The 56447-nt window shown below is 65.9% G+C and carries 53 protein-coding genes and 1 tRNA gene (1 of these 54 cut by a window edge); 24 read left to right on the top strand and 30 right to left on the bottom strand.

The annotated features are described in order from the left end of the window. A protein-coding gene (locus tag WC729_RS23855; protein ID WP_372856951.1) for a hypothetical protein crosses the window boundary here: on the top strand, positions 1–111 show its 3' end. 882 nt of this gene lie to the left of the window's left edge; only the last 111 of its 993 coding nucleotides appear in the window; its start codon lies beyond the left edge, outside the window; its stop codon occupies positions 109–111. A gap of 74 nt (positions 112–185) precedes the next feature. Here WC729_RS23855 and WC729_RS23860 read toward each other — a convergent pair whose 3' ends face one another. The 6 genes from WC729_RS23860 to WC729_RS23885 form a co-directional block, all read right to left on the bottom strand. Continuing rightward, complete coding sequence (locus WC729_RS23860; RefSeq protein ID WP_372856952.1) at positions 186–1370, bottom strand: Yip1 family protein; 1185 nt, start codon at positions 1368–1370, stop codon at positions 186–188. A gap of 143 nt (positions 1371–1513) precedes the next feature. Beyond that, positions 1514–2518 (bottom strand): cell wall hydrolase, encoded by a 1005-nt coding sequence (locus tag WC729_RS23865; protein WP_372856953.1) that lies wholly within the window; start codon positions 2516–2518, stop codon positions 1514–1516. 238 nt (positions 2519–2756) lie between these two features. Continuing rightward, complete coding sequence (locus WC729_RS23870; RefSeq protein ID WP_372856954.1) at positions 2757–5594, bottom strand: M16 family metallopeptidase; 2838 nt, start codon at positions 5592–5594, stop codon at positions 2757–2759. 113 nt (positions 5595–5707) lie between these two features. Then, positions 5708–6208: an EF-hand domain-containing protein gene (locus tag WC729_RS23875; RefSeq protein ID WP_372856955.1), complete on the bottom strand. Its 501-nt coding sequence runs from the start codon at positions 6206–6208 to the stop codon at positions 5708–5710. 127 nt (positions 6209–6335) lie between these two features. Next, positions 6336–6605: a hypothetical protein gene (locus WC729_RS23880; RefSeq protein WP_372856956.1), complete on the bottom strand. Its 270-nt coding sequence runs from the start codon at positions 6603–6605 to the stop codon at positions 6336–6338. 198 nt (positions 6606–6803) lie between these two features. After that, a complete protein-coding gene (locus WC729_RS23885; RefSeq protein WP_372856957.1) occupies positions 6804–7478 on the bottom strand; it encodes a hypothetical protein in 675 nt (224 codons plus the stop codon). 476 nt (positions 7479–7954) lie between these two features. On the opposite strand from WC729_RS23885, the gene WC729_RS23890 reads away from it, so the two are divergent. From WC729_RS23890 to WC729_RS23900, 3 genes are all read left to right on the top strand, one after another. Next, positions 7955–10903, top strand: a complete 2949-nt coding sequence (locus tag WC729_RS23890; protein ID WP_372856958.1) for a TonB-dependent receptor plug domain-containing protein — start codon at positions 7955–7957, stop codon at positions 10901–10903. Positions 10904–11007: 104 nt separating this feature from the next. Then, a complete protein-coding gene (locus WC729_RS23895; RefSeq protein WP_372856959.1) occupies positions 11008–11586 on the top strand; it encodes a hypothetical protein in 579 nt (192 codons plus the stop codon). Between the two features lie 13 nt (positions 11587–11599). After that, positions 11600–12421 (top strand): TIGR04222 domain-containing membrane protein, encoded by an 822-nt coding sequence (locus WC729_RS23900; protein WP_372856960.1) that lies wholly within the window; start codon positions 11600–11602, stop codon positions 12419–12421. A 16-nt stretch (positions 12422–12437) separates the two neighbouring features. Here the strand turns inward: WC729_RS23900 and WC729_RS23905 are convergent, their stop codons facing one another. Together WC729_RS23905 and tgt are read right to left on the bottom strand one after the other, a co-directional pair. Next, positions 12438–12638: a hypothetical protein gene (locus tag WC729_RS23905; protein WP_372856961.1), complete on the bottom strand. Its 201-nt coding sequence runs from the start codon at positions 12636–12638 to the stop codon at positions 12438–12440. A 1-nt stretch (position 12639) separates the two neighbouring features. Next, a complete protein-coding gene (gene tgt, locus WC729_RS23910; RefSeq protein ID WP_372856962.1) occupies positions 12640–13779 on the bottom strand; it encodes a tRNA guanosine(34) transglycosylase Tgt in 1140 nt (379 codons plus the stop codon). Positions 13780–13852: 73 nt separating this feature from the next. On the opposite strand from tgt, the gene WC729_RS23915 reads away from it, so the two are divergent. Then, positions 13853–14545 carry a hypothetical protein gene (locus tag WC729_RS23915; protein ID WP_372856963.1) on the top strand — a complete coding sequence of 231 codons (693 nt, stop codon included), beginning with the start codon at positions 13853–13855 and terminating at the stop codon, positions 14543–14545. Between the two features lie 119 nt (positions 14546–14664). Here the strand turns inward: WC729_RS23915 and WC729_RS23920 are convergent, their stop codons facing one another. The 3 genes from WC729_RS23920 to WC729_RS23930 are packed head-to-tail and all read right to left on the bottom strand — an operon-like array spanning position 14665 to position 17138. Then, the gene (locus tag WC729_RS23920) at positions 14665–15570 is read right to left on the bottom strand and encodes a GNAT family N-acetyltransferase (protein WP_372856964.1); all 906 of its coding nucleotides are present in this window, start codon (positions 15568–15570) and stop codon (positions 14665–14667) included. A 39-nt stretch (positions 15571–15609) separates the two neighbouring features. After that, positions 15610–16413 carry a DNA polymerase beta superfamily protein gene (locus tag WC729_RS23925; RefSeq protein ID WP_372856965.1) on the bottom strand — a complete coding sequence of 268 codons (804 nt, stop codon included), beginning with the start codon at positions 16411–16413 and terminating at the stop codon, positions 15610–15612. Further along, positions 16413–17138: an HAD hydrolase-like protein gene (locus tag WC729_RS23930; protein ID WP_372856966.1), complete on the bottom strand. Its 726-nt coding sequence runs from the start codon at positions 17136–17138 to the stop codon at positions 16413–16415. Before WC729_RS23930 ends, WC729_RS23925 begins: the two co-directional genes overlap by 1 nt. A gap of 281 nt (positions 17139–17419) precedes the next feature. On the opposite strand from WC729_RS23930, the gene WC729_RS23935 reads away from it, so the two are divergent. Next, positions 17420–19195: an adenylate/guanylate cyclase domain-containing protein gene (locus WC729_RS23935; RefSeq protein WP_372856967.1), complete on the top strand. Its 1776-nt coding sequence runs from the start codon at positions 17420–17422 to the stop codon at positions 19193–19195. Positions 19196–19221: 26 nt separating this feature from the next. On the opposite strand, the gene WC729_RS23940 is transcribed toward WC729_RS23935, so the two are convergent. The 3 genes from WC729_RS23940 to WC729_RS23950 all read right to left on the bottom strand — a co-directional run bounded on the left by WC729_RS23940 (position 19222) and on the right by WC729_RS23950 (position 22892). Beyond that, complete coding sequence (locus WC729_RS23940; RefSeq protein ID WP_372856968.1) at positions 19222–19779, bottom strand: EF-hand domain-containing protein; 558 nt, start codon at positions 19777–19779, stop codon at positions 19222–19224. A 273-nt stretch (positions 19780–20052) separates the two neighbouring features. Next, the gene (locus tag WC729_RS23945; protein ID WP_372856969.1) at positions 20053–21474 is read right to left on the bottom strand and encodes an amidase family protein; all 1422 of its coding nucleotides are present in this window, start codon (positions 21472–21474) and stop codon (positions 20053–20055) included. Then, positions 21471–22892 (bottom strand): MFS transporter, encoded by a 1422-nt coding sequence (locus WC729_RS23950; protein WP_372856970.1) that lies wholly within the window; start codon positions 22890–22892, stop codon positions 21471–21473. The genes WC729_RS23945 and WC729_RS23950 overlap by 4 nt, the downstream gene beginning before the upstream one ends. Positions 22893–23075: 183 nt before the next feature. Between WC729_RS23950 and WC729_RS23955 the strand changes: the two genes are divergently transcribed. The 3 genes from WC729_RS23955 to WC729_RS23965 all read left to right on the top strand — a co-directional run bounded on the left by WC729_RS23955 (position 23076) and on the right by WC729_RS23965 (position 26925). After that, positions 23076–23948 (top strand): alpha/beta hydrolase, encoded by an 873-nt coding sequence (locus tag WC729_RS23955; RefSeq protein WP_372856971.1) that lies wholly within the window; start codon positions 23076–23078, stop codon positions 23946–23948. Between the two features lie 36 nt (positions 23949–23984). Further along, on the top strand, positions 23985–26213 hold the full coding sequence (locus WC729_RS23960) for a TonB-dependent receptor (protein ID WP_372856972.1): 2229 nt from the start codon (positions 23985–23987) through the stop codon (positions 26211–26213). Between the two features lie 91 nt (positions 26214–26304). Beyond that, a complete protein-coding gene (locus tag WC729_RS23965) occupies positions 26305–26925 on the top strand; it encodes a TetR/AcrR family transcriptional regulator (protein WP_372856973.1) in 621 nt (206 codons plus the stop codon). A gap of 67 nt (positions 26926–26992) precedes the next feature. On the opposite strand, the gene WC729_RS23970 is transcribed toward WC729_RS23965, so the two are convergent. From WC729_RS23970 to WC729_RS24015, 10 genes are all read right to left on the bottom strand, one after another. Continuing rightward, a complete protein-coding gene (locus tag WC729_RS23970; protein ID WP_372856974.1) occupies positions 26993–29575 on the bottom strand; it encodes a TonB-dependent receptor in 2583 nt (860 codons plus the stop codon). Positions 29576–29751: 176 nt separating this feature from the next. Then, positions 29752–30777, bottom strand: coding sequence for a tRNA preQ1(34) S-adenosylmethionine ribosyltransferase-isomerase QueA (gene queA, locus WC729_RS23975; protein ID WP_372856975.1), 1026 nt, complete (start codon positions 30775–30777; stop codon positions 29752–29754). A 37-nt stretch (positions 30778–30814) separates the two neighbouring features. Further along, positions 30815–31564: a peptidylprolyl isomerase gene (locus WC729_RS23980; protein WP_372856976.1), complete on the bottom strand. Its 750-nt coding sequence runs from the start codon at positions 31562–31564 to the stop codon at positions 30815–30817. Positions 31565–31741: 177 nt separating this feature from the next. Continuing rightward, positions 31742–32242 (bottom strand): pantetheine-phosphate adenylyltransferase, encoded by a 501-nt coding sequence (gene coaD / locus WC729_RS23985; protein WP_372857184.1) that lies wholly within the window; start codon positions 32240–32242, stop codon positions 31742–31744. A gap of 70 nt (positions 32243–32312) precedes the next feature. Beyond that, positions 32313–32978: a GH25 family lysozyme gene (locus WC729_RS23990; protein ID WP_372856977.1), complete on the bottom strand. Its 666-nt coding sequence runs from the start codon at positions 32976–32978 to the stop codon at positions 32313–32315. 14 nt (positions 32979–32992) lie between these two features. Next, positions 32993–33889 (bottom strand): polyprenyl synthetase family protein, encoded by an 897-nt coding sequence (locus WC729_RS23995; RefSeq protein ID WP_372856978.1) that lies wholly within the window; start codon positions 33887–33889, stop codon positions 32993–32995. A gap of 4 nt (positions 33890–33893) precedes the next feature. Then, positions 33894–34133: an exodeoxyribonuclease VII small subunit gene (locus WC729_RS24000; protein ID WP_372856979.1), complete on the bottom strand. Its 240-nt coding sequence runs from the start codon at positions 34131–34133 to the stop codon at positions 33894–33896. A gap of 32 nt (positions 34134–34165) precedes the next feature. After that, positions 34166–35875 (bottom strand): long-chain fatty acid--CoA ligase, encoded by a 1710-nt coding sequence (locus WC729_RS24005; RefSeq protein ID WP_372856980.1) that lies wholly within the window; start codon positions 35873–35875, stop codon positions 34166–34168. Positions 35876–35914: 39 nt separating this feature from the next. Further along, positions 35915–36112, bottom strand: coding sequence for a hypothetical protein (locus WC729_RS24010; RefSeq protein WP_372856981.1), 198 nt, complete (start codon positions 36110–36112; stop codon positions 35915–35917). Between the two features lie 56 nt (positions 36113–36168). Then, positions 36169–37857, bottom strand: coding sequence for a diguanylate cyclase (locus tag WC729_RS24015; RefSeq protein WP_372856982.1), 1689 nt, complete (start codon positions 37855–37857; stop codon positions 36169–36171). 164 nt (positions 37858–38021) lie between these two features. Here WC729_RS24015 and WC729_RS24020 point away from each other — a divergent pair, with 164 nt between their 5' ends. Both WC729_RS24020 and WC729_RS24025 read left to right on the top strand, forming a co-directional pair. Next, the gene (locus WC729_RS24020; RefSeq protein WP_372856983.1) at positions 38022–38546 is read left to right on the top strand and encodes a rhodanese-like domain-containing protein; all 525 of its coding nucleotides are present in this window, start codon (positions 38022–38024) and stop codon (positions 38544–38546) included. A gap of 89 nt (positions 38547–38635) precedes the next feature. Continuing rightward, entirely contained in the window at positions 38636–39082 is a 447-nt protein-coding gene (locus tag WC729_RS24025) for a UrcA family protein (protein WP_372856984.1), read from the top strand. Between the two features lie 54 nt (positions 39083–39136). On the opposite strand, the gene clpA is transcribed toward WC729_RS24025, so the two are convergent. Together clpA and WC729_RS24035 are read right to left on the bottom strand one after the other, a co-directional pair. Further along, complete coding sequence (gene clpA, locus WC729_RS24030; RefSeq protein ID WP_372856985.1) at positions 39137–41452, bottom strand: ATP-dependent Clp protease ATP-binding subunit ClpA; 2316 nt, start codon at positions 41450–41452, stop codon at positions 39137–39139. A 124-nt stretch (positions 41453–41576) separates the two neighbouring features. Then, positions 41577–41774, bottom strand: a complete 198-nt coding sequence (locus tag WC729_RS24035) for a DUF1192 domain-containing protein (RefSeq protein ID WP_372856986.1) — start codon at positions 41772–41774, stop codon at positions 41577–41579. A 75-nt stretch (positions 41775–41849) separates the two neighbouring features. On the opposite strand from WC729_RS24035, the gene WC729_RS24040 reads away from it, so the two are divergent. From WC729_RS24040 to WC729_RS24080, 9 genes are all read left to right on the top strand, one after another. Beyond that, a complete protein-coding gene (locus WC729_RS24040) occupies positions 41850–42851 on the top strand; it encodes an NAD(P)H-quinone oxidoreductase (RefSeq protein ID WP_372856987.1) in 1002 nt (333 codons plus the stop codon). A gap of 46 nt (positions 42852–42897) precedes the next feature. After that, entirely contained in the window at positions 42898–43482 is a 585-nt protein-coding gene (locus WC729_RS24045) for a hypothetical protein (protein WP_372856988.1), read from the top strand. Between the two features lie 110 nt (positions 43483–43592). Then, the gene (locus tag WC729_RS24050; RefSeq protein WP_372856989.1) at positions 43593–44210 is read left to right on the top strand and encodes a glutathione S-transferase family protein; all 618 of its coding nucleotides are present in this window, start codon (positions 43593–43595) and stop codon (positions 44208–44210) included. An 86-nt stretch (positions 44211–44296) separates the two neighbouring features. Further along, positions 44297–45172: a UDP-2,3-diacylglucosamine diphosphatase gene (locus WC729_RS24055; protein ID WP_372856990.1), complete on the top strand. Its 876-nt coding sequence runs from the start codon at positions 44297–44299 to the stop codon at positions 45170–45172. A 5-nt stretch (positions 45173–45177) separates the two neighbouring features. After that, positions 45178–46203: a glycosyltransferase family 4 protein gene (locus WC729_RS24060; protein WP_372856991.1), complete on the top strand. Its 1026-nt coding sequence runs from the start codon at positions 45178–45180 to the stop codon at positions 46201–46203. A 106-nt stretch (positions 46204–46309) separates the two neighbouring features. Next, the gene (locus WC729_RS24065; RefSeq protein WP_372856992.1) at positions 46310–46990 is read left to right on the top strand and encodes a cell cycle transcriptional regulator TrcR; all 681 of its coding nucleotides are present in this window, start codon (positions 46310–46312) and stop codon (positions 46988–46990) included. A 91-nt stretch (positions 46991–47081) separates the two neighbouring features. Further along, positions 47082–48182: an MBL fold metallo-hydrolase gene (locus WC729_RS24070; RefSeq protein WP_372856993.1), complete on the top strand. Its 1101-nt coding sequence runs from the start codon at positions 47082–47084 to the stop codon at positions 48180–48182. Positions 48183–48440: 258 nt separating this feature from the next. Then, the gene (locus WC729_RS24075; protein ID WP_372856994.1) at positions 48441–48917 is read left to right on the top strand and encodes a dienelactone hydrolase family protein; all 477 of its coding nucleotides are present in this window, start codon (positions 48441–48443) and stop codon (positions 48915–48917) included. A 129-nt stretch (positions 48918–49046) separates the two neighbouring features. After that, entirely contained in the window at positions 49047–49682 is a 636-nt protein-coding gene (locus tag WC729_RS24080) for a glutathione S-transferase family protein (RefSeq protein ID WP_372856995.1), read from the top strand. Positions 49683–49841: 159 nt separating this feature from the next. Here the strand turns inward: WC729_RS24080 and WC729_RS24085 are convergent, their stop codons facing one another. The 3 genes from WC729_RS24085 to WC729_RS24095 form a co-directional block, all read right to left on the bottom strand. Continuing rightward, positions 49842–50033, bottom strand: coding sequence for a DUF1289 domain-containing protein (locus tag WC729_RS24085; protein WP_372856996.1), 192 nt, complete (start codon positions 50031–50033; stop codon positions 49842–49844). A gap of 7 nt (positions 50034–50040) precedes the next feature. Then, a complete protein-coding gene (locus tag WC729_RS24090; RefSeq protein ID WP_372856997.1) occupies positions 50041–51552 on the bottom strand; it encodes a DEAD/DEAH box helicase in 1512 nt (503 codons plus the stop codon). Positions 51553–51674: 122 nt separating this feature from the next. Next, entirely contained in the window at positions 51675–52136 is a 462-nt protein-coding gene (locus tag WC729_RS24095; protein WP_372856998.1) for a hypothetical protein, read from the bottom strand. A gap of 76 nt (positions 52137–52212) precedes the next feature. Between WC729_RS24095 and WC729_RS24100 the strand changes: the two genes are divergently transcribed. Then, complete coding sequence (locus tag WC729_RS24100; RefSeq protein ID WP_372856999.1) at positions 52213–53661, top strand: FAD-binding oxidoreductase; 1449 nt, start codon at positions 52213–52215, stop codon at positions 53659–53661. 58 nt (positions 53662–53719) lie between these two features. Then, the gene (locus WC729_RS24105; RefSeq protein ID WP_372857000.1) at positions 53720–54493 is read left to right on the top strand and encodes a SapC family protein; all 774 of its coding nucleotides are present in this window, start codon (positions 53720–53722) and stop codon (positions 54491–54493) included. Between the two features lie 409 nt (positions 54494–54902). Here WC729_RS24105 and WC729_RS24110 read toward each other — a convergent pair whose 3' ends face one another. Then, positions 54903–55760 carry an N-formylglutamate amidohydrolase gene (locus WC729_RS24110; RefSeq protein ID WP_372857001.1) on the bottom strand — a complete coding sequence of 286 codons (858 nt, stop codon included), beginning with the start codon at positions 55758–55760 and terminating at the stop codon, positions 54903–54905. Between the two features lie 137 nt (positions 55761–55897). Here WC729_RS24110 and cpdR point away from each other — a divergent pair, with 137 nt between their 5' ends. Continuing rightward, complete coding sequence (gene cpdR, locus WC729_RS24115) at positions 55898–56275, top strand: cell cycle two-component system response regulator CpdR (protein ID WP_372857002.1); 378 nt, start codon at positions 55898–55900, stop codon at positions 56273–56275. Between the two features lie 69 nt (positions 56276–56344). After that, positions 56345–56419, top strand: a tRNA-Val gene (locus WC729_RS24120). Positions 56420–56447 lie beyond the last annotated feature (28 nt).

A 56447-nucleotide genomic window follows, 5' to 3' on the forward strand; every position in this document is an offset into this window, starting at 1 on the left:
CACCGCGCGAGCTGGGGCGGCACGGTCGGCGAGATGGCGACGCGCGTCGCGATCAACCCCTTCCCGCGCGGGCTGCATAATTTCTCGCCGGAATCGGGCGGTCGCCAATAGGCGCACCGATCGTCTGGTCCCGGAAACCCCGCCCGCGCAAGCAGGCGGGGTTTTCCTTGCGGGACGCCAGCGCATCAGCGCGCCAGCGCGGCCAGCTTGCCCGTATCGACCGAGGCGACGGCCTGTTTCAGCGTGTCGATGTTAGGCGCCGCGCCATCGGCTGAGACCATGAAGCGGCTCGCGACCATCGTGCCATAGCTGCCGCTGTTCGAGTCGGTATTCCATTTCTCGGACACCATCGCGCCGCCGACCATCTCGGTCTTCTCATAGCCGGTCGCAGTCTGTTTGCTCGACTGCATGTTCATCGCGCCGCCCAGCGAGGCCAGTGCCCCGGCGGCGCCCATGTCAGTGACGGACAGGCTGAAGCTTTGCTCGCCCGAGGTGTAGCGCCCCTCGGCATGGCTGCCCGCGATCCCGCCGACGCCGCCGCTCTGCGACTCGATGTCGCCGCGCGTGAAGCTGCCGATCGCGGCGGGCAGCATTGCCTGTAACGCGGCGGCGGGAATCGGCGTCGCCGTCCCGTTCTGCATCTTCTCGGTCGCCGCCTTCATCTTCGCGACGGCATCATTGGCCTTGTCGAGATCGACCTTGCCCACGCCCGGCAGGTTCAGCGATCCGCTGACCGTTCCGGTGTCGGTTGCCGCGCTGAGCATCGGCCTTGCGAACGAGGCGCCGACCTGGGTCGCGACGGCGCCGCAGACCAGGAACACGACGATCGAGACGAGCATCGTCACCACGATATAGGTCGTTGCCTTGCCCTCGGGCACTTTCATCAGGATCGGCAGGCCGACCCAGAGGAGGTAGAGGCCATACAGCCCGAGTATCGCAAGCCAGGCGAGCGACGGGATGATCTGGAAGATGCCGACGAGCCAGCCCGCGGTTCCGGTAAAGGCCGCGACCTTGAAGGCCGACACCGCATTCTTGGTGCCGCCAAAGCTGGGTGCCAGCGCGTTGATGATCAGCGACAGGATATAGACGCCGATCAACGCCATGACGTAGGCGACCAGCGCCGCGCTGACCGCAGCGGTGATCGGTGGGCGATAGGTGATGCCGAGAAAGCTGTAGCCGAAGACGAGCGCGCCGATCAGGCCGGCGACCGGGCCGATAGCCGCCAGCGGCACGACCCATCCCATATAGATACCCTTGATCGTCATCGGTTCCGCGTCGATCCGCGGCCATTCCTGTGCGGGCGCGGTCAGCAGTCGCTTGATCCGTTCCACCATGTTCGTGGGTTGATCGCCTGGAATTTGCGTGGCCATTGGCTGCTCCCTGTTGCTCTAGCCCCTCCCGCGCGACCCTAGGCCCGGCTTTTCCGAAGGATAGGATCAAGGCGACATGCGCGGCGGTTTCGCCCCGATCCGGCCATAGCATATTTCGCAGATCGAAAGCAGCGCCGACAGCGTTAACGCAGCGGCTTGCCCGAATCCTTCCAGCGGTCGAGGATCTGGGAGTCGCCCGGTAACCCGTCCGACGCAACGGCCGGTTTCAACACGCTGGTCTGGGCATAGGCCGGCTGGATCATCGATGCCGCAGTGCGCGGCGCGGGGGCCGGCAGGCTCGCCGATGCCAGGGTCAGTTCGGGCTTCGCCGGGCGAGCGTGCGGCCCCGGGAAGGGTTCATTGCCGGCATAGCGCTGGCTGAACGCGGCGGGGGTGCCCCACCAGCCCTGCCAGCGGTGGAAGAAATGAGCACCGAGCGCCGCGGTCATCACCAGGCTCTTGTTCCAGGACGGCGTCACCGCATAGGTGTGATAATGCGTCGCGAGGCCGACCGGCGCGAAGACATGGCCGTTCAGCGCCGCCGCCGCGACCTTCATCGCGCGGATCCAGTAAGTACGCGACGGCACCCGCGCCATCGATCCGTCGCATGCGAAGCTGAACTGGCAGCCCGTGTTACGCTCCGACCCCTGATAGACCACACCGCACACCGTCGCCGGGAAGGCGGGATGGCGCATGCGGTTGAGAATCACCTGCGCAACCGCCTGCTGGCCGGCGTCGGGCTCGGTCGCGGCTTCGTAATAGATCGCGGTGGTCAGGCATTGCAGCGCCCGCCCGCGATCGGCGGGAGTCGCATTGACCATGGAGAAAGGCTGGGCCGGGCGGATCGAGGCATCGGTCGCCAATGCCACCGCTTCGGGCGGCAACGGCATGTCGGGCAGCCTGGTCGTGCCGGTCGCGCCCGAGCCTGGGGCGGCGCTTTCCTCGGCCATGTAGAAATAGGCCGCGCCGGGGAAATGATCTTCGGCCTCATAGCCGACTGGCTTCGCCGCGGCGGCTGCGGCCCTGGCCTGCTGGTCGACGATCGCGCGGATCGCGGCGTGGGCGGAGACGCCGGCGCAGATCAGCGCGACGATCCCGACCAGGCCGAGCTTGCCCAGCCGTCGCATCCGGAACCAGTTGGTGATCATGCCCCACGCCATGGCTGCGCCATAGCGGATCGGGCCCTTTGGTGCGCGCCCTGATTTGGGGGTGTGTCGTGGCGAAACACTTGATGGTTAACGTAATTTTTGAGAACGCCCCATCTCTGACAGAGGGAAAGGTGAGGGGACATAGGCTGCGTCTCGAGCCTCAGCCCCCTCATCCAACTTCGACTAACTCGCTTCGCTCGCAAGTCTTCGTATCCTTCTCCCGCGAGGGGAGAAGGGGTTATTTCAGCGTTGCCGTATCCAGTTTCAGCGCGCTCGCCGGGATTAGCTCGAGGTTCGGATAGTCCTTTCTGAGCGCGTCGATGAAATCCTTCGAATCGCCCACCACGATGATGCTCGCCCGGCTCGGATCGAGCAGGCTCGCCGCCGCGGCCTGCACCGCTGCCGGGTCGACCGCGGAGACCTTGGTGGTGAAGGCCTTGAGTTCGCTCAGCGGGACATCCTGTACGACATAGTCGCCCAGCACATCGGCGATGCCGTCGGTCGTCTCGACCCCGCGGCCAAAATCGCCGATCAGGGTTGCCTTGCGCGGCTCGAGCTCGTTCGCCGGTACGGGCTCGGTGCCGAGGCGCTTCATCTCGGCGACCATGATCGCGACGGTTTCCGGCGCGGTCGGGTTCTTGGTCTGAGTCCGCGCCGAGATCGATCCGGGCTCGCGCCGCGCCGAGAGGGAACTGCCCGCGCCATAGGCAAGGCCGCGCTTGATCCGGATCTCCTGGTTGAGACGCGACGAGAAACCGCCGCCGAGCACGGTGTTGGCGACGCTGGCGGGATAGAAGCTCGGGTCTCGGCGCGCGATGCCGGGCCGGGCGACGACGACGCCGGCCTGACCCGCGCCGGGCATGTCGACCACGATCACGCGCGGCCCCGACGCAGGCGTAAAGAGTACCGACTGGGTGAGGGGGCCAGTGGTGGCGGGTGCCTTCCAGCTGCCGAAATTTCGCTCGGCAAGCGTCCTGGCGGCGGCGGGAGTGATGTCGCCGACCAGTATCAGGCTCGCCTGACCCGGTAGCCATGTCCGGGCATAGGCGCTGCGGATATCGGCTGCCTTGATCGCCTTGAGCGAGTCCGGGGTTCCCGACAGGGCATGGCCATAAGGCTGGCCGCCGAACACCGCGCGGCCGGCGACCAGCCCGGCAAGCTGCGCCGGATCCTTGATCGTCACCGTGACGCCATCGATCGCCTGGGCGCGGGCCCGCTCGATCTCCTCATCGGCAAAGGCCGGGTTCTGCGCGACATCGGCGAGGATGGTCAGCGCAGGGGCGGCCTGGTCCGATTTCACCGTTACGGCGATCGACGATCCGTCCCAGCTCGCATCGCTGCCGATCGACCCGCCCAGCGCTTCGATCTGCGCGGCGATCTGCGTGGCGGAACGAGTCTTCGTGCCCTTGGTCAGCAGGTCGGCCGTCAGGCTGCCGACACCAGCGCGATCGGCCGGGTCGGCCGCGCCGCCGCCGGGCGCGACCAAGGTCGCGGTGATCAGCGGCAGATCATGCTTTTCGACCACGAGCACACGCAAACCGTTGGCGAGCTTGATCTCCTGCGGCGACGGGATGGCGGCGGCGATCGGCGTTCCCGCGACGGGCGGCGCCAGGCGCTGGTCGGCCGGGGCCGGCGTCACGATCGCGACATCGTCCGGCGCGACCAGCGGCGCGACCTGCACGGTCGAGGCGATCGTTACCGTATCGCCCTTGGCGCCTGCCGGGGCACCCTCGGCCGGGAGATAGTGGATCGCGGCCGACCGCTCGTCGCGCAGATATTTCTTCGCCACGCGCTGGAGGTCGGCCGCGGTCACTTGGGCGATCTCCGCGATCTGGCGGTCGGACGCGCGCGGATCGCCGTTGATGATCACGGAAGCGGCCAGCGCCGAGGCCTTGCCCTCGGCCGTTTCGCGGCCCCGGAGTACGCCGGTCAGGATCTCGTTCTTCGCTTCGGACAGCTCGGCGGCGGTGACCGGCGCATCGCGCAGCCGCGCCACTTCGCGGCGCAGCGCCGTCTCGCCGTCATCGGCGGTCTTGCCCCCGGCGAGGATCGCGAACACCGCCAGATTGCCCGGGCCCTGTTTGGTGTCGAGATAAGTCTCGGCACTCTGGGCGAGCTGGTCGCGATAGACGAGCGTCTCGTAGAGCCGCGAGCTCTCGCCCTGCGACAGCACGGCGTTGAGCACGGTCAGCGCCGGCATGTCCGCATTGTTGTCGGGCGGCACCGGATAGCTGATCATCACTGCCGGCAGCGGGGTGTTCTGCTCATAGACGGTGACATGAGTCGCCTTGGTCCGCTCCGGCTCGGTCACCGTCACGCGCGGGATCGGGCGGTCGGGCTTCTTGATGCCGGCGAAATACTGGTCGACCCAGGCATCGAGCTGCTTCGGATCGAAATTGCCCGACACGACCAGGATGGCGTTGTCCGGCCGGTAATAGGCCGCGTGGAAGGCGCGGACATCGTCGATCGTCGCGCTTTCCAGATTCTCCAGGCTGCCGATGCCAGGTCGGGCATAGGGGTGCTTCGTGTAGGAGATCTCCGGGAAATAGATCGAGAACAGCTTGCCGTAAGGCTGGGCGAGCGTGCGCAGACGCAGCTCCTCCTTCACCACGTCGCGCTCGGAGGCGAAGCTCTTCGGCTCGACCACCAGGCTCGCCATGCGGTCGGCCTCGGCGAACAGCAGGCGCTGGAGGTGGTTGGCGGGCACCACCTCGTAATAATTGGTGTAGTCGTCATTGGTGGAGGCGTTGTTGTAGCCGCCGACGTCCTCGGTCAGCCGGTCCATCTGCTCGGAGACGAGGTTGCGCGTCGCCTTGAACATCAGATGTTCGAACATGTGCGCAAAGCCCGAACGGCCGGCGGGGTCGTCCTTCGACCCGACATCGTACCAGACCTGCACCGAAACGTTCGACGTGCCGGCGTCGTGGATGGCGTAGACCTTCAGCCCGTTGGCCAGGGTGCGTTCGGTGAAATCGAGCGGTTTCGCCGCAGCGGAAGGCGCTGGTGCTTTCTGCGCTTGCGCCGAAAGCGGGAGCAGGGCGGCGCCGAGCAGAAGGGCGGCACGGAAAAGACGCATGAACGACTCCGGAAATGCGGGAGGATAGCGAGAGGTGTCGCGTCCGGGTCGGGCCGTGTCAATTGCGCCAGACACTTGCCTGCCCGCGCGCGACGCGGGCAGGGGCGCAGGCTCTATCGGCTGGCCGGCTTCCGGCCGGAGTCGGCCGGGCCGGTCGGTCCGACCGGGCCGATCGGCGTGGCGGCGTTGCTTGCCGCGCGTTTCTCGGCGGGCGTGACCACGCCGTCATGGTTGCTGTCCATGCTGTCGAACGCCGCGAGCGCCCGCGCGCCCGCTTCAGTGCGGCTGAGCTTGCCGTCATGATTGACGTCGACCGCATTGAAGGCGGCGACGGCGGCAGTGAGCAACTTCTGCGCCTCTTCCTTCGACGGTGCGCCGGGCGTGCCGGGTGGCGTGCGGTTCAACACCGCGCCCATGCGCTTGCCGAACTCGGCGCGGCTCATGAAATTGTCCTTGTTGGTGTCAGCGAGGTCGAACACCTGCTTCACCTGCGCCTGGACCTGCGCGCGCGTGACATTGCCGGCGACTGGACGGGCTTTCGCCTGGGCGTGGAGCGGCGGGGTGATGGCCAGCGCGGCAAGCGTGGCCATCCCGACGAGATCGATGGGACGCATGATACTCCTTTCACAGGCGCGCCGACGGAGCCGGCACGCGCGGCATTTCCGGACATGCGCTAGGCGCAGCAAGCTATCCGTAGCGTGAACGCGGCGGGAGGGCGCGCGAGCCGGACGTGTCGCCCGGTCAGCCGGTCTGCAGGATGAGGATGAGCACGATCAGGGTAGCGACACCCGCCGCAATGCTCGTGGTCCAGCCCATGGCCCGAGACCGCGTCCAGCCGCTGGCGCCCAGGCTGAACAGCAGGGCAAACAGCGCCAGCACGAAGCTGAGCGTCATCGCCACCTGCGCGGTACCGGCCAGGTGCGACGCGCCCATGGGGGCATCGGGATGCAGCGCCGCGATCAACATGGTCGAGGCGACCACCGCGACGATGAACCCGACCGAAGAGATCATTGCCCCACCGATCGCCACGGCTGCTGGGTGGGTCCGCTGCCCGGCAGTGAGGAACGTCGCAAGATAGGTCGCGGCGAAACCGCCGAGAAAAGCGCTCAGTGCGCCGATCTGGGTCGCGAGCGTCGAGAGATAGGCGGGGCGAGGTGCTGCATCGACGCGATGGTAGGCCGCGCCGGCCGCGACGCAAGCAAGAGCGCGTCAGCAAAGGGGTTCGGCAGCGCGGTTGATGTCCGCATTGCCGAGGATCCGTTTGGCATAGCCACCCCGGGCAACGGCAATCATCGCGCGGCCGAGCTTCTCGGTCGTCGTCGCCAGCCCGGGAGATACGGCGCCCAGCGCCGAGGCAAGCGGGCCGGTCATGGCATAGAGTGCGCGGTACCAGCCGGTCTTCGAGACGATGCCGTGCAGCGGCTGGATGAAACCGGGGCGGAACATGTAGCTTGCGGCAAAGGGGAGGGCGAACAGCGCATTTTCCGTGCGGCCCTTTACCCGTGCCCACATGCGCCGGCCCTGTTCGCTGCTGTCGGTCCCAGCACCGGTCACATAGATGAAGGTCATGCCGGGGTTGAGCCCGGCAAGCAGCGTCGCGACCGTCACCGTCAGGTCGTGGGTGATGCGCGTATAATCCGCTTCCGACATGCCGACCGAGGAGACGCCGAGGCAGAAGAAACAAGCGTCGAAGCCGGACAGTTCGCCCGTCTTGTCGGCGATCGCGAACAGATCGGGCAGCAGGATCTCGCGCAGCTTCGGGTCGCTCCGCCCCGAGGGTGCGCGACCGACCGTCACGACGTTCTCGACGCCTCTGTCGAGCAGGCATTCACGCAGCACGCCCTGCCCGACCATGCCGGTGGCGCCGAAGATAAGGACGTTCATGCCCCACCGATATCAGGCGCCGCCATGGCCGGATAGGCGGCAGTGGAAACCCTGACCCACTCGCGACTCGGCCCGGTACAGGCACTGCCAAACATCCGTCTGGCGGGCTTCGCAGGTGCGAAAAATCTATGACAGCAAATTGAACGTGCGGACGGACCGGCAACCACCCGCCCTGGACGCTCGGGCCCTTGGGAAAACGCACTCGGATCGACGCCAGCCCGCACAACCGAGGTCGAAGGGCTTGTAAATCTACGACGGTCATATTCCGCATCAGTATTGCAACCCTGCAACACCGGCCGGAATCGAACAGCGCGGACACTTTACAAAGGCCCAGGCAAGTTACAGCCTGATAGCATCCAGGGCGTGTAATAGCACCCCTGAACAGGCTGCACGTCTTAAGTGCGTAACTTGGGGAAACTGTTTCAATGTCAGTGAACACTCTTTCGCGCCTGCGTGCAGGCGCGGCTCCTATTGCTATGCTTATTGGCCTGACGGCTGCTCCGGCCTTTGCGCAGACTGCGCCCGCCGACACCGTGGACCAGTCAGCCGAAGCAGCGGACGCGCCCGACATCGTGGTGACCGGCTCGCTGTTCCGCCGCACCGATACCGAGACTCCGTCGCCCGTCACGGTGCTGACCGCCGACAGCCTCGCCAAGGCCGGCATCACCACCGTCAACGACGCGATCCGCTCGGTCTCCGCCGACAGCGCCGGCTCGATCGGCACCGGCTTCCAGAGCGGCTTCTCGGCTGGCGGCGCCGCGGTCTCGCTGCGCGGCCTCGGCGTGTCTTCGACCCTGGTCCTGATCGACGGCCTGCGGTCGACCAACTTTCCGATCAACGACGACGGGCACAACGCCTATGTCGATCTGAACTCGATCCCGTTCAGCCTGATCGACCGGGTCGAAGTGCTGAAAGACGGCGCATCTTCGACCTATGGCGCCGATGCGATCGGCGGCGTGGTCAATCTGATCATGAAGAAGCAGTTCACCGGCATCGCCGGCACCGTCGCGGCGGGCGTGTCGCAGGAAGGCGATGCGGGGCACCAGCGCGCCGACCTGACGCTCGGCTATGGCGATTACGCGGAGAAGGGCTGGAATTTCTACGTCAACGGCGAATATCAGCATGACGGCCGGGTGACCAACCACAGCCGCGGCTTCCCGTACAACACCACCGACCTCAGCTCGATCGGCGGCCTCGACAACAACACCGCCGACAGCACGCTCACCACGGCGACGCCGAACGCGGTCGTGGTCCGCACCAACCAGACCGATCTCAACAATCCGCTCGCCGGCGGCACGTCGCTCTTCGCGAGCGGCCTGCAGCCCAATGGCTCGGCCTATAGCAATTACACGTCGCTGAACCTCAACTGCGCCCGTGGCAGCTACACCGTCGCGACCGGCGCTGCCCGCGGCACGGGCTGCAAGCACGACCTTGTCGACGAATATTTCCAGCTCGCGCCGCTGCAGGAGCGGTATGCGTTCAACGGCCGGTTGAGCATTCGGCTCAGCGACAATATCGAAGCCTATGTCACTGGCAGCTATTCGCATGACTTTGTCAGCATCCTGAACGCACCGCGTGCGCTACGCGCCACGCAGCCGTTCGGCGGGGCGCCCGCGCTCGCGTCGAGCAACCCGGGCATCGTGCTGCCGGTCTATGTCTGCGGCACTGGCCTCAATTGCTCGACGGCGGCCGATCGTCGGCTCAACCCGAACAACCCATATGCCTCGGCCTATGCCAATGATCCGGCGAACGGCGCCGCGCGCATCTATTACCTGTTCGGCGACATCAAGGCAGGCAGCGACCGCACCAACGAAGTGATCCGCGGCGCAGCCGGCCTGTGGGGCAGCTTCGACGGCGGGTGGGACTGGCGCGTCGACGCGGTCGGCGCGAAGGACAATCTCAGCATCACGCAATATGGGTTCATCAACATCCCGAACCTGCTCAACGCGATCAACACCGGCGCCTATAATTTCGTCGATCCGTCGCTGAACAGCGCGGCGATCCGCAGCTTCGTCTCCCCGAACGTCACCACGCCCTCGACCTCGTCGATGGTGTCGCTCGACGCGTCGGTGACCAAGAAGCTGCTCGAATTGCCGGGCGGCGCGCTGCAGCTCGCGATCGGCGGTCAGGTTCGTCGCGAGACGCTGACCAACAACAACCAGAATGCGCGCCTCGACACCTATACGCTGACCACGTCCTCGGCGTTCGGTCAGCATACCGTCTCGGCCGGTTATTTCGAGATCGACGCACCGGTCCTCGACATCCTCGATATCACCGCCTCGGGCCGGTACGACCATTATTCGGAAGGATTCAGCCACTTCTCGCCCAAGGTCGGCTTCAAGTTCACCCCGATCAAGGAACTGGCGATCCGCGGCACCTATTCGCAGGGCTTCCGTGCGCCGACCTTTGCGGAGAGCGGACCGCGCAGCCAATATGCCGGCTTCTCGACCTTCACCCCGCCACCATCGTTCCTGGCGGTACATGGCGGGACAGTGGGCAACACCAACCCCTATGCCCAGGCCTATCAGCTCGGCTCGGGTCTGGTCGGCAATCCCAATCTGAAGCCGGAGACGTCGCGCAGCTTCACGGCCGGCGCGATCTTCCAGCCGGTCAACTGGCTCAGCTTCACCGTCGACTATTACAATGTGAAGAAGTCGGACCTGATCGTTGCCGGCCCGCTCGTCGGCGATGCGCGTAATGCCTATTACAGCAAGTCGACACTGGCGGAGGCGATCGCCGCGGTCGCGGCGGTCGGGCCGGGCTATTCGGTCAACGTCGTCGACGCGCCCGATCCGCTCTTCCCGAACGCGCTGCCGCGCGTGCTGATCATCAATGCGCCGTTCGTGAACGCCAATTATGCGATCACCTCGGGCATCGATTTCTCGGCGACCGCCAAGATCCCGATCAGCGACGGCATCCGGTTTACCAGCCGGCTCGAAGTGACCGACGTGCTGCAATATGATCTGCACACCTCGGGCGGCGTGCAGAAGTTCGCCGGGACGCTTGGCCCGTACGAGCTGTCGTCGGGCAACGGCACGCCGAAATGGCGCGGCAACTGGCAGAACACGCTCGAGGTCGGCAATTTCTCGCTGACCGCGACGGCCTATTATGTCGGCCGGATCAAGTCGATCGCCAACGACGAACGCGCCGGCGACGATTGCACGCTGAACAACCAATACGCCACCGGCGACACGGCGAAGGGTGCGCAGTTCTGCTACATCAACAGTTTCATCAACACGAACCTGAACGGTACGGCCCGCGTGAACGACAAGTTCAGCGTGTTCTTCGACATAGGCAATCTGTTCAACGCCCGGGCGCCGATCGCGCCTGGCGCCTATGCCAGCGCGCCGAACTTCCTGACCACCTGGCACTATGCCGGCCTGATCGGGCGCACGTTCAAGATGGGCGCGAACTTCGCCTTCTGATCCGCTCACCTTCCTTGCAGGGGCGGTTCCGCGAGGAGCCGCCCCTCTTTGTCTCCGCATTTGGTCATTGAATCTTAACGCCTACTATGTTAGTGGGATTTCAGATGAGCAAGACGAATCGTCTGCCCACGACCTGCCCGGATCACCCGGTCTGGGCCTCGCTTTTCCCCTATAGCATCGGTCCCGAAGATGCCGCGCTCTCCTTCGTCGCGCGGCTCGCGCGCGAGAATGGCTGGAGCCTGGGGTATGCCGAGCGGGTGATCGGGGAGTATAAGAAATTCTGCTTCCTGGCGGTGACCGGCGAAACCGAGGTGACGCCCTCGGACGCGGTCGATCAGGCCTGGCACCTCCACCTCACCTATAGTCGGGACTATTGGGAGCGCTTCTGCCCCGAAGTCCTCGGCCGCCCGCTGCATCATGGCCCGACCGCCGGTGGCGCGGGCGAGCGGGGCCGCTTCTTCGATCAATATGCCGAAACGCTGAAGCGCTACGAACGCGTCTTCGGCGACGCGCCGCCGCCGGACATCTGGCCGGGCGGCGCGCGACGGCTGATCGACGATCCCAAGGCACGCCGGGTCCACCCGCGCGATGCCTTCATCATCCCCAGGCGCACGGCGCTGCTGTCCCTCCTGACGATCCTGCTGGCAGCGGCGGCAGTTCTTGCACTTGTGGTGTCACGGTAGAGGAGCATTGACGATGTCTCTCGGACCATTCGACCTGACTGCCGAGCCTTTCCTCCAACTCTATATGATCCTGTTTGCGACGACGATCGTCGCGGGCTTCATCATCCCACGCTGGCTCCGGCCCGACGGGCGGTCGGCGCGCGTCACCGATACGCGGCACCTTGCCTATCTGGCGGGCGGTGCGACACGCTTCGCGGACGCGGTGGTGACCCGGCTGCTGGCGGCGCGGGCGCTGGTCATGATCGGCAAGAAGAGCTTCCATGTCGCGGCGCGCAGCGGCGGTGATACACCTGCTGATCGCAGCGTGCTGGCGATCCCGGGCGACGTGCGCTGGCCGGTGATCGAAATGGCGCTGAAACCCCATGCGCAGCCGATCCGGAGCAAGCTGATCACGGCCGGCCTGATGATGGACGACGGGCTGACCCTGCAGATGCGCTTCTGGCAGACCTCGCCCTATTTGTTGCTGCTGGTTTTCGGCAGCATCAAGCTGCTGGTCGGGGTCGAGCGCGACCGACCGGTGGGGTACCTGACCTTGCTGCTGATCTTGACCGCGGTCTTCGCGGTGATCCGCTGGGCCGCGGTCGATCGCCGGACCCGGGGCGGCCATGAGGCGCTGAACCGGGCCCGGAGCGATGCCGAGCGGCTGCGGCGCGCACCGACCGCTGACGAGACCGACCATGCGGTGGCGCTGTTCGGCACCAGCGTGCTGATCGGATCGGGCCTGGGCGACTTCCACGCCCTGCGCACCGCGGGCTCGGGCGACAGTGGCGGCGGCTCGAGCGATGGCGGCGGCGGGGGGTGCGGCGGTGGCGGTTGCGGCGGTTGCGGCGGGTGACCGCCGGCCGCGGGGGTCAGCGCTTCTGGCGCGACCTGTTGGCGTAGAGCAGGGCAGCGACGACGGCAGCGGATCCGATGCCGAGCCCGATCGTCGTCAGCGGCCAGCGCTTGGCCTTGGCGGCATCGCTGGTCGCCGCTGCCGCTTCGCGCTGCTCCTTCGCGGCGCGGGTGGCAGCGAGGATTTCGTTTGTGTCGTCCTGGTCGTCGGTAGCCAAGTCACTCTCCCTTGGGCGGGCCAGCATAGTCCCGTCTGAACGCATCGGCAAAGGCCGTGATCCGCCCGTTCGCTATCGCGTCGCGAAGATCGGCCATCAAGACCTGATAAAACCACAGATTATGCTCGGTCATCAGCATGGCGCCGAGAATCTCGCCGGCGCGGACGAGATGATGGAGATAGGCGCGGCTCCAGGTGCCGCAAACCGGGCAGGGGCAGGCGGGGTCGAGCGGGCCGGTGTCCTCGGCGAACTTTGCGTTGCGGATGTTGATCGGGCCGGTGCGGGTGAAGGCCTGGCCGGTGCGGCCTGAGCGGGTGGGCAACACGCAGTCGAACATGTCGATGCCGCGCTCGACCGCGCCGACGATGTCGTCGGGCTTGCCCACGCCCATCAGATAGCGCGGCTTGTCGGCGGGGAGCTGGCCCGGCGCGAAGTCGAGGCAGGCGAACATTGCCGCCTGGCCCTCGCCGACCGCGAGGCCGCCGACCGCATAGCCGTCGAAACCGATATCGATCAGCGCCTGGGCGCTTTCGCCGCGCAGCTGCTCGTCGAGCGCACCCTGCTGGATGCCGAAGATCGCGGCACCTTCCGCGTGCGCGCCGCCGCCGTCGAACGCGTCGCGGCTGCGCTTCGCCCAGCGCATCGAGCGGGCCATGGCGGCGGCCTGCACTTCCTTGGTCGAGGTGGTCGGTACCAGCTCGTCGAACGCCATGACGATGTCGGAGCCGAGCAGGCGCTGGATCTCGATCGAGCGTTCGGGTGAGAGGGTGTGGCGGGTGCCGTCGAGATGGCTCTTGAAGGTGACGCCGTCCTCGGAGCGGGTGGTCAGGTCGCTCAGGCTCATGACCTGGTAGCCGCCTGAGTCAGTCAGGATCGGCCGGTCCCAGCCCATGAAGCCGTGCAGCCCGCCGAGCCGTGCCACGCGTTCCGCGCCTGGGCGGAGCATCAGGTGATAGGTGTTGCCGAGGATGATGTCGGCGCCGGCCGCGCGGACATCGGCCGGCTTCACGGCCTTGACCGTCGCGGCGGTACCGACCGGCATGAAGGCGGGGGTGCGGATCGTGCCGCGGCGCATCGCGATCTCGCCGGTGCGGGCCTTGCCGTCGGTGGCGTGGATGGTGAAGTCGAAACGGGGGGGCATGGATGAGCCTCTAGCGGCGGAAGTCGGCGCCTGTCGACACGCATCGCTTCGCCGGCCTAGACGTTGCCGCATCATGGCCGACGACCAGACGGAAAAGCTGCGCGAGATGGCGCGGCATCGCGGGCTGAAGCTGAAGACGTCGCGGCGGCGCAAGCCGGGCGGCGATTTCGGGCGCTTTGGGCTGGTCGATGCGGCGGACAAGCCGGTGCTGGGTATCGGCGACAAGGGGCTCGAGACGAGCGCGGAGGAGGTCGAGGCCTATCTGCGCGACGCGATGCGCGCGACGTGGAAGAGTTCGGCCGGGACGGTGAAGGCGCGGGAGAAGGTTGCGCCGGAACCCGACCCCGAGCCTGAGCCTGAGCCGAAACCGAAGCCGAAACCCAAGCCTGCCCCCAAACGGAAGCCGGCTCCAAAACCAAAGCCAAAACCCAAACCGAAATTCAAGATCGCGGTCGCCAACCTGTTCGCGAAGCTGCCTGCTGCCAAGCGCGCAGAAGCTTTCACCGAATTGCTTGACGGTCCCGGTGTGCGCATCGAACGGATCGTGTCGAATGGCCAAGCGACGCCCGAAGACGAGCCGATGGTGCAGGAGCAGGACGAATGGGTCGTGCTGCTGCAGGGTGAGGCGGGGATCAGGATCGAGGACTCAGTGGCGGTGACGTTGAAGCCAGGCGACCATCTGACGATCGTGGGCGGGCAGCGGCATTGGGTGACCTATACCGCCCATGGCGAGCCGACGGTGTGGCTCGCGGTGCATGTGGGCTGAACCCCTCCTTCCCCGGCGAAGGCCGGGGTCCAGTCGGGAGGGCTGAAGTTACGACGCGCAGCGCCAGCCAACGGGCCTTCCCCAACTGGACCCCGGCCTTCGCCGGGGAAGAGTGAAGGTCAGAGCGTCAGTTCCCAGATCTCGCCTTGTTCGGGTTTGCCGAAGCTGTGGTGGATCTCGGTCTTCACGATCTCGAACCCCGCACCGGCATAGATACGGCGGGCGCTGAGCAGCACGCTATGCGTCCAGAGCCGCAACGTCGTGTAACCAGCCTCGCGCGCGAAGGTGACGCAGCGGCCGACCAAGTCGCCGCCGATGCCCATGCCGCGCGCCCAGGGCTCGACATAGAGGAGGCGAAGCTGGGCGACGCCGCCGCCGGCATCGACGACGAAGATCGAGCCGGCCATCATGCCAGCGCTTTCGGCGACCCAGCATTGTTCGCGGCCTTCGCGATAGTCGCGGAGGAACGCCGAGGTGACGTCCCCCAGCAGCACCTCCATCGGCGCGGCCCAGCCATGGCTCTCATTGTAGAGGATCGCCTGGCGCGCAGTGATCATGCCCATGTCGCCGGCGCGGAAGGTGCGGACGGCGTAGCCGGCGGCCTCGCCAGAGGTGAGTAGCCCGCGCGCGGTGTCTAGCGCGGTGACCAGCACGCGCCGGTCCGCCACCGCCAATGGGGCGACACGGTGTTCGAGCACGTCGCGCTGGCGCTTGTCGAGATCGGCGAACATCTCCCGCCCCGCTGCGGTCAGCGAGATCGGGCGGCGCCGGGCATCCTCGCCGCGGCCGCGCTCGATCCAGCCATGCGCCTCGAATTTGCGTAGCATCCGGCTGGCATAGCCGGCATCGAGCCCGATCACCTCTTGCAGGTCGGTCGCCACGGGCCGGTCGCGCGTCGCGATCTCGTAGAGCAGCCGCCCTTCGGCGAGCGACAGGGCGCTGCCGAGGAAGCGCTGATCCAGGGCGCCGGAGAATTTGGTGTAGAAGCGGTTGAAGGCACGCAGCGAGGGAATGGTCGAGTCCATGTCCCGTTGATGCGACTGATACTTGACGATGTCAAGTAATCACGACGACGCGAAACGCTCCAGCATCTCGTAGAAAATCGCATCCGCCGCAGCATGCGACCGGGCATCGACCACGCCCTTCGGCTCCGCTTCGGCGATCGCATATTCGCCTTCGACGAATGCTTCGATCTCGGCGGGCATCGGCGCCAGGCCGAGTTCGCGCGTTTCCGCCTTGCGTGCGATGAGGTCGGCGATGATCGCCCGGACCTGTGCCGGCGGCTCGCACTCGGCGATCAGGGTCGGGAAATGCATCGGTGGCGTGGCGGTCGGATGATAGCGCATCCAGCGCAGCACCGCGGCCGGGCGCAGGATGTAGAAGAGCCGCTTGATCGCGACCCCGTCCTGGTCGTTCGCGCGCTTCCATTGCTGCATGCCTAGATGGAGATAGTGGCGCCGGACCAGTTGCAGCGGCGCATGGGCGTCGGCAAAGGCGAGCAGGGCATCGCGGAAGGTGGGATCGCCGCGATAGACGATCGGCGAGCGCAGCCATTCGATCGCCACCGCGTTGCCCTTGACGATAAGTCGCAGGGCCTTGGCGACATCCCAGCCATTGACGTCGAGCAACCCGTCGAGCGGCGTCTCGATCACGTCGCGCTGCGGCCAGAGTGTCAGATAATCCTGCCGCCGCCGGACGAACAGGAAGCGGCAGTCATAATCGCTGTCGGGTGACGCGAAGCCCCAGGCGCGGCTGCCGCTTTCGATCGCGAGCGGCATGGCGACCCGGTCGTCGTGCACGATCGCCTCGAGCCGTCCATCGATCGCCGCGACGGTTGCCGCGTCGAAATCACCGGGAATCGATCGCATCAGGCCTGCCGCTGCTCGCCACCGTTGGCATGGGCGTCGCCGAGCAACAGCCGGGCGACCTCGTCTGGATGTTCGAAGAACAGGTCCGGCCCGGCATTCGTCAGCGCCTCGCGGTGGGCATAGCCCCATAGCACCGCGCCGGCGGTGACTCCGGCCTTGCGTGCGGCGGAGATGTCGCGCGTCTCGTCGCCGATCGCGATCGCCTCATAGGGTTCGACATAGGCGCGGCGCAGCACCCGGCGATAGCGCGGCGCCTTGCCGAACAGCGAGGCGCCGCATTCGAACCAGTTGATCCGGGCGACGTTCGCCGGGCCCAATATGGCCCGTGCATTGGGTTCGGAATTCGAGGTGACGAGCGCGATCTTGAACCCGGCATCTGCCAGATTGCGGAGCAGCGGCTCGACGCCGTCGAACAGCGCGATCTTGTCGGTCTGCTCGGCAAGCCGCGCATGGAGATAGCGGCCAATCCCGGGCAGTTTCCAGCGCGGGATGCCGAGATAGCGAATCACCTCGCGGCTGGTGCGGCCGCGCAGCATCTCGACCTCTTCGGAACTGACCCGGCGGAAGCTGAAGCGCTGCGCCAGCTGGTCGGACATCGACAGGAACCAGTCGCCGCTGTCGGCCAGGGTGCCGTCGAAATCGAAGATCACCAGGCGATAGCGGCGCGACGCCTCGCTCGCCCCAATGGCGGCCTTGCGGTCGTCCGGAGTGGAAAGGAAATTCACGTTACCGCTCGGGCTTCGGGGCAAGCGAAGCAGCGGCGAGGATCGGCATGCGCATCTCGGAGGCCTTTTTCACGGGTCAGCAGGGTGGCGGTGCCATGGGCCAACACGCGATAGCCCAATCGAACTGCGTGGCGATAGTCGTTGCGGAGCTTTTGGTGAATCGATGTCCGGTGGAGAAGGAGCGATTGTGGACCCATCTTCATTGCACGGTAGGGGCTGTCGGCGGATAATGCTCGCGAGGTGCCGTCGGGAATGGGCGTCCGGGGCCGGGGGAACGAACGATGGCCGAAAAAGCCGGCCCGGATGAGGCCGTTTCGACGAGACGCGGCCTCTCCATGGGCCAGAAATATATCGGCTTGAGCGTGACCCTGCTGCTGCTGATGTTGGCGGCGGCGGTCTATTCCTTCGTTCAGGTCAGTCTGGCCAGTGACGAGACTCATCTTCTCACGGACGTGGTCGAGCCGCTCGATCACGAATTGAACGATCTCGCCCAGAATGCGTCCGCCGAGGCGCTCTCGGTCGAACGGGCGCTGCGTTATGGCGGCCCGCAGATCAACGATCCGGTGCGTGCGAAGGAGCAGGCGAACCGGTTCGCTGAACTGTCCGATCATGTCGGCACAGGGATCGCCACGCTCGCGCGCCACATCGCGACCTATGAGACCCGGACGAAACGCACGGATATCGCCGTTGCGCTGGGGCGGCTGGATCTCGAACTGCAGGCAGTGAAGCGCGAGCATCAACGCTACCGGGCTTCGGTGAAGGCCCTGTTGAGCCCGGCACCCGGTACGCCGCGTGAGCAGATCAATCTGCTCGAGGCACATACGCAGCAACAGGAAGTCGCGCTGATCGCCGCGATGGCGCGCCTGACCGGTGAGACCGGCAGGCTGGCCGCCGCGAGCGAGGCGGGCGAGGGAAGGACCATGTCCCGATCCCTGCTGGCGTCGAAAGAAAACCTGATCCTGGCGATCATCGCCTTCCTCGCGGGATCGGTGCTGTCTTTCCTGTTCACCCGCCACATGGTGGGGAGGGTTCACCGGCTGATCCGGGGCACGCACGAGGTGCGGCGCGGCAATCTCGACGTGACCCTGTCCGAGCCCGCGGGCGACGAGATCGGGCAGCTGACCAACGCCTTTTCGGACATGGTCGGCGAACTGCGCAGCAAGGTGGCGATGCGGCAGACCTTCGGCAATTACATGGATCCGCGCGTGGTCGATCGGCTGCTCGGCGACGACCGCGCCGTGCTCGAAGCGGGCGAGCGGCGGAACATGACCGTGTTCTTCTCCGACCTTCAGGGGTTCAGCGCGATCTCGGAAACCCTGACGCCGACATCCCTGGTCAAGCTGATCAACCGCTATCTCTCGCTCGCGTCCGAGCCGATCCACGAGAATCAGGGCGTGATCGACAAATATATCGGCGATGCCGTGATGGCCTATTGGGGCGAACCCTTCACGCAGGGCGACCCTGTGCTCGCGGCCTGTCGCGCCGCGCTGGCCCAGCGGCTGCAGGTGACCGCGCTGCAGGCGGAGCTGCCTGAATTGCTCGGCCTGAGGCGAGGGGCGCCCGAGGTGAACATCCGGATCGGCCTGGCGACGGGCGATGTCGTGGTCGGCAGCATCGGGTCGTCCCGGTCCAAGTCGTTCACGATCATGGGCGATCCCGTCAACATCGCGTCGCGCCTCGAAGGGGCGAACAAGATCTATGGCACGACCATCCTCGCGGACGAGGCGACGATCGACCGGGTGCGCCCGCATATCGACGTGCGCGAGATCGATATCATGGCCGCGGTCGGCAAGAGCGAGGCGGTGCGGGTCTTCGAGCTTCTCGGCGAAACCGGCCGGACCGAGTCCGGCCTGCTGGAACTGCGCGACCTGTTCGAGGTGGGGCTGTCGGCCTATCGGGCGGGCGACTGGGCCGTCGCGGCGGGCCGCTTCGCCGAGTGCCGGCGGATCGCGCCCAATGACAAGCCGTCCTTGCTGTTCGAGGAGCGCGTCCGCCTTTTTCGCAAGACCCCGCCCGGGAAGGGCTGGACCGGAATCTGGGTGAACGCCAACAAGTGAAGCTTGCGACGGACGCAGGCCTCACCTCATCTTTTGGGCTTCTTGCCGCGCGGGTCCGGGCGTTCGCCGATCGCCATGGCCTTGATCGTCAACAGCTCGGCGCGGGTGAGCACGCCGTCCTTGTCGGTGTCGAAGCGCGCGAACAAGGTGGCGAACTGCGCCTCCAGCTCGGTCAGGGTGATGCGGTTGTCGCCATCGGCATCGACGGAAAAGGGACTGGGCAGGGCGTTGCGATCGCCCAGCCACAGCAGCGCCCAGTCGCTATAGCCGATATAGCCGATCGATCCGGCGTTGCCGGTGTCCACGCCGGCGAAGCTGCGCTTCACGCATGCGTCGAGCTCGGCCCGAGTCACCTTCGCGTCACCATCGGCATCGCAGGCGGCGATCATCAGCGCGACGGGTTCCGCGACGATCGTGGCTGGCGGCTGGCCGCCAGTCGCGCTGCCGATCGGCGGGCTGCCGCCGGACGGGAGTGTGATCGGCACCCTTTGTCGTGCGTCCTGCGCGACGGCCGGCGCTACGGCGAACAGGCCCAGGAGCGCGCCGGCGAGGATCGGCAGATGGAGTATGGAAAGGGCTTTCACGGGATCGGCACGCTCGCTCATCGGAGTCGTGGGAACCGATAGCCGGATTCCGGCGGCTGGGGATAGGTGGTCGTGCGACAGTACGGGCATGGCCGCGGTTCAGGGTGACGCGGCGGCGCGTTGAATCAGGGCAGGGGCGAATCGAAAATGTCAGTAGGGTTGCTGACATTTTGAAAACACGCGGCCTGATCGCGACGATCCACATAAGCCGCTGATATATTGGTATAATATTCTATAACACTGGCGATGGGCGGCGATGACCGGCAGAAGAAACTAGTTTTCTCCCACCCAGACCGGCGGTTTGTGGCGCCACCATTCCAGCTTATCCTCCAGCTGACCGGCAAGGGCGAGCAGAAGGGCTTCGCCGCCGGGTCTGGTGGCAAACTGGATGCCGACCGGCAACCCATTGTCGCTGAAGCCGATCGGCAGGCTGATCGACGGCGAACCGGCGAAATTGTCGATCCAGCAATAGCCGGCATAGTCGACGAGATGGTCGCGCTGATCGAGCCATGCCGTGTCGGGGCCGAAGACGCCGATACGAACGATCTCGGTGCTGAAGGTAGGCGTCATCCAGATATCGATGTCGTCCAGCAGGGCGAGATAGGACGCGACATGTCCCTCCATCCGCTGCCAGGCCGCATCATAGCGTTCGTCCTCGATCCGGTCGCCCTGGAGCACCAGCGTCTTCGAGCGATATTCCAGGTCGTCCGGTTCGATCGGGATGCCGATCTGTTTGGAAAGCAGCCCGAGCCGCCGCGAGAAGGTACCTTCGGTGACGATATGCAGCGCCTCGATCGCGGCCGAGGCGTCGAACGGCAGCTGGCCGTCGCCGACGCTATGGCCCAGCCGTCCGACCAGGTCGATCGTCTCCGCAAAGACGCGCGCGACACTCGTGTCGGGATCCGCGCCGGTGCGCATGACCTTGCTGTAGGCGTGGATACGAAGGGGGCGGTCCACCGGAGCGATAACGAGCGGGACAGGGGCGAAGGCAGCGTTGGACGCTCGTGTCTGGGTCGCTTCAAGCCACGCCGCCGTATCGCGCACCGTGCGGCTGACACAGCCATTGACGCTGAGATCGGCAATGGAGCGCATCGCCTCGTCGCCGATATTGCGTCCGCGCGAGGGCTTCAGGCCGACAAGGCCGCAGGGCGCGGCGCCGTGGCGGATCGATCCGAGACCGTCGCTCGCATGCGCCACGGGTACCACCCCCGCCGCGACCGCGGCCGACCCGCCGCCCGACGAGCCGCCGGGTGTGTGGTCGAGACTCCACGGATTGCGCGTTATCCCGACCAAGGGCGATTCGGTCACCACGTTGAGCCCCAGCTCGGGCATCGCCGAACGGCCGATCGAGATCAGGCCCGCGCCGGCAATGGCGCGCGTATAGGGCGCGTCGTCGGGCGCGATGAAGTCGCGGAGCGCAGCGGCGCCCCAACTCGCCGGGATACCCTTTTCCATGATCATGTCCTTGATAATGGTCGGTACGCCGGCGAGCGGCCCGGTGCGGGGAGTGGCCGCCTGCATGCGGGCGCGATCGAGAGTCGGCCACGCCATGAAGTTGAGCTGGAGGTTGGCCGCCTCCGCACGCTCGATGGCGCTTTCCACCAGCGCGGCCGATGTCGTCCGCCCCGCCTGGAGCGCCTCCACCATGCCGATCATGTCGACAGGCCGGCTCCCGGTCGCGGTGTCCGTCATCATGCTTCTTCTCCCGAAAGCTGGGACCGGACAATCCGCACCGTCACAGCATAGGGGCGCTGGGCGAGCGACAGGAGGGCGGCGGCGGCCACGAGCGACGGCAGGCTGACGATAGCGATCGAATAGAGCATGCCCCGCGGCCCGACGATCAGGCCGGAGATCAATCCGATCGCCAGCGGGGACGCGGCCAGCGCCAGCGCGTTCACGATGCCGAGAAGGGCCAGGACGCGTGAGCGCAAATGCGCGGGCGCCAGGTCCTGAATGACCCCCGGCATCAGCGCGGAGCCGGCAACGCCCATCGCACCCTGAAGCGCAGCGATGGTATAGGCCTGGAACGGCGAGGTCGCGAACGGCAGGAACGCGGCCGGCAGGGGCGCCAGCCAGAAAAAGAAGCCTGCGACCCTGATCGGCGGCAGCCCGCCGGCGCGTTGCCCGAGCTTGAGGGCAATGCCCGGCAGGAACACCCCGATCAGCGTCGCCGCGGTGACCGCCGTGCCGAGGCCGACCCCGACGGTCGCGGGATCGATCCCGAACGCGCGCGGCAATGCCAGGGGAAACCAGTTGAGGCCCGATGTCATGGCGACGGCCATGGCGAAGATCGCGCCGAAGACGCAGGCCAGCGAGCGCCAGTGCGTTTTCGCATAGGGCAGGAAGTCGAGCATTGCTCCGTCGGCGTCGTCCTTGCCGGAGCGCGATGGCGGAGTCGTTCGCCTGGCCAGCGGCATCGTCACGACGAGCAGGAAAAACAACGGACCCGGAAGGGCGATCGCCACCATCGCGATGCGCCAGGAGTCGATGCCCGCGAGCCATGCCGGCAAGCTGTCGGCCGACACCGAGAGCCATTCGAGCATCGCGCCGCCAAGCGCTATGCCGATACCCGATCCGAACAGCGATCCGGCGTAGAAGACGAGATTGGCCGTATGGCGCTTCCGCTCGGGAAACAGGTCGGGGATCATCGCATAGACGATCGGCGCCAGCCCGGCCTCGCCGATCGCGATCCCGACCGTGCCCGCGAACAGGCCGCCGAAGCTGTCCTGGAACGCGCAGAAGAAGGTCGCCAGCGACCAGATGCCGACGCCGATCGCCAGGATCAGGCGGCGTCCGAACCGGTCGGCAAGCCATCCCATCGGGTAGCTGGCAACACAGGCGAAGATCGCCATGCCGAGGCCTTGCAGCATCCCGATCTGAAGGTCGGTAAAACCCAGCGACGTCTGGAGCGACGGCGCGATCAGGCTGAGCATCTGCCGGATCACCAGGGCGAAGAGTGTCGTCATCAGCAGAACCGCAAGGCCATACCAGGCCAGGGCGACCGCCCTGCGCGACTCGTCGACCTGTCCGTCCGCTGACGACATCGTGCCCACCATCCCGGACGAGGGAAGCGGTGAAGGCTTTTCCGTGGCCGTGCCCGTCCCGCTCTTCATGTCCATTCTCCCAGGCCTCTGTCGCAGCGCGCAGGGTCGCCTCTCAATGACACCTTAATAAACAAGTTGACTTTATTGTAAAGTAGGCAGAGGAGTCGCTCCAGAAGGATTTTCACGGCCCATCAGCCAGAGATGGCGCACAGGCCTCCAAAAAAAACGGCCGGCGCCTGATGGAGTAAGTCGATGCCATTTTCCGTTCGCGCTTCCCTCGATCAATTCACGCTCGCGCATCCGTCGGGCGACGGGCACCTCACGATCAGTGTCGCGGCGCCGGTGGTGGAATCGCCGGGTGGCAGGGTGCCGGTTCTCTATGTCGTCGATGGCGATGTCGCGTTCGGCCTTGCCGCGGAGATTGCGCGGGTGCTGACGAGCGTGGCTGCTTTCCCTGCCTTTTACGTCGTCGGCATCGGCTATGATGCGGCCTATGCCGCATTCCTGAAGCTGCGTACCGCAGATCTCTCACCGCCGATCCGAGCCGAAGCGCTCACGGAGCTGGGGGCATTGGGCGATGCCATCGGCGGCGAACGAAACGGTGGCGCCGATGCTTTTCTCGCATTCCTGGCCGAGACGCTCAGGCCCGAGATCGCAGCCCGCTATCCGCAGACGGCAGGGGGCGATCGGATCCTGTTCGGTCATTCGCTCGGCGGCCTGTTCGCCGCCAACGCGCTGCTGACCAGGCCCGACGCGTTCGCCGCCTTCCTGATCAGCAGCCCGTCGCTGTGGTGGGACGATTTCTCGCTGTTTCAGAAGCTAGCGGCGTTCAGGGAGCGCCTCGCGGCGCTGCCCAGCCAGCCGCGCGTGTTCGTCGACGTCGGCGGCAAGGAGCAGGATCTTCCGACCAGCGTGCCCGACGGCCTGGGCGTTACGCTCGAGGAAGCGCAGACGCAGATCCGCGCCGCGCGAATGGTCGACGCGACCAGGGAGTTCGCCGACGCGCTGCGCAATGCCGGCGTCGCGGACCTGCGCCACATCGCCTTTGCCGAAGAAGATCATATCTCGGTCGCGTCGACCGCGATCCTTCACGGCATGCGCTTTGCGCTGGGGCGCGAACGCTGAGGCTTCGACAATTTCCGACATCAAGAGGGGGATCGAATGCGAGGTCTGACACGAACAGTCACCGGAACGGCGCTGGCCATCGTCATGGCCTTGCCCGCCGCCGCCTGGGCGCAGGACGAGAATCAGGGGACTCAAGACGATATCATCGTCACCGCGCAGAAGCGGACTCAGACGCTGATCGACGTGCCGCAGTCGGTGTCGGTCGTGTCGGGTGCCACGCTCGAACAGCAGGGCGCGACGAACTTCAGCGATTATCTGAAGAATGTGCCGAGCCTGCAACTGGTCCAGGGCACGCCCGGCCAGGGGCGGCTCATCCTGCGCGGCGTCAACACCGGCGGCGTCGCATCGACGGTCGCCGTCTATGTCGACGAGACGCCGTTCGGTTCCAGCACCGGGCTTGCCAATGGCGCCGAGCTGGCCGGTGATGTCGATACGTTCGATATCGGCCGGATCGAGGTTCTGCGCGGCCCGCAGGGCACGCTCTATGGTGCCAGCTCGCTTGGCGGGCTGCTGAAATTCGTCACCAACGAACCCTCGACCGACGGCTTCGAGGGGAAAATGCTGGGCGGTGTCGAATTCACCGATGGCGGCGATGCTTCCTATCGCGGCGCCGGGATGATCAACGTGCCGCTCGGCCACACCCTGGCGTTCCGTGCCTCGGGTTCCTACCGCAAGCAGGGAGGCTATATCGACTCCATCGGCACGGCCGGATCCAATGTCCGCAGCAACATCAACGCTCTGGAAAGCTATGGCGGCCGCGCCTCGCTGCTATGGAAACCCGATTCCAGCCTGAGCGTCCGGTTGAGCGCGCTGCTCCAGAATCTCTATGTCGACGCGTCGAGCTTCGTCGAAGCGGATCCAGCGACCCTGAAGCCGCTTTATGGCGGCCTGACTCAGGCCGAATATCTGCCGACGTTCAGCAACATCCAGTACCGGCTGTACAATGCGACCATCGACTATGATGTCGGCCCCGCGACGCTGACCTCGGCGACGAGCTATGGCGAGCAGCTCCAGTCGTTTCGCGCCGATTATACCGCCAATCTCGGCGCAGCGCTGGGCGGGCCCTATGTCTATTTCGATCAGCTGACGCAGAACCGCAAATGGACGCAGGAGCTTCGCCTCGCATCGAATGGCGGCGCCTTCGTCGAATGGCTGGTCGGCGGTTATTACACGCACGAAAAGGCAAGGATCTTCCAGAATCTGAAAACCGCCGTGCCGGGCACGCCCGGCACGCTGACGCCGATCGACCTGCCGTTCGAGTTCGCCGTCTACAATCTCGACTCCCGCTATGAGGAGGTTGCCGGCTTCGCCAACGCGACCTTGCACCTGGCGCCCTGGTTCGATGTGGATCTCGGCGGGCGCTATAGCCACAACCGCCAACGCGCCGATCAGGTGACGGACGGCCTGCTGCTGGGGGCGAGCGTCATCGACAATCTCAAATCGTCGGACTCCGTCTTCACCTACTCGGTCGCGCCCAAGATCAAGTTCGGCAAGCGGGCATCGCTCTACGCAAGGGTCGCGAAGGGCTACCGTCCCGGCGGCCCGAACGTCATCCCGGTGGGCGCCCCGGCGGGCACGCCCACGACCTACCAGCCCGATACCGTCACCAGCTATGAAATCGGGTTCAAGGGCGAGACCGTCGACAAGAGCGCCTCGATCGAGGCAGCGGTCTATCATATCGACTGGAGCGACATTCAGCTTTCCGCCGTGGTCAACGGCTTCGGCGTCAATGCGAATGGCAAGGGCGCGAAGGTCGACGGCGCCGAAATCACCGCGACGCTCCGGCCGACCGCCGGACTGGCGACGTCGGTCAATTTCGCGCTCAACGATGCCAAGCTGGGCGGCGATACCGATCCGCTCGTCGTCGGCGCGGTCAAGGGGGATCGCCTGCCGTTCACGCCCAAATATGCGGTCAGTGTGAATGCCGACTATCAATGGGCGCTCGGCGGCGATGTCACCGCGTCGATCGGCGGCTCGATCCGCTCGCTGTCGGGGCAATCGGGCAATTACGATCCGGCCTATCGGGCGACCTACGGCCATTTCGCCAGGGTGCAGGCTTATGAAGTGATCGACCTTCGCGCGGGTCTCTCGTTCGGTCGCTACGCGATCAATGCCTATGCCAACAACCTGACCAACAGCGCGGGGATCACGGCGATGCAGGGGTTGTTGGGGGTCGCGGGGCTCCCCAGGAATGCCAATGGTGCGATCGGGACAAGCGTGCTTCGTCCGCGAACGATCGGCCTGAACCTGACCGCCGGCTTCTGATTTGCCTCAGCGTCTTCCGCTGCAAGTTTCGAGTGAGTCCGTGGAAATCTGGCCTATGAGTGAGCTGAAAACTGTCACAGATGATGCCACCATGACGGCGACCGCCGTAAAACCTCGTCGCAGCCAGGCCGACCGAAGTGCCGCCACCCGCGCCAAGGTGATCGCGGCCGCGAGCGACGTCCTGCGCGCTCAAGGCTATTCGGGCGCGACGATGCACGCGATCCGCGATGCCGCGGGGATGAGCCTGGGCGCGATCCAGCATCAGTTCCCGACCAAGGCCAAGATCATGGCGGCGGTCGCCATCGAATTTTCGAGCTACCGGATCGAGGTCTACGCCGATGCCATTCGACGGGGAAGGACACCCCGCGAATCGATGGAGAACCTGATCGACGCCAATTTCGAGATGGTCGGCCGGCCGGAGATGGCAGCGTTGCTGGAAATCCATCTCGCGCGTCGCAACGACCCCGATCTGGATCGGGAGGTTGGACCCAGCACCCGGCGGTTCGACCGGCGGGTACGTCTCTGGGCGTACAAGATCCTTCACGCCGCGGGAATCCAGGAAGCAGAAGTGCACCGGAACCTGCAACTGCTCAACAATGCGGTCACGCGCGGCCTGACGGTGGAATATATCCGCAATCCGAACGCGCCGGCGATCGAGCGGTCGATCCGGATCTGGAAAACGCACCTGCTCGAGTTGATCTTCGGCGACTGACCCGGATGAGTCGGACGGGGCCCCGATAAACGGGACCCCGTCCTCCGGTCTGAACGCGGTAACGGCGTCAATAGGCAGCCGACAGCGTCAGGAACCACTGGCGCGGCGCGATCGGATAGGCCGAATAGCTGTTGGTCGCCGATCCGATCGACAGCGTCGATACGCCCTTCCTGTCGGTCAGGTTAGTGACGTTCAGCGCAATCTCCGCCTTGCGCAGCGGCAGGATGTTGTCCGGAATTCGCGCCGCGAGACGCAGCGAGGTCAGGAAATAGGACGGCACGCCGGCATCGTTGGTGAAGGTGCTGAAGCGGCGGCCGACATAGTCGCCGATCAGCTGCGCCTCGATCGGGCCGAGCGACACCGTCGCGACCGTCTTGTTCATCCATTTCGGCGTTCCCGGCAGCTGCTTGCCGCAGGTCGGCACGATGCCGGCATTCTCGGGGTGTGCGGCAGCGTCCGGCCCGCCGACGAGATAACCGCCGAGGCACGTGTCGGTGGCGCCACCGATGCCGGTCGCGGCGGACCGGTAGTCGCTCTGGTACTTGGACAGATTGTACGAGACGGCGTTGTAGAGCGAGAAGACCCGGCCGACGCGGAACGTGAAGGCGGCATCGACGCCGTCCGTCTTCACGTCGCCGACATTGACCAGGATCGAAGTGCCGCCGGTGATGCCGCTGCCCGCGATGCCGCCCGGATTGGTCGAGATCGCCAGCAGGCGGTCGTTGAACACGACGTGGTAATAGTTGATCTGCGCGTCGAACCCGATGTCGCCGGAGAAATTGCGACGGGTGCGCAGGCCGCCTTCATAGGTCCAGCTGCTCTCGGGCTTGCCCTGGTCGGCGAACGCGTCGAACGCTGCCTGGCTTCCCGTGAACCATGGGCCGCCACCGCCCGCCAGATAGGCCTGATATTGGCGCAGGTTCTTCTGGACGTTGAAATAGACCTCTTCGTGCCCGTTGAAGTCATAGGTCGCGCCGATCGCCGGCAGGAACCAGCGCAGCGTGTTGATCTTGCCCTGCGGCAGGCCGCCGGACAGGCCCGACAGCGATCCGGCCTTGGGCTGAACCGGGAAACGCCCGTCCGCCCATTGCGCGCTGGTCTTCACGCCGCCCTGGACGAGCAGCCGGTCGGTGACCTGCCAGGTGTCCTGGATATGGAGCTGCAGCTGGTTGATCGACGCGTCGCCCTGATACTGGGTGAACAGCGGCGTCGCGACATCGAGCGGGCGGATATAGGGCGTGCTCGATGCGGGGTTGTTGACGTCGACGCCGTACCACCGGCGCCACTGCGTGGTGCTGTTATGCTCGAACCAGCCGCCCAGCTCGATCTTGTGGCTGCCGAGGTCGAGGTTGAGCGCGGAGATCACGCCGCCGCGATCGATCCGGTATTCCGTGGTGCGCGTGATCAGGCCCGAGCCACCCGTCGCCTGGACCAAGGCGGCACCCGCCGCGGCCGCCTGGGCATCGGTCAGCGCCGTGCAGGCGGTGGGCCGGATTCCGTTGGCGTTGGCGCCGAAGCGGCAATTGGCGGGGAGAGTCGCATAGTTCGGATCGAGATAGGGCTGGGCCGTCGTGATCGACTGGCCGAGCGGACCCGCAACAACGCCGGCGCCGTCATTGTGATGGAAATAGGCTGTGGTCGACCAGGTGATATGGTCGGAAAACTTCGCGTCGTAGCGAAGATAGCCGAGATAGTCGGTCCGCTGCGCATCCGAATAATAATTGCGATAGTTGCTGCCCACGGCGGCCGGGGAATTGCCCATCGCGTTCAGATAGGACGTCCGGTACCCGCTGAAATCCGGGTAGTAGAACGGCTTGGTATAGGGCGTGTAGAGCTGGACCGGGGTCGCCGTGCCGCCGGCGGAAGGCTTGAAGAAGACGGTCGCGTCTTCGTTCGGCTGAGTCATGTCGTTATAGTCGAAATAGAAGGTCAGCTTGCCGATCGAGCTGTCGTGCACCAGCTTGGCGTTGGCCTGATAGCCGCCCTGCGTGCCGTTGAAGTCCCAGGCCCGGGCATGCTGGCGCGCAGCCGAGATATAGCCCGATGTCGTGCCGCCAGCGAAGGTGCCGGTGTCGATGCGGACGAAGCTGCGCGAGGTATCATAGCTGCCGACGGTCTGCGCGGCCTGGACGCCGAATCTGTCCAGCGGGCTCGATGAAAAGGTCTCGACGGTGCCGCCGAGATTGCTGTTCGATGCCGTGGCGAGATCGCCGGCGCCCGTCGACACGACGACGCGGCCGACATTCTCGGAAATAACCGCGCGCTGCGGCGAAAGGCCGTTATAATTGCCGTAGCTCTGGTCGCCCAGCGGGATGCCGTCCATCGTGTAGCCGAGCTGGTTGGCAGCGAAGCCATGGATGAAGATCTGGGCGTTCTGCTCGTTGTAACCCCAGGGATCGGCGGTGATGTAGAGCACGCCGGGCAGCGTCTGGATCGCCTTCAGCGGCGAGACGCCCGGCAGGATCTTCTGGATCTCGCTCTGGGGGATCGCGGTCGACGAGCGCGTCGATTTGGCGGCGGTGACGACGATCGTCGAGGTATCGTCGGACTGGCTTTCGCTCGCAGCGACGTCGGCCGTCTGCGCACAGGCCGCATTGGCGTAGAGAAGCGCGCTGGCGAGCGCGAGCACGCTGGAAGTAAATCGGATCACGAAAAGGCCCCTCTTGTATCGCTGCTGCAACGCAGCACGGAGCGCCTGTGCACGCGGACAATGCCATTTCCGCGACGTTTCCGTTGCGATGTGATGACAACGGACGATCCGAGCGATTCGCCTGACCGGCGCGGCCGCCCTTCAGCGCAGCGCGGGCGTTTGCCGCCCCACCGCCGTCACGGCAGCAGCAGGGATCCATCCCCATAGGAATAGAACCGATACCCCCCGGCGATCGCATGCGCGTACGCCGCCTGCATCCGCTCCAGCCCCATCAGCGCGGACACCAGCATGAACAGGGTCGATTTGGGCAAATGGAAATTGGTCACCAGGCCGTCCACGCCCCTGAAGCGGTAGCCGGGGGTGATGAAGATCGCGGTGTCGCCTTCGAAGGGATGGATCGTGCCGTCTTCGCCCGCCGCGCTCTCGATAAGGCGCAGGCTGGTGGTGCCGGCGGCGATGATGCGGCCGCCTTTCCGGCGCACCTGGTTGAGGCGATCCGCCGTTGCGGCGTCGATCCGGCCCCATTCGGCGTGCATTTTGTGGGCGTCGGTATCCTCCGCCTTGACCGGCAGGAAGGTGCCCGCGCCGACATGCAGGGTCAGCGTCGCATGGCCGATGCCGGCCTTCTCCAGGCTCTCCATCAGCGCCGGCGTGAAGTGCAGCGAGGCAGTGGGGGCGGCGACGGCGCCCTTTTCCGCCGCGAACATGGTCTGGTAGTCCTCGGCATCGCGCGCATCGGTCGGCCGTCTCGCGGCGATATAGGGCGGCAGCGGCATGCGCCCGGCACGTTCCAGCAACAGCTCGACCGGCTCGTCGCCGGCAAAGGTCAATGCCAGGCTGCCATCCTCGGCGCGGTCGCTCGCGATCGCGCTGACGTCGGCGCCGAAATCAATGCTGTCGCCTTCGTGCAAGCGCCGCGCATTGCGGATGAAGGCGCGCCAGCGGCGTGGGCCCTCGCGCTTGTGCAGGGTCGCGCCGATCTTCGCATCTCCCCGTCGGCCCTCGAGCTGGGCGGGGATGACGCGGGTGTCGTTGAAGACGATCAGGTCGCCCGCGCGCAGCTGGCCCGGCAGGTCGGTCACGCTCAGGTCGCGCGTCTCGTCGCCGTCAAGCACCAGCAGCCGCGCCGAATCGCGCGGGGAAGCCGGCCTGAGCGCGATACGCTCCGGCGGCAGCTCGAAATCGAACAGGTCGACCTTCATGAGAGCGGCCTCTTTGCCCGCCCGCTATCGGCGTCGGTTACTTGGCTTTTGCCTTCGGGGCGGGGGCCTTGGCTGCCGGAGCCTTGGGGGCGGGCTTCTTCGCGCCAGCCGCCGGCACCTTCACCACCAGCGGCGCGGCGGGCGCGTCGGTCAGCGACAGGGTCGGCGCGGCCACCACCGGTGCGGGCGGTGGTGCGGTATAAGGCGGGGGGTTGTCCGATCCGATATAGGCGTGGAGGATCTTGGTCGGGTTCGCCGGCGGCTCGCCGCGCTGGATCGCATCGACATAGTCCATGCCTTCGATCACGCGGCCGAACACCGTGTATTTATGGTCCAGCGTCAGGCGCGGCTGGAACACGATGAAGAACTGGCTGTTGGCACTATCCTCGTTATCGGCAGTGCGCGCCGCCGATACCGCGCCGCGCACATGCGGCAGGAAATTGAATTCCGCCTTCATGTCGGGCAGCGTCGATCCGCTGGTGCCGTCGCCCTTGGGGTCGCCGCCCTGCGCCATGAAGCCGTCGATCACGCGGTGGAAGGCCAGCCCGTCATAGAAATGCTGGCGGGTGAGCTCCTTCACCCGGTCGACCATCTTCGGCGCGGCATCGGGGCGCAACCAGATGACCACACGCCCGCCGGTCGACAGGTCGAGATACCAGAGATTTTCCGGATCCCTGGTCGGGACAGGTGCACGCCCCGTGATCTGGGTATCCAGGTTCTGGGCAGTCGCGGTGCCCGTGACGAAAAGGGCGGATACACACGCGATCAGGCTGGCAATAAAACGCATCATATCCCCGTAACATCCTGGCCCCGATACTTCGGACCCGTAAGGCTAGACCCGTTTCCGGGCCCTGCAGCGCGCTTAGAGCAAATCCCCGCTTGCGCCAATCTGAACATCCCGCTGCAACCGTCCTCATCCGACGCAACCGTGGCGCTCGTGTGGCAGGCGCTGCGTAAAATCGCGTCAGCTTCCCTTGCGGCCGATCTTCTCGACCCGGGCGGCGACGTCCACGGCGACGGCGGCCGAGACAAACCGGTCGATCGGCCCGCCATAGAGCGCGATCTCCTTGACCAGCCGGCTTGCGATCGGCTGCAGCGAGACATCGGCCATCAGGAACACCGTCTCGACGCGCGGATTGATCTGCTGATTCATCCCCGCCATCTGATATTCATATTCGAAGTCGGCGACGGCGCGCAGGCCCCGCACGATCACCCGGGCGCCCTCGCGCTCGGCGAAATCCATCAGCAGCGAATCGAAGCTGACGACATGGATCTCCCCGCCGATCCCCGCCACTTCGCGCTGGACCATCGCCATGCGCTCCTCGAGGTCGAACATCGGCGACTTTGACGGATTGGTCGTCACGCCGATGACGAGCCGGTCGACCAGCTTCGCCCCGCGCCGGATGATGTCCATATGCCCGAGCGTGACGGGATCGAAAGTGCCGGGATAGACGCCGGTACGGATGGTCATGTCGACTGCCTCTGCCAAGCCCGCAAGGTTTGAGCACGGGGACTGCGGGGGCGGGGTTCGGGTGTCAAGGCCGCATCACGTTCCAGTCGACCCGGCCGGCGATGCCGCGGACCCGGCGAAAGCTGGACGCCTGCCAGATCGACCAGGGGCGGGCGCCCCAATTCGGCTCGAGCACCAGCCGGCGCAGCCATAGCGGACGCTGGACGCGCTTGCTGAGCCCGTACGCGGCATCGAATTCGCGGGTGAGGTAAAGCGTGACCGGCTTGCCGAAGCGTGCCTCCACCGGGCGGATGAAGGCGGCCAGCTCGGTGATGAGCACCGCGGTCGACGGGCGCGCCGCGCAATTGCCGCCGAATTCCAGATCGATGACTGGTGGCAGCGCGTTGGGGTCGAGCGGCACGGTCGCGATGAAATTGGCGGCCTGGTCGGCGCCGGACCGGCACAAGGTGAAGAAATGATAGGCGCCTCGCGTGATCCCGACCCGGCCGGCGGCGGCCCAGTTCTCCGCGAACCGCCGGTCGCGATGATCGCCGCCTTCGGTCGCCTTGATATAGGCGAAATCCACCTGTTGCGCGGGCAGCGCGGGCCAGTCGATCGCACCCTGATGATGCGAGACATCGATGCCCTGGCGGGGATAGCGCGATTCCGATGGGCGCCAGTGCAGCGCATAATTCCACCCGCCGATTCCGATCGCCGCGAGCAGCAGCAACACGGCGACGATGCGCAGCAACGGGCGATATCGGCCTATCGGTCGCGTTCCAGCGTGAAGCGCGCGATCTGGCGCAGCAGGTCGGCCTCTGCGCCGAAGCCCTGAAGGTGCTGGATCGCCTGGTCGACCAGCATCCGGGCCTGCGCGCGGGCGCGATCGACCCCGAGCAGCGACAGGAAGGTCTCCTTGCCCGCGCCTTCGTCCTTGCGCAGCTTCTTGCCGGCCGCCGCCTCGTCACCCTCGACGTCGAGCAGATCGTCGGCGATCTGGAAGGCGAGGCCCATGTCGCGGGCATAGCCGCGCAGCGGCGTCCGGCCTTCCGGCGGGATTCGGCCGAGGATCGCGCCGGCCTCGACCGAGCAGGCGATCAGCGCGCCGGTCTTCATCGCCTGCAGCCGGGTGACGGTCGGCAGGTCGAAACTGGCTTTCTCGGCTTCCAGGTCCATCATCTGGCCGCCCGCCATGCCCGCAGGCCCGGCGGCGCGCGCGAGATCGAGGACGAGTTCGCTGCGCACGAAGGGATCGGGATGAGTCGCCTGATCGCCGAGGATCTCGAACGCGAGCGCATGCAGGCAATCGCCCGCCAGGATCGCCGTCGCCTCGCCGAACATCTTGTGCACGGTGGGTTTGCCGCGGCGCATGTCGTCATCGTCCATCGCCGGCAGATCGTCATGGATCAGCGAATAGACATGGATACACTCGACGGCGGTCGCCACGCGGCCGGCGCAGTCGCGATCGACCCCGAACAGCCGGGCGGTCGCGAAGACGAGCAACGGGCGGAGCCGTTTGCCCCCACCGATCGCGGCATGCCGCATGGCCCGATAGAGATCGGCGCGGGGATCGTCGGGAATCGCCAGCAGGACATCGAGCCGCCGGTCGACATCGGCCCCGACCTGCGTGAGCGCTGCCTGCAGCGACGGGGACGCCGTCACCGGATCAGCCCGCGGCAAAGGGCTGGGTGCCGGCGGCGCGGCCTTCGCTGTCCAGCCGGATCGCCTCGATCCGCGCTTGCGCCGCGTCGAGACGGTCGGCGCAGCGCCGCCGCAGCTTGTCGCCGCGTTCGTACAGGCTGATCGCCTGGTCGAGCGGCGCCTCGCCGGTTTCGAGCCGGGAGACGATCGTCTCCAGTTCCTTCAGCGCGTCCTCGAACGACAGCTCTTCGATGGGTCTCTCCATCGCGCCGCTATGCGGCACGCGGGCGAGGGGGGTCAAGGACGGGGAGGGGAGGAATTCGCCTCGGCCATCACCTCGGCGACCAGGTCCTTGCGGCTGAGCTTGCCGATCATCGTCTTGGGCATGGTCAGCCGGATCACGACCTGGTCGACCCGCTCGTGCCGGCCGATCTGGGGATTGAGCCAGTCGCGCAGTTCCTCGCCGGTCGCGGTCGCGCCGTCGTTGAGGGTGACATAGGCGCGGGGCTGCTCGCCGCGATACGGATCGGGCAGGCCGATCACCATCGCTTCCTTCACGTCGGGATGATGGTGCAGCACTGCCTCGATCTGGCTCGGGAAGACCTTGAAGCCGGAGACGGCGATCATGTCCTTCAGCCGGTCGACGATCTTGATGAAGCCATCCGAATCGATCGTGCCGACATCGCCGGTGCGCAGCCATATGCGCCCGTCGGCATCGGTGACGAACACGTCGCCATCGGCGTCGGGCCGGTTCCAATAGCCCTTCATGATCTGCGGACCTGCAGCGACGATCTCGCCCGGCTCGCCTTCCGGGGGGGGCTGGCTCGGATCGCCCTTGTCGACCAGCCGGACCCAGGTGCCCGGGATCGGCTGGCCGATCGTGCCGGACTTGCCTTCGCCCTCATAAGGGTTGGCCGAGATCACGCCCGAGCTTTCGGACAGGCCATAACCCTCGACCACCGCGGAGCCGGTCGCTGCCTCGAACTTCGCCTTCAGCTCGGCCGGCAGCGGGGCACCGCCCGAGATGCAGACGCGGAGCGACGAGAAGTCGGTCGCGGCGAGCTTGGGATGGTCGAGCAGCGCCTGGTACATGGTCGGCACGCCGGGCAGCGCGGTCGCCTTGGTGCGGTCGATCGCGGCGAGCACCTGACCGGCCTCGAAACGTGGCAGCATCACGATGCACCCGCCGTTGAGCACGGTGCGGTTGAGCACGCAGGTATTGGCGAAGACATGGAACAACGGCAGCACGCCGAGGATGCGATCGTGCAGGTTCGGATGCGGATCGAGCCCCATCACCTGGCGCGCATTGGCGCTCAGATTCTGGTGAGTCAGCATCGCTCCCTTGGGCGTGCCGGTAGTGCCGCCGGTATATTGAATCAGCGCGACGTCATTGACCGGATCGATCGCGGCGGCGGGGTGAACGCCCTCATTCGCGATCAGCTCCGAAAAGGCCATGATCCGTGGGTCATGTGGCCGCTTGGTCACTTCGCTGCGCTTGAACAGCCGGTAGAGCACTGACTTCGTTGCCGGCAGCGCCCCCGCGACCGACCCCACCACCAGTCGCTCAAGGCTCGACCCGTCGAGCACCTCGAGCGCAGTCGGCAGCAACGCGCTGGCCGACAGCGTGAACAGCAGCTTCGTCCCCGAATCGGCGACCTGATGCTCGAGTTCGGCCGGCGTGTAGAGCGGCGAGAAATTCACCACCGTCGCACCCAGCTTGAGGATGCCGTAATAGGCCGCGCAATAGTGCGGCACATTGGGCAGGAACAGGCCGATCCGATCGCCCGGGCCATAGCCCAGCGCCTTCAGCCCCGCTGCTACCCGGTTCGCACCGTCGAGCGTCTCGGCATAGCTGTACTGTCGGCCGAGGAAATCGATCAGCGGCGCCTTGCCGTTCCGTGTCGCTGCGTCGTCGAAGAAGTCGACCATCGATTGCGGCGGATAAACGCTGTCCCAACGCGTGGGGTGGCGATAGGAATCGCGCCAGGCGCTTTCGGGGTCAGTCATTGACAAGGATGTAAGCAGCGGTCCGGCACGGTGCAAGCGTCAGGCGAAGCGCTTTTCGGTCCAGGTGATGAGCACGGAAATGGCCACCAGCCCGAAATCGATCGCTGCCTGGAAGCTCCGCGGTGCGCTGTCCGCCCGATCGTGCGTGAGGATGCGGAGATCGGCGGAAGGGTGGCGCGCGGCCATGAGCAGCAACGCGGCTGCCGCGATGATCAATCCTGTTCGACGATTACGCATCGGATGACTCCCGTGACGCCTCACATAGGCTTGAGGCCGGATCGGAGCAAGCGATGTCAGGCGGCGATTCGGCCCTGATTCTGGGTGCAACGTGCTCGGTCGCGGCCGGCCGCCTTGGCCTCGAACAGCGCGCGGTCGGCACCGCGATAGAGCGCCTTCCAGTCGGTTTCCCTGGCGAGCGGTCCGCTGCAGGTGCCGATGCTTGCCGTCACCGACAAATCATAGGGCATCCGCGCGGCGCGCAGGCGCGCCAGGATATCCTCGGCCTCGACCGCGAGCCCGACGGGGGTGATGATCGCGAACTCCTCGCCGCCGATCCGCGCGACCAGCGCCTCGGGCGGTACCGACTGGCGCAGGGTGCGGGCGAACACGCGCAGCACTTCGTCGCCGCCGTCATGGCCGATCGTCTCGTTGACTCGCTTGAAATGGTCGATGTCGGCCACCAGCAATGTCTGGTCGCCCTCACGCCCGATCGCGTTGCGCAGGAAGGCGCGGCGGTTGAACAGGCCGGTCAGTGGATCGGTATCGGCCAGCAGCCGTGCCGCGATCTCCTGCTCGCGCGCTTCGTCGCGCTCCAGGCTGAGCAGTCGGATGCGATAGGCGATGGCGAGGCTGGAGAAGAGCGCCTCCACCGTCATCGTCAGGATCGTCGAATTGTCGAGCCAGAAGCTCCAGCTGATCGCATTCAGGGAGCTGGCGATGCGGAAAGCGGCCAGCACGATCGGCGCTGCCCAGGCGATTGCGAACATCCACAGATAATTGCTTCGCGTCCGCCAGCCACGCCACAGGATAGGGACGACGATCCCGATCTGCGCGATGAACACGAAGGAGAAGAATTTGTCGAACAGCGTGATCTGCCACGGCGCCAGAGTCGCGAGCAGCGCGACGGTGGTCAGCATCAGCACGCAGATCAGGTTGCTCGCTTTTGTCAGCCACCCGGCGAACACCCGCGGCTCGAAGAAGCTGCGGGCGAACAGCATCGCCGCGACTGCGGCGAGGCCGAGCGAGGCATAGTTGATGCGCAGCCGATCATTGTTGACGATGTCGGGCCAGGCCCAGGCCAGCGCACCCGACGATGATGTCGCATAGACCATCAGCGCGAGCAGCATGCCGCAATAAGCGAGCTGGAAGCGGTGGCGCAGCGCGCCCCACAACGCAAAATTATAGACGAGCAGGGCGACGCACAGCCCGGCGAAACCGGCATAGACCGATCCCATCACCAGGTTCGCATTGGCACTTTCCGCCGGCGTCGCGATCCGCGCGCCGACCAGGATGCCGCGCAGATTGGCGGCGCCCTCGACGTGCCAGAGCAGGCGGACGAGCGGCGCGCTGCGCTCCGGCAGACCGCGTTCGATGATCGCGCCGAGCTGGAGATGCCGGGTCGCGGCGCGACCGTCGGTCACCGCCGAGACGATCGTTCCATCGGCATAGAGCGCATGGAGCGTCACGCGTTCCTGCCACAGGCTGCCGATGCGGATATCGACCGCGCCGGTCGCGCGGACCGGGGCCGAGAGGGCCCAATAGTCGCCCGAACCGAGCTTGGTCTGGCGGACCTTGCAGTCGAAGCGGCTGGGCTGAGCGAACAGGGCGCGCGCTGCCATGCCGGGCACGGCGCTCGCCACGCATACCGCGACCGGCCGACCGGCAAGCCCGGTTTGCGCAGCCGCCGGCGCCACGCCGGCAAGCGCCGAGACGAGCAGCGCGCCGATCAGCGCCAACAGATTGAAAACCCACCCCCTAAGCATGAACAGGGTCTACACCGGAGATGCCGAACAGAAGGTAAAGGGCGGAAATATAGCTAAGGCTTTTGGCTAACGCCGCATGCCCAAATCGGGGTAGAAACCCGTTCAGCCCCGATCAAGCCGGGAAGGTGCACCCCGACCGGATCGGGTTTGCGGGAGCGATCGCCATGCGCATCTCATTTGTCCTCATCATCGGCCTGTCCTGGCTCGCCGCCGCGTCCCCTGCCGGCGCCCGGGAGCCGAAGCCGATCGCGCCCGGCGCCAATCCGCTGATCGATTATTCCGGCTATGTCGCCCTGACGAAAAAGGTCGGCCCCTATCGCGCAAAGCGGCTGCTGGGCATGGCGGAATTCCGCCAGCGCGCGGCCGCCGAAGGGGCGCTGCTGCTCGACGCGCGCTCGGCCGAGGCGTTCCGGCGTGGCCATATCGAGGGCGCGGTGAACCTGCCCTTTTCGGATTTCACCGCGGAGAGCTTGGCGCAGGTGGTCGGACCGGACCGAACGCGGCCGATCTACATCTATTGCAACAATAATTTTCGGAACAATGTCGCGCCGGTGATGACCAAGTCGATCCAGCTCGCACTCAACATCCAGACCTTCGTCAACCTGGTCGGCTATGGCTATCCCGAGGTGTGGGAACTGGGCGAGGCAGTCGACATGAACGATCCGGCAATCGGCTGGGTTCGCGGATAGGCTTGTCCGAAGGCGGGACAGGCGTTGCCCTTGTCTTTCCGTCCGCCCGCGCTTCTATTGTTAACCATCTTCGACGGTGGGAGACGGACATGATCCGGGGAGTGTTGCTGTTCGCCGCGACGGCGGGCCTGACGACGGCGGCCCATGCCGATGATCGCTACGAGACCCGCTCGATCGCAGTCGCGGCGGCCGATCTCGACCTGTCGACCAGCGCCGGCGTCGCTGAACTCTATCGCCGCGTCGAGCGCGCGGTGAACCGGATCTGCGATGGCGACCGGGATTGCCGCGACCAGGCCTGGGCGAGCACTGAGGAACAAGCTTCCGCCGCGATCGCGCGCGACCGTTGGATGCGACGGCTCGCGCGCGAACGCGAAGCGGAACTGCGCGCCTGTGGCCGTTATGGCTGCGCCCCGCAGCCGGCGCCGGTCTATTATCAGCCCGCGCCGCCACCGCCGGCGCCATCCACCGTCACCATGCAGGGCGGCACGACGGTGACCGTCGTGGTCCAGACCAGCCCCGGCTATTACGCGCCCTGACACGAAAAGGCCGCGGCATTGCTGCCACGGCCGCTTCGTCTCATGGATTGACGCTTATTTGGCGTCGACGCTTTCCGCCTTGCCCTTCTTCTTGGGCTTCTTGGGCGGCGCTGGGACGATCTCGAACGTCAGGGCGCCGTCCTTCATCTTCACGCTCACCTCGCCGCCATGGACGAGCTTGCCGAACAGCAGCTCCTCGGCCAGCGGCTGCTTGATCTTTTCCTGGATCAGTCGGCCCATCGGCCGCGCGCCGTAGAGCTTGTCATAACCCTTGGTCGTCAGCCACGCCTTGGACTCATCGTCCAGGCTGATGTGCACATGGCGGTCGGCCAGCTGAAGCTCGAGCTGGAGGATGAACTTCTCCACCACCCGCGCCACGACTTCCGGCGGCAGATAGCCGAACGGCACGATCGCATCGAGCCGGTTGCGGAATTCCGGCGTGAACATCTTCTGCACGGCCTGCTCATCCTCGCCCTCGCGGGAGAGGGTGCCGAAACCGAGCGTCTCGCGCGCCATGTCCGACGCGCCGGCATTGGTCGTCATGATCAGGATGACGTTCCTGAAATCGACGGTCTTGCCGTGGTGGTCGGTCAGCTTGCCGTTGTCCATCACCTGCAACAGGATGTTGAACAGGTCCGGATGCGCCTTTTCGATCTCGTCGAGCAGCAGCACCGAATGCGGCTGCTGGTCGACCGCGTCAGTCAGCAGCCCGCCCTGGTCGTAGCCGACATAGCCGGGAGGCGCGCCGATCAGCCGGCTGACCGAATGGCGCTCCATATATTCGGACATGTCGAACCGCTGGAGCGGGATGCCCATGATCGCGGCAAGCTGCTTGGCGACCTCGGTCTTGCCCACGCCGGTCGGGCCGGTGAACAGATAGTTGCCGATCGGCTTGTCCGGATCGCGCAGGCCGGCACGGCTGAGCTTGATCGCCGAGCTGAGCTTCTCGATCGCGGCATTCTGGCCGAACACGACTCGCTTCAGATCGGTATCGAGGCTTTCCAGCGCCTTGGTGTCGTCGGTCGAGACCGATTTCGGCGGGATGCGCGCCATCGTCGCGATCACGGCTTCGATCTCGCGCGTGGTGATCGTCTTCTTGCGCTTGTTGAGCGGCACCAGCATCTGCATCGCACCGACCTCGTCGATCACGTCGATCGCCTTGTCCGGCAGCTTGCGGTCGTTGATGTAGCGCGCGCTGAGCTCCACCGCCGACTTGATCGCGTCGGGGGTGTATTTCACCTTGTGATGGTCCTCGAACGCACTGCGCAGACCGGTCAGAATCTTGACCGTGTCCTCGATCGTCGGCTCGTTGACATCGATCTTCTGGAAGCGCCGCAGCAGTGCGCGGTCCTTCTCGAAGTGATTGCGGAACTCCTTGTAGGTGGTCGATCCAATGCAGCGGATCGTGCCGCCCGACAAAGCCGGCTTGAGCAGATTGGATGCGTCCATCGCGCCGCCGCTGGTCGCGCCGGCACCGATCACGGTGTGGATTTCGTCGATGAACAGGATCGCGTCGGGCAGCTTCTCGAGCTCGTTGACGACGGCCTTCAGCCGCTCCTCGAAATCGCCGCGATAGCGCGTGCCGGCGAGCAGCGCCCCCATGTCGAGCGAATAGATGACCGCGGGCAGCAGCACCTCGGGCACGTCGCCCTCGATGATTTTCCGCGCCAGACCTTCGGCGATAGCGGTCTTGCCCACGCCGGGATCGCCTACATAGAGCGGGTTGTTCTTCGACCGACGGCACAGAATCTGGATGGTGCGGTCCACCTCCGGCCCACGGCCGATCAGCGGATCGACCTTGCCGTTCCGGGCCTTCTCGTTGAGGTCGACGGTGAACTGCTTGAGCGCGCTTTCGCTCTTGCCCTTGCCGTCCGGCTTTTGCGTCTTCTCTTCCTCGGCGCCCTTCACTTCACGGGGTTCCGGGGCAGCGCCACCCTTGCCGACGCCATGCGAGATGAAGCTGACGGCATCGAGACGGCTCATATCCTGCTGCTGGAGGAAATAGACGGCATAGCTCTCGCGCTCGCTGAACAGGGCGACGAGCACATTCGCGCCGGTCACTTCGTCGCGGCCGGAAGACTGGACGTGCAGGATCGCGCGCTGGACGACGCGCTGGAAGCCCGACGTGGGCGAGGGATCGGTCGCGGCGTCGACCTTCAGCGCCTCGAGTTCGGTATCGAGATAATGGGCGACGGTCGCCTTGAGCTCTTCGAGATCGACCCCGCACGAGGTCATCACCTTGGAGGCATGCTCGTCGTCGATCAGCGCGAGCAGCAGATGTTCGAGCGTCGCATATTCGTGGCGGCGCGAGGACGCGGCTTCAAGCGCCTTGTGGAGGGTGGTTTCCAGCGCGGATGCGAAAGAAGGCATTAGTTTACTCCATGCGGACCGCAACGTGACGGACGGCCCTTTCCTCTTATGTCGGAAGGCAGGGCGCCCGCATCAAGCACTTGACGAACGCCCCGGCCTGATCGCCGTGCCGGAGCTTCGCTGCTCATCGCTTGAATAGATCGTTGGCGCTTGCCCTGTGGTTAACGGCGCGCGTCAACCGGGTCTTCGTTCGGACGATTTCAGCCTCGAGCGCCGCGATGCGTGCCTGGCATTCCTCGACCGACAGGGGATCGAGGTCTTGCCGTGCAAGCTCGGTGAGCGGATCGCCCGCTTTTCGCGCGAGAATCTCGTCCGGGTCCATGGCATGGAACGTTGACCCGGCACGCCGCGATGTCAATAAGGCCGGGCTATTCCGCGACGGGGGGCGGGCGGATTTATGGTGAACGTTCCGACGGTGATGCAGGCGATCGATCCCGAGGCTCCGGGTGGGCCCGAGGTGATGCGCCTGGTCGAGCGCCCCGTGCCGATGCCCGGTGCGGACGAGGTGCTGATCCGCGTTGCCGCCGCGGGGGTCAATCGGCCCGAGGTGATGCAGCGCAAGGGCCTGTACCCGCCGCCCCCCGGTGCGCCCTCGATCCTGGGCATGGAAGTCTCCGGCACGATCGTCGCAGTGGGGGAGGGCGTCCAGCCCGAGCTGATCGGCCAGCCGGTGTGCGCGCTGATCACCGGCGGCGCCTATGCCCAATATGCCGTCGCGCCCTACGGCCAGTGCCTGCACGTGCCCGAAGCGCTGTCGATGGTCGAGGCGGCGGCGATGCCGGAAACGCTCTTCACCGTCTGGACCAATTTGTTCGAGCGCGGTTACGCCAGCGAAGGCGACGTGGTGCTGGTGCACGGCGGCACCAGCGGCATCGGCACCATGGCGATCGGCCTCGCCAATCTGTTTGGGCTGACCATCATCGTCACCGCCGGATCGGACGGGAAATGTGCCGCGGCAAAGGCGCTGGGGGCCGATCACGCGATCAACTACAAGACCCAGGATTTTGTCGCGGAGGTGAAGGCGATCACCGGCGGCAAGGGCGTCGCGGTGGTGCTCGACATGGTCGGCGGCGATTATGTGCCCCGCAATCTGCAATGCCTCGCGGATGACGGCCGCCATGTCTCGATCGCGGTGCAGGGCGGGCTGATGGCGACGATCCCGATCTTCGAGATCATGCGCCGGCGCCTGACCCTGACCGGATCGACGCTCCGCCCGCGCGACACCGCGTTCAAGAGCCTGGTCGCGGACGAACTGGCCCGCACCGTCTGGCCGCATGTCGAGGCGGGGCAGCTGAAACCGGTGATCGACCGGACCTATCCGCTTGCCGAGGCGCCAGCCGCGCACGAACGGATGGAATCGGGCGACCATGTCGGGAAGATCGTGCTGACGATGGAATAGACGCGCGGGGGCGCGTCATGGGCGGATTTCAAAAGGGGGGAACCGAGTGGCCGAGAAGAAGCATCCCGTGATCAAGCGGGACGAGACGATCCGCAGCGTGCTGATCGGCGTGGTCGTGATAGCGGCGGTCTTTGCGATCCTGCTGTCGGACAAGCCGCTGGGCCTGACCAACCGGCCCTGGGTCGATCCCATCGCCGAAATCCCCGCCCGGGCGGACCTGCCCGAGGTGAAGCGCTTCATCCAGAACTGGGCCTATTTCGTGCCCAAGGCCAACCACACGCCGCTGTTCGCCGTGCTCGATCGCCGCCCGCGCAAGGCGGAGGGCGAGCCCAAGCCGATGCTCGGCTATTCGATCCGCGAGGTCACCGCGGCCGGCCTGCCGATGCTGTCCTACAAGGAGCTCGGCTATGTCCTGTACCTGGAGCGCGAGGGCAATTTCCAGATGGTGCCGCTCGACGAGTCCGGGTTGAACCTGCTCGCGAGCAAGGCCGGCACGCATCTCGAGACGGGCTATTTCTTCCCCTTCTGGAATCATTTCTGGGGGCTGCTCTTCCTCGTCGCGCTCGGCGGGATCGGGCTGTTCGAGCTCGGCGCGCTGCGCCGTCGCCGCGAGGCGCTTGACCTGATCTAGGCACTGCTCTCCCGGGCGATCCACAAGGCCGGCTTGTCGATCGCCCGCAGCATTTGATTTGACGCTCCGCGCGGCCGCGTCATGAGGATGGCCGCAAAAGGGGATGCCACATGTCCAGCCTGATCCTCCATGAATATGCCGCGTCGGGAAACTGCTACAAGATTCGGCTCACCGCCGCGCATCTCGGCATCCCGCTCGAGCGCCGCGAATATGACATCATGAAGGGTGAGACCCGGTCCGACGCGTTTCTCGGCGGCGTCAACGCCAATGGCCGCATCCCGGTGCTTCAGGTCGGCGACGATTATCTGCCCGAAAGCGGTGCCGCCTGCCTCTATCTCGCCGACGGCTCGCATCTGATCCCGCACGACCGTTACGACCGTGCCGACATGTTCCGCTGGATGTTCTGGGAGCAATATAATCACGAGCCCAGCGTCGCGACCCTCCGTTTCTGGCGCCACTTCATCGGCGAGGCAGGCCTGAACGACCTGCAGCGCGCGCAGATTCCGGCCAAGCAGGCGGCGGGCGAGGCAGCGCTGGAATTGATGGACGACCATCTGGCGCAGACGCCCTTCTTCATCGGCGACCGGCTGACCCTCGCCGACATCGCGCTCTACCCCTATACCCATGTCGCGGAGGAGGGCGGTTTCGACCTCGCTCGCTACCCCGCGGTCCAGATCTGGCTGGCCCGGGTCGCGGCCGATCCGCATCATATTGCGATGAAAGCGTAACCTGCCTTTCACATCACTGGAATCAAGCTGTAACATAAAGCGGCCATAGCGCAGGTCCATCAGGGGCTTTGCGGGATATTGCCAAGATGGACGCCATCACCAGAATCGCGATGGACAATAGCATCGCCGATTTCGCCGACTTCGCACATTCCAAACCGTCGATTCCGGAACGCGAGGTCACCGAGCGCCGCAAATACCGCACGATCTGGATTTCGGATATCCATCTCGGTACGCGCGGCTGCAACGCCGATATGCTGATCGACTTCCTCGACCATGTCGACAGCGAGCGGATGTATTTGGTCGGCGACATCATCGACGGCTGGCGGCTCAAGAAGAAATTCTACTGGCCCGCGTCGCACAACGACGTGGTCTGGCGCATCCTGAAGCGCGCCAAGCGCGGCACCGAAGTGATCTATATCCCGGGCAATCACGACGAGGTGGTGCGCCAGTTCACCGGGCTGGATTTCGGCGGCGTCTCGATCCGCCGCAACGCGATCCATCAGACCGCCGATGGCCGCCGCCTTCTGGTGCTGCACGGCGACGAGTTCGACGCGATCACGCTGGCACATAAATGGCTCGCACACGTCGGCGACGTGGCGTATGAATTCATGATGGCGCTCAACAGGTTGGTGAACGCGTACCGCCGCTTCTTCAAGCTGCCCTATTGGTCGCTGTCGAAGCATGCCAAGGCGAAGGTGAAGAACGCTGTGGAGTTCATCTCCAATTATGAGGAAGTGATCGCGCAGGCAGCCGGTGCGCGCGGCGTCGATGGCGTGGTGTGCGGGCACATCCACACCGCCGAATTCCGCAACATCGGCGGCATCGAATATTATAATGACGGTGACTGGGTGGAGGGCTGCAATGCGCTCGTCGAGCATTTCGACGGGCGGATGGAACTGCTCCACTGGCCCGACGAGATCGCCGAGCGGGAAGCGGCGAAGATCGAGATGCTGGCGGCCTGACGAGCGTGCGTATCGCGATCGCCACTGATGCGTGGACCCCCCAGGTGAACGGCGTGGTGCGGACGCTCCAGGCCGTGCGCGCCGAGCTCGAACGCCAGGGGCATGTGGTCATGGTCGTCTCGCCCGACCTGTTCTACTCGATGCCTTGCCCGACCTATCCGGAGATTCGCCTGGCCTTTGCCAGGACTCATGCGGTCGGCCGGATGCTCGCCGATTTCAACCCGCAGGCGATCCATCTCGCGACCGAGGGGCCGGTGTGCCTTGCCGCGCGGCGCTGGTGCCTGATGAACGCATTCCCCTTCACCACGGCCTATCACACCCAGTTCCCCGATTATGTCTCGGCACGGACCGGCGTGAACCCCGAATGGGTGTGGCGCTATATCCGCTGGTTCCACGCGCCGGCCCAGTCGATCCTGGCCTCCACGCCCTCGATCGCCTCGACGCTCAAGCAGCATGGCCTGGGCAAGGTCCGCCATTGGGGCCGGGGCGTCGATCTCTCGACCTTCTCGGCGACCATCGCGCCCGATCCGGCGCTCGCCGCGCTGCCCGGCCCGATCCAGCTCTATGTCGGCCGCGTCGCGGTGGAAAAGAATATCGAGGCGTTCCTCGCCAGCAGCCACCCCGGCACCAAGGTGATCGTCGGCGACGGCCCGGCGCGTGCGTCGCTCGAGGCGCGTTATCCCGAGGCGAAGTTCCTCGGCCCCCGTTTCGGCGCCGATCTCGCGGCTGCCTATGCGAGCGCGGACGTGTTCGTCTTCCCCAGCCGCACCGACACGTTCGGGCTGGTGATGATCGAGGCGCTGGCCTGCGGCGTGCCCGTCGCGGCCTATCCGGTCACCGGCCCGGTCGATGTCCTGAACGACGCAGTCGGCGCGATGGACGAGGATCTGACCGCCGCGATCGCGCGGGCGCTCACAAAGGATCGCAAGGCCTGCGCCGCCTATGGCCGGACCTTTACATGGGAAGCGAGTGCCCGCCAGTTCCTCAGTGCTTTGGTGCCGGTGGACGGCGACGAGGCCATCGCGGCCTGAGCCTTGCCTCCATGCGCAAGGAAGACTAAGTCACCAACATTGTGCGGCCGCTCCGAAAGGGGCGGCCCTTATTGTTTGCGCTGTTAGTGCTTTTGAGGAGTTTCCGGTGGCCCAGCCGCTCATGCCCCACGCGACCGCCTCCTGGCTGGTCGATAATACGTCGCTCAGTTTCGAGCAGATCGCCGAATTCTGCGGCCTGCACATCCTCGAGATCCAGGCCATCGCCGACGATACCGCCGCAACCAAGCTGACCGGCCGCGACCCCGTCCGTGCGCATGAGTTGACCCAGGACGAGATCGACAAGGGCCAGGCCGATCCCGATCATCGCCTCGTCATGCTGAAGGGCCCGGATCAGGTCCGCCGCACCAAGGGCCCGCGCTACACCCCGGTGTCGAAGCGCTCGGACAAGCCCGACGGCATCGCCTGGATCATCCGCAACCATCCGGAGATCTCGGACGGCGCGATCGGCAACCTGATCGGCACCACCCGCACCACCATCGCCGCGATCCGCGATCGCAGCCACTGGAACATCGCCAACATCACGCCGAAGGATCCGGTGACCCTGGGCCTGACGACTCAGCGCGAGCTTGACGCGGCGGTGGCCAAGGCCGCCAAGGCCGCCGGCATCGAAGCCCCGGTCGACACGCGTCTCGAGGGTGACCGCGAGGCACTGATCGTCGAGCTCCGCGCCCAGCGCGACCAACTGGCGCGCGACGCCGAGGCCGCGGAAGCGGGCGAAGCGCCGGCATCGGCCGAGCCGACCGCGGAAAGCCTGTTCCGCCGTTGATCCCCTTCTGAACCCCTCCCCTGAAGGGGAGGGGCTTTTAATTGGCATTTGTCGCGTGACTTGCCCGGCATTCCGTTGCTAGTCGCAACCTATGGCCACTGCTTCCCGCTCCGATGCCGCGTTCGTCGCGGACGAAAGCTTCGTCCCGACCAGCCATAAGGGCCTGACCTACCCCTTTGGCGGCCGCGAGCCAGCGGCGGGTGACGTCATGACGGTGGCACCCGGCATCCAATGGGTGCGGCTGACCGTTCCGGGGCCGCTCAGGCACGTCAATTGCTGGCTGGTCGACGATGGCCCCGGTGATGGCGGCGGCGTTGCGCTGGTCGATACGGGCATGAACCTGCCCGACGCGCGCGAGGCGTGGAAGACGGTGTTCCGCGGCCCGCTCGCCGGCACGCGCGTCACGCAGATGATCGGCACGCATTTCCACCCCGACCATGTCGGTCTCGCCGGCTGGATGTGTTCGCACCATGCGGCGCCGCTGGTGATGACGCGTGGTGAATGGCTCACCCTGCGCTCGGTCCTGCTCGACGCGCGCGACACTGTGCCCGACGAGATGATCGCCTTCTGGCGCGGCGCGGGCTGGAGCGACGAGCAGGTCGACCATGCCAGCGCGCGCGGCTGGTCGGGTTTCCGCCGGATCGTGACGCCGATGCCGCTCAGCTATCGCCGGATCAAGGACGGTGATACGATGACGATCGGCGGTGCCGAATGGCGCGTCGTGGTCGGCTCGGGTCATAGCCCCGAGCATGCCTGCCTGCTGAACGAAGCGGCCGGCGTGCTGATCGCGGGCGATCAGGTCCTGCCGCGCATCAGCCCCAATGTCTCGCTCGGCGTGACCGAGCCCGAGGGCGATCCGCTCGGCGAATGGTTCGCCTCGATTGCCAGGCTCCGCCTGCTCCCGCACGACCTGCTCGTCCTGCCCGGGCACGGCGATCCGTTCACCGGCCTCCACGCCCGGCTCGACGCGATGGACCGCGAACACCGCGAACGGCTGGATGAGCTCGCGGTTTTCCTGGCCGAGCCACGCCGAGCGGTCGATTGTTTCGGCCGGCTGTTCCGTCGCGCGATCGGGCCGGACATGCTCGGCATGGCGACGGGCGAGGCGTTGGCGCATCTGCGCCGGCTCGAGATCGAAGGCAGAGCGGTGAAAGACGTGCGCGACGGCGTGTGGTGGTACCGCGCGACCTGAAGGCCGGTTTCTTTCGCGCGGCTGCCGCAGAGGCGTTCAATAATGGCACAACGCTGCCGGAGCATGAAAAAACCGCTACAGGCTGCAGTCGCGGCAGGAAGATCGCCTTTCCCTGCAAGCATTTAGAAAAACAGATAGTTAGCCCCAACGAAAGCGTGCCGGCTCGGGAGGGTAAAATCCCTTCGTTTTGGTTGTATCGGCACCATCTTATCGTTACGCTTTTATGAACCCGCACAGGGGCGGCGTTAGGGAGGCACCATGTCAGATATCAGCGATCAACCCGTTATGGGTTTCGAGGGACTGGGCCGCACGCCCGTCGGCCGTCGCAGCGTCATGCGTCGCATGGCCGCGCTGTCCGCGGCACCCGCCGTGTTCGGTTTCGCCGGCTCCGCTTTCGCCATGGCCGATGATACCCGTCTCAACGCCCGCAAGGTCCGTTACGCGCTCCGCGGCGGCAAGGTGCTCGAGGGCTATTTCGCCTCGCCGCGCGGCGCGGCCAATCTCGGCGTGGTCGTGGTGATGCCCGATCAGATCGGTGCCGATGCCAAGGCGCAGGAAACCGCGCGCCGTTATGCGCACGCCGGCTATCTGGCGATCGCGCCCGATCTCGGCGCGACCTTCAAGGGCGGCAGCCGCGACGCGATGGTCGCCGCGATGATGCAGACCGTGCCCGAGCTGAAGCGCCTGGCGCACAGCAACAGCAAGGTGTCGAAGATCAGCGTGGTCGCCGCCTGAGGGCAGCGACGCGACGTTCGGCACGAATTATCCGACCGGCGTCAGGGGCGACCTTGACGCCGGTCGTTTGTCATGTTCCATTTATGTTCTGCGACCGCGAGTCGACAAGAACATATTTGGGAGGACGACATGGCTGCGGACCTGATTTTATACACGAACCCGATGTCGCGCGGCAGGATCGCGCGCTGGATGCTCGAAGAGACCGGCGCAGACTATGAGACGGTCGTGCTCGATTACGCCTCGACGATGAAGCAGGAACCCTATCTGTCGATCAACCCGATGGGGAAGGTACCGGCGATCGTCCATAACGGTCATGTCGTCACGGAATGCGCGGCGATCTGCGCCTATCTGGCGGATGCATTCCCTGATGCGGGCCTCGCGCCGCCGATCACGGATCGCGCCGATTATTACCGCTGGCTGTTCTACGCGGCGGGCCCGGTCGAACAGGCGGTCACCAACAAGTCGATGAACTTTGCGCCCACCGAACAGCAACAACGCTCGGCGGGCTACGGCAATTACGACCTCGCGGTCGACACGCTGGAGAAAGCGGTGTCGGCGCATCCCTATATCGCGGGCAACAGCTTCACCGCCGCGGACGTCTATGTTGGGTCGCAGGTCGTCTGGGGCGTCCAGTTCGGCACCTTGCCCAAACGCGACACGTTCGCCGCCTATGCGGAACGCATCACGACGCGCGACGCCTACAAGCGCGCCAACGACAAGGACAATGCGCTGATGCCGGCCCCGGAGCCTGAACGGGCGGAGTAAGCGGCGGCTGACGCTTCTTTTTTAAAGCCCCTCCCCTTCAGGGGTGGGGCAGGGGTGGGGCAGCGAGGAGCGGGGCTCGATGCCCTGCTCCTCGCTTCGCCTCAAGCACAGCGCTCCGGACTCCCCCACCCGAACCTCTCCCCCCTCAGGGGAGGGGCTTTAGGGTCGGCGCCCCGGCAGTTCAGCCATCACCTTATCCCGCCACGCCGGGCTCCCGCTGCTCCACGCCACGATCTCGTCGATCGTCCGCGCGCAACCGACGCACAGACCCGTGGCCGCGTCCATCTCGCAGATATTGACGCAGGGGCTCTCGACTCGCTGAACTGGCACCGTCTCGACGATCCCGTCCATGCCGTGCTCAGTCAGTCAGCTTCGCCATCAGGAAGTCGGGCATCGGCCCGTTCCAGCCCTCGTCCGGGCCGTCATCCTGCGGTCTGCGCGCCGGGCGCTCATCGCGCGCGGGCCGCTCCTGACGCGGCGGACGGCTGTCGCGTGCCGGGCGTTCCTCACGGGCGGGCCGTTCCTCACGGGCGGGCCGTTCTTCGCGGGCGGGTCGCTCGTCGCGGGGCGCGCGCGCCTCGCGCGGCGCACGGGCCGGCCTGGCAGGGCGCTCGACCTCGACCGGCGTTTCCGCTTCGACCGGTGCCGCCTTCGCGCCTCTGGTCCTGGCGGGCTTGGCTTCGGCCTTGGGCGCCTTGGCATCGGGCTTGGCCCGGCCGCGTCCGCGCGACGTCGCGGCGGATGCCGGCTCGTCCTCGGCGCCTTCGTAGCGATCGATCTTCAGGCCGGTCAGCTTCTCGATATTGGCGATGTTCTCGGCGTCGTCCGCCGTCACCAGCGTGAAGGCGACGCCCGTCGCGCCCGCGCGGCCAGTGCGGCCGATACGGTGGACATAATCGTCGGGGTGCCAGGGCGCATCGAAATTGAAGACGTGGCTGACGCCCTTGATGTCGAGCCCGCGCGCCGCGACGTCGGAGGCGACCAGGATGTTGACGTCGCCCGCCTTGAACCGGTCGAGCTCGGCGATGCGCTGCGATTGCTCCATGTCGCCATGGATCTCGCTCGACCGGAAGCCCTGGCGCTGCAGCGCCTTGTTCAGGTCGCGCACGGTCGTCTTGCGGTTCGAGAAGATGATCGCGGTCTTCACGTCCTCGAGGCGCAGCAGCTCGGTGAGCTTGTCGCGCTTCTTCGAGGCGGAGACAGGCACCAGCCACTGCTTGATGTTGATGTTCGCGGTCGCGGGGCGCGCGACTTCGATCGTCTTCGGGTTCGACAGGAACTTGTCGGCCAGCTTCTTGATCGGCGGCGGCATCGTTGCGGAGAAGAGCAGGGTCTGGCGCTGCTTGGGCAGCTTGGTGCAGATTTCCTCGATATCGGGGATGAACCCCATGTCGAGCATCCGGTCGGCCTCGTCGATCACCAGCAGGTTGCAGCCGGTCAGCAGGATCTTGCCGCGCCCGAACAGGTCCATCAGCCGGCCCGGGGTCGCGATCAGCACGTCGACGCCCTTTTCGAGGGCCTTTTGCTGGTCGCCCATCGAGACGCCGCCGATCAGCAGCGCCATCGAGAGCTTGTGGTACTTGCCGTATTTCTCGAAATTCTCGGCGACCTGCGCAGCGAGCTCGCGCGTCGGCTCGAGGATCAGCGATCGCGGCATGCGCGCGCGGCTGCGGCCTTCGCCCAGGATGTCGATCATCGGGAGCACGAAGGCGGCGGTCTTGCCGGTGCCGGTCTGGGCGATGGCGACGATGTCGCGCATCATCAGGACGCTCGGGATCGCGCTCGCCTGAATGGGAGTCGGCTCTGTATAGCCGGACTCGTTCACGGCTTTGAGAAGTTCGTCGGATAGGCCGAGGTCGGCGAAGGTCATGCGGTGTCCGGAAAAAGGCCCGGTCATCTTGGCCCGGCCAGCCCGGGAGCGCTTGCCGATAAGGGCGCGATTGTCAAGAAAAAGGGGTATTTGCGCGCCGCGGGGCCGCCCTTGGAGACGATTTACCGCTTCGCCTTGGGGATCAGCCGCTTGAATTCCTCGATCGGGCAGGATCCGCCCGAGCGCGATCGGATCGCGTCGCGGTCGGCGCAGACCATGCCGTCCGGGGTCGGCTTCAGATAATAGCTCGAATAATAATCGAGCGGCGGACAATCGTCGTCGAGCCGCGCGCGTACCCGCGATCCGTCGTCGATCATCAGGTCGATGCTGTCGGGCGCCGAGATCGCGGCGCCGACCAGATCGCCCATCACGACGCATTTCGGCCCCTTCTTCTCGGACCAGGTCACTTGCTGCTGCGGCTGAACCGGCTGCTGCGGGGGAAGCGACATGCGGGGGATGCGGATGATGATTCGCTGGTGCACCGTCAGCTGCGCGACCTCGACCTTGTCCAGGCGCGATTCGTCGACTGACGCGCCCGGGGCGACGGCAAGCAGGATCAACGCAAGAATCACCGGTTGCGACATGGTCTGCGGCGTTAACCGAAATGCTTGAACAGTGCATGAATTGGCGCGTCCGTTCCTGCGTGATAGGGCCCTGGCCATGACTCCCGCCCAACGCCAGTTGACCGACTCGGTCCGCGAAAAGCTCGGCCCCAAGGCCGTGATCACTGACGCTGCCGCGATCGCGCCGTGGCTCGAGGACTGGCGCGGCCGCTATCACGGTGCCGCGCCGGCGATCCTCGCACCCGACAGCCGCGACGGTGTGGCCATGATCCTGTCGCTGGCGCAGGAGGCGCGAGTCCCGCTGGTGCCGCAGGGCGGCAATACCGGCATGGTCGGCGGCGCGACGCCCCCGGTCGACGGCTCGGCGCTGATCCTGTCGCTCCGCCGGATGAACCGCATCCGTTCGGTCGATCCCGTGAACGGCCTGGCGATCGCGGAGGCCGGAGTGATCCTCGCCGATCTTCATACGGCGGCGCTGGAACAGGGCAGGCGCTTCCCGCTGACCCTCGGCGCGCGCGGCAGCGCGACGATCGGCGGGCTTGCCTCGACCAATGCCGGCGGCACTCAGGTGTTGCGCTTCGGCACGATGCGCAGCCTGGTCGCCGGGGTCGAGGCAGTCCTGCCCGATGGCAGTGTCCATGACGGGCTCGCCGCGCTCAAGAAGGACAATCGCGGCTATGATCTCAACCAGCTGCTGATCGGGGCCGAGGGCACGCTCGGCGTCATCACCGCCGCCACCTTGCGCCTGGTCCCTGCCATCGCCGCGCGCGCGGTGGCATGGGTCGGCCTGTCCGGTCCGGAGGTCGCGCTTGCGCTGCTGCGCCGGCTCGAAGCGGGCACCGACCGGATCGAAAGCTTTGAAATCGTGCCCGGCCATACCCTGTCGCTGGTGCTGCAGCATGTTCCAGGCACGCGCGCACCCCTGGCAGGAGAGCATCCCTGGCACGTGCTGATCGAGGCCGTCATTACCGATCCGGCGGACGAACCTCCCGCCGACCTCCTCGAGCGGCTGCTCGCCCCCGCGCTGGCGGATGGGCAAGTGGCCGACGCAGTGATCGCGGCAAGCGAGGCGCAGGCCGAAGCCTTCTGGCACATCCGCGATTCGATCTCGGAGGCGGAGCGCAACAACGGTCCGGCGGTGCAGCACGACATCTCGGTGCCCGTATCGGGCATGCCGCGTTTCATGATCGAAGGGGGTGCCGCGTGCGAGGCGCGCTTCCCCGGAACCGAGGCGATGGCGTTCGGGCATCTCGGCGACGGCAACGTCCATTTCCATATCCGCGCCCCGCGCGGCGTCGACGCCGCACGCTGGTATGCCGAGGATGCGCCGGTCATCACACGCTTCGTCAACGACCTGGTCGTTGCGGCAGGCGGATCGATCTCGGCCGAGCACGGCATCGGCCAGATGAAGCTCAAGGAACTGGAGCGCCTTTCCTCGCCGGCCCGCATGGCGGCGCTGCGCGCGATCAAGGCGGCGTTCGATCCCGGGGCACTTATGAACCCCGGCAAGCTCGTGGCGCTTGCGCCGGAACCCTTGGCACCATAGAGCCGGGCGCCGTCCGGCACGCACAAGCCGTTACATTTAGTCCCGATGGAGAGTTTTCATGGCCAGCGCGCCGCAATCGCAACTTCCGCTATTCTACAATGCGCTCGAACCGCTTTCGAGCGAGACGCATGTCAATTTCAAGATGAAGCCGATCACCCAGGCGAAGTTCCTGGTGGGCCAGCACGCCATCCCGATCACGGTTGACGAATTCCCGCTCGCGCAGCGCCATTTCCCGATCGTCTTCACTGAAGGTGACGATGCGGTGCCGCTCGCGCTGATGGGCCTGAACGAAGGCGTCAACGTGTTCGTCGACGCTGAAGGCACGCTGACCGAGAACCAGATGTACCTGCCCGCCTATATCCGGCGCTACCCGTTCATGCTCGCGCGTCTCCGCCCGGGCGCAGAGGAGCTGTCGCTCTGCTTCGATCCGACGTCCGAGGGCATCGGTGCCGATCTCGAAGGCCAGCCGCTGTTCGACGATGGTCAGCCTTCCGAGGTGACCAGGAACATCATGCAGTTCAACGAATCGTTCGAGCAGGCCGGTGCCCGCACCGCCCAGTTCATGCGCGACCTGACGGAGCTGGGTCTGCTGATGGACGGCGAGACGACCATCCAGGCGGACGGTGTCGAGCAGCCCTTCATCTATCGCGGTTTCCGCATCGTGAACGAAGAGAAGCTGGCTGAGCTTCGCGGCGATCAGCTGCGCAAGATCCACAAGAACGGCATGCTCCCGCTGCTCTATGCGCATCTCTTCTCGCTCAGCCTGATGCGCGACATCTTCAGCCGTCAGATGCAGCTCGGCCTCATGCCCGCGCAGCTCCCTGCCGTCTGATCGACTGCGGCATTCATCCGTTCCGGTCGCTTCCTTCGGAGGCGGCCGGTTCGGCTTTCGTTTCTTGATCACGAGTCGCTGATCGATCGCGCTCGCGCGGCAGAGTCGGGATATGCGAGTCGCTCATTCAGTGAGCGGATCCTCCCGGCTGCGGCACTGCGGAATCATTTCCTGTCGCACGAAGCCGCGCTCACGCAACTAAAGCCCCGGAATCGGGCCCTGCCGCTAAGCACAGTCAAAGCGGCTCTTTTCGCCCTTGAAGCGCGAAAACCCCCCTCCTATATCGGTGTTGCGCGGCTTCGTGTCCCCCCTTTCGCGGGGCCGTGCGGCACACCTCCGGGTGTGTCTCCTCCCTGAACCTTGGCCACCGCGTGCTGCATTGCACGCGGTGGTTTTTTTTGGATTTCGCCTATTCCGCGGCGATCGCGCCGGGCAGGGCGAGCGCTTCGTCCGCCACCGCATCGATCATCCGCCGCAGCAGCGTCGCAGTATCGGCCAGCCCGTCGCCCGGCCCGTCGAGCGCCGGATCGAGATAGAGCGAGCGGTCGAACTCGATCTGGACGGCATGAATGCCCGCTGCCGCTCGTGCCTGCGCGTCGAGGATATGACCGCCGGCATAAGGCGCGTTCAGCGCGACCGTGATCCCCGCCGACCGAATCTCGCTCTCCAGCCGATGGACGAACCGCGCCGCCGCCGATCGCCCGAAACGATCCCCCAGCACGATCCGCGCCTTCCCCTGCGCCGGCGTCAGCGGCGGCATCGAATGAAGGTCGAGCAGCACTGCGGTGCCGAATCGCGTCCGGGCCCGCTTCAGCGCATCGGCCAGGGCGGCGTGATAGGGCCGGTGGTCCATCTCGATCCGCGCCATCACCTCGTCGCCGTCGAGCCGCCGCTGCCAGATGTCGCCCGCGCCCGAAACCCGGCGCGGCACCAGGCCCAGCCCGCCGCGCATCCGGGCCGATTGCATCGGCATCGCCTGGCGGTTGGCGCCGTCGTCGATACCGGGGTCGCGCTCCTGCTCGCTGCGGTTGAGATCGATCCAGGCCCGTGCGACGCGCTGGACCAGCATCGTCTCATTGCCTCGCGCCAGCATCGCCACGGCGTCGACATGCCGGTCTTCCAGCGGAGTCAGTGCCGCCACCGGCACGCGCAATGCCGCGCGCAACGCCAGTGGATAATCGCGCCCGGCATGGGGCACGGACAGGATGACGGGACTGGCCGGCTCGTCCGGGCCGTATCGATCGAAGGAAAGGGCGCTGGCGGCCATCTCCGCCAACCTAGGATGCGTGGCTCTGCGCCGCAATCGCGCTTTGCATCGAACGGCCATCGTAAAGCAGGCGGGAATGCTGGAAAATCTTAAGAGCTTCGCGCATAAACAAGGGCCACAGACTGAGCGGGACTGCGATGATCAGGATATTGTTGGCCGAGGACGACCGGGTGATGCGTGAATATCTCACGCGCGCGCTCGAACGTTCGGGATATGCCGTCAGTGCGGTCGATCGCGGTACCGAGGCGATTCCGTTGCTCGAATCGGAACCCTTCGACCTGCTGCTCACCGATATCGTCATGCCGGAAATGGACGGCATCGAACTGGCGCAGCGCGCCGGCGAGATGTGCCCGGACCTGCGCGTGATGTTCATCACCGGCTTCGCCGCGGTGACGCTGAAGGCAGGCAAGACGGTGCCCCAGGCCCGCGTCCTGTCCAAGCCTTTCCACCTGCGTGATCTCGTGCTGGAGGTCGATCGCATGTTCGAAATGGAGAATGCGACCCGGGGTCTCTGATCCCGGCAAGATTTCGCGCGTTGCGGCTTGCGCGGGCGGATAACCCTCGCTAGAGCGCGCAACTCTCGTGGGCGTGTAGCTCAGTGGTAGAGCACTGTGTTGACATCGCAGGGGTCGCAAGTTCAATCCTTGCCACGCCCACCATTTAAAAAGCCCGTGCGGTCTTCGGACC

Origin of the sequence: Sphingomonas sp. (genome assembly GCF_041661825.1) — a bacterium.
Classification (GTDB): domain Bacteria; phylum Pseudomonadota; class Alphaproteobacteria; order Sphingomonadales; family Sphingomonadaceae; genus Sphingomonas.

Bases quoted from the DNA above. Each gene is read 5' to 3' on its own strand.
- WC729_RS23860 (WP_372856952.1), bottom strand. From the start codon at position 1,370: ATGGCCACGCAAATTCCAGGCGATCAACCCACGAACATGGTGGAACGG.
- WC729_RS23865 (WP_372856953.1), bottom strand. From the start codon at position 2,518: ATGATCACCAACTGGTTCCGGATGCGACGGCTGGGCAAGCTCGGCCTG.
- WC729_RS23870 (WP_372856954.1), bottom strand. From the start codon at position 5,594: ATGCGTCTTTTCCGTGCCGCCCTTCTGCTCGGCGCCGCCCTGCTCCCG.
- WC729_RS23875 (WP_372856955.1), bottom strand. From the start codon at position 6,208: ATGCGTCCCATCGATCTCGTCGGGATGGCCACGCTTGCCGCGCTGGCC.
- WC729_RS23880 (WP_372856956.1), bottom strand. From the start codon at position 6,605: ATGATCTCTTCGGTCGGGTTCATCGTCGCGGTGGTCGCCTCGACCATG.
- WC729_RS23885 (WP_372856957.1), bottom strand. From the start codon at position 7,478: ATGAACGTCCTTATCTTCGGCGCCACCGGCATGGTCGGGCAGGGCGTG.
- WC729_RS23890 (WP_372856958.1), top strand. From the start codon at position 7,955: ATGCTTATTGGCCTGACGGCTGCTCCGGCCTTTGCGCAGACTGCGCCC.
- WC729_RS23895 (WP_372856959.1), top strand. From the start codon at position 11,008: ATGAGCAAGACGAATCGTCTGCCCACGACCTGCCCGGATCACCCGGTC.
- WC729_RS23900 (WP_372856960.1), top strand. From the start codon at position 11,600: ATGTCTCTCGGACCATTCGACCTGACTGCCGAGCCTTTCCTCCAACTC.
- tgt (WP_372856962.1), bottom strand. From the start codon at position 13,779: ATGCCCCCCCGTTTCGACTTCACCATCCACGCCACCGACGGCAAGGCC.
- WC729_RS23915 (WP_372856963.1), top strand. From the start codon at position 13,853: ATGGCCGACGACCAGACGGAAAAGCTGCGCGAGATGGCGCGGCATCGC.
- WC729_RS23920 (WP_372856964.1), bottom strand. From the start codon at position 15,570: ATGGACTCGACCATTCCCTCGCTGCGTGCCTTCAACCGCTTCTACACC.
- WC729_RS23925 (WP_372856965.1), bottom strand. From the start codon at position 16,413: ATGCGATCGATTCCCGGTGATTTCGACGCGGCAACCGTCGCGGCGATC.
- WC729_RS23935 (WP_372856967.1), top strand. From the start codon at position 17,420: ATGGCCGAAAAAGCCGGCCCGGATGAGGCCGTTTCGACGAGACGCGGC.
- WC729_RS23945 (WP_372856969.1), bottom strand. From the start codon at position 21,474: ATGATGACGGACACCGCGACCGGGAGCCGGCCTGTCGACATGATCGGC.
- WC729_RS23950 (WP_372856970.1), bottom strand. From the start codon at position 22,892: ATGAAGAGCGGGACGGGCACGGCCACGGAAAAGCCTTCACCGCTTCCC.
- WC729_RS23955 (WP_372856971.1), top strand. From the start codon at position 23,076: ATGCCATTTTCCGTTCGCGCTTCCCTCGATCAATTCACGCTCGCGCAT.
- WC729_RS23960 (WP_372856972.1), top strand. From the start codon at position 23,985: ATGCGAGGTCTGACACGAACAGTCACCGGAACGGCGCTGGCCATCGTC.
- WC729_RS23965 (WP_372856973.1), top strand. From the start codon at position 26,305: ATGACGGCGACCGCCGTAAAACCTCGTCGCAGCCAGGCCGACCGAAGT.
- queA (WP_372856975.1), bottom strand. From the start codon at position 30,777: ATGAAGGTCGACCTGTTCGATTTCGAGCTGCCGCCGGAGCGTATCGCG.
- WC729_RS23980 (WP_372856976.1), bottom strand. From the start codon at position 31,564: ATGCGTTTTATTGCCAGCCTGATCGCGTGTGTATCCGCCCTTTTCGTC.
- WC729_RS24000 (WP_372856979.1), bottom strand. From the start codon at position 34,133: ATGGAGAGACCCATCGAAGAGCTGTCGTTCGAGGACGCGCTGAAGGAA.
- WC729_RS24005 (WP_372856980.1), bottom strand. From the start codon at position 35,875: ATGACTGACCCCGAAAGCGCCTGGCGCGATTCCTATCGCCACCCCACG.
- WC729_RS24010 (WP_372856981.1), bottom strand. From the start codon at position 36,112: ATGCGTAATCGTCGAACAGGATTGATCATCGCGGCAGCCGCGTTGCTG.
- WC729_RS24015 (WP_372856982.1), bottom strand. From the start codon at position 37,857: ATGCTTAGGGGGTGGGTTTTCAATCTGTTGGCGCTGATCGGCGCGCTG.
- WC729_RS24020 (WP_372856983.1), top strand. From the start codon at position 38,022: ATGCGCATCTCATTTGTCCTCATCATCGGCCTGTCCTGGCTCGCCGCC.
- WC729_RS24025 (WP_372856984.1), top strand. From the start codon at position 38,636: ATGATCCGGGGAGTGTTGCTGTTCGCCGCGACGGCGGGCCTGACGACG.
- clpA (WP_372856985.1), bottom strand. From the start codon at position 41,452: ATGCCTTCTTTCGCATCCGCGCTGGAAACCACCCTCCACAAGGCGCTT.
- WC729_RS24035 (WP_372856986.1), bottom strand. From the start codon at position 41,774: ATGGACCCGGACGAGATTCTCGCGCGAAAAGCGGGCGATCCGCTCACC.
- WC729_RS24040 (WP_372856987.1), top strand. From the start codon at position 41,850: ATGGTGAACGTTCCGACGGTGATGCAGGCGATCGATCCCGAGGCTCCG.
- WC729_RS24050 (WP_372856989.1), top strand. From the start codon at position 43,593: ATGTCCAGCCTGATCCTCCATGAATATGCCGCGTCGGGAAACTGCTAC.
- WC729_RS24055 (WP_372856990.1), top strand. From the start codon at position 44,297: ATGGACGCCATCACCAGAATCGCGATGGACAATAGCATCGCCGATTTC.
- WC729_RS24070 (WP_372856993.1), top strand. From the start codon at position 47,082: ATGGCCACTGCTTCCCGCTCCGATGCCGCGTTCGTCGCGGACGAAAGC.
- WC729_RS24075 (WP_372856994.1), top strand. From the start codon at position 48,441: ATGTCAGATATCAGCGATCAACCCGTTATGGGTTTCGAGGGACTGGGC.
- WC729_RS24080 (WP_372856995.1), top strand. From the start codon at position 49,047: ATGGCTGCGGACCTGATTTTATACACGAACCCGATGTCGCGCGGCAGG.
- WC729_RS24085 (WP_372856996.1), bottom strand. From the start codon at position 50,033: ATGGACGGGATCGTCGAGACGGTGCCAGTTCAGCGAGTCGAGAGCCCC.
- WC729_RS24090 (WP_372856997.1), bottom strand. From the start codon at position 51,552: ATGACCTTCGCCGACCTCGGCCTATCCGACGAACTTCTCAAAGCCGTG.
- WC729_RS24095 (WP_372856998.1), bottom strand. From the start codon at position 52,136: ATGTCGCAACCGGTGATTCTTGCGTTGATCCTGCTTGCCGTCGCCCCG.
- WC729_RS24100 (WP_372856999.1), top strand. From the start codon at position 52,213: ATGACTCCCGCCCAACGCCAGTTGACCGACTCGGTCCGCGAAAAGCTC.
- WC729_RS24105 (WP_372857000.1), top strand. From the start codon at position 53,720: ATGGCCAGCGCGCCGCAATCGCAACTTCCGCTATTCTACAATGCGCTC.
- WC729_RS24110 (WP_372857001.1), bottom strand. From the start codon at position 55,760: ATGGCCGCCAGCGCCCTTTCCTTCGATCGATACGGCCCGGACGAGCCG.
- cpdR (WP_372857002.1), top strand. From the start codon at position 55,898: ATGATCAGGATATTGTTGGCCGAGGACGACCGGGTGATGCGTGAATAT.